This window comes from Armatimonadia bacterium (assembly GCA_039679385.1).
In the GTDB taxonomy this organism is placed as follows: domain Bacteria; phylum Armatimonadota; class Zipacnadia; order Zipacnadales; family JABUFB01; genus JAJFTQ01.
In genome coordinates this window covers 1-50,992 of record JBDKVB010000147.1, presented here as the reverse complement: position 1 = coordinate 50,992, position 50,992 = coordinate 1, and the positions used below count along the sequence as shown (strand labels likewise).

Here is a 50,992-nt window from a genome sequence, read left to right as displayed (position 1 = left end):
CGGGCCGCGAGATCACCGCGTACTTCGGCGACCACTACGCGATCCTGTTGCCGAGCGAACTGGTGACCATCATCCTGGACCACCATGACGCCTGGCTGGTCAACCGCGAGCAACTGCTGGCGGCGATGCGCTTTTGTGAAGGCCAACCGCCACCCCGCGCCCCCGACTGAACACCCACCGATACTACCGCCCCATACCACTTACCCTACTTTCACAACCTTGATGCTAAAACCGATGCTCCTGCCTTACCCCCTGTCTCGCCGCCTTCCTTTTCTGCCTCTTCGCTCAGGGGAAAGCAGGAGTGAGTTCCTTCCTCCTCAGCCTTTAGCCGTTGCCTTTCTCCCTCTCCCCTCCGGAGAGGGCTGGGGTGAGGAGTAGTTGCCGTTGCCTTTCGCCGTTGTCTTGCGCCGTTGCCGTTCCCCCTCGCCCAAAGCGGCGCGCCGTTGCGCCGCTCGTGGAGAGGGGGACAAAGGGGGTGAGGTGCCCTTGGAGGGGATTCGCGAGGCTGCGGGGAACAGAGCGCGGTCGGTGCCACACTTCAGGCTCTCTTGCGGCCGTTGACGGCCCTTCTGGAGGTCACTATGACGCGCCTTCCCGACCTTGCCGACGACCATTACTATCTGTGGCAGGAGGTCGTCGCCTTCCTCTCCCACGCTACCAAGACTTTCCCCGACCTGTGCACCGTTACTCCCCTTGGCGAGACGCCCCAGGGCCGTCCACTGCTCATGGCTCGCGTGGCCGGACCGGGCAGCGATCCCGAGACCAGACCTGCCTACCTCGTGCAGGCCAACGTCCACGCGCCGGAGGTCGCCGGGACCCATGCGGCCCTCTGCCTCCTTAAGCGTCTCCTCGAAGGCTACGGTTCCGACCCGCAAATCCGCAGTCTCCTGACGGACGTCACCTTCTACCTTGTGCCCCGTATGAACCCCGACGGGGCCGAGTTTGTCCTCACCACCGGCGGCAGCCTTCGCAGCCGGAATACCGAGCGCTACCGCAAGAACGGTCTCTACCAGGCCGATGTCAACGGTGACGGCCTCATCCTCTCGATGCGAATCCAGGACCCCTGCGGGGACATGAAATGCCACCCGAAGGACCCGCGCCTGATGGTTCCGCGCAAGGCCGACGATGAGGGCCCCTTCTACTTCGTCTACCCCGAGGGCATGGTCCACGACTGGGACGGTGGCCGGATCAACCTGGCCTTCCGCTCAGCAGACTTCAACCGCAACTGGGCCGCGAACTGGCGACCCGAGTACGAGCAGGGCGGCGCCGGCGACTTCCCCTTCTCGCAGCCCGAAATGCGGGCCCTGGCCGAGTTCGTCTATGACCATCCCAGTATCTACGGCATACTCGGCTTCCACTGCGGGTCGAATGCCGTCCTGCGCCCTCCCTCCACGGGCAGTGATGACGACCTCCTGCCCGAGGACCTGCGCAAGTGCAAGGAGATCGGCCTGCGTGGCGAGGAGCTCACCGGCTTCAAGCTTCGTGCGGTCATCGACTATCGCCTGGATTCCCAGAAGCCCATCTCGCTGAAGGGCCACTTCCACGACTGGGGCTACCGTCACCTCGGCCTCTTCGTCTATGAGATCGAGCTGGGCAACCTCTACAATTCGGCGGGCTACACCACCGAGAAGATCTTCGCCGCCGAGGGCGACAAGCGCTGGGACTTCGACCTCGCTGCCCTGCGCTGGCATGATGAGCACCCGCAGAAGCGTGCCTTCCTGGACTGGACGCCCTTCAACCACCCGCAGCTTGGCCAGGTTGAGATCGGTGGCTGGCGACGGCACTTCGTCCTGACACCGGCCAGCGAGGACATGACCACCATTGGACCGCGCTGCGCCCTGTTCATCCTCGACCACGCGGGACGCTACCCGCGTCTCGAGCTGACCAAGGTCGAGGTCACCGCCCTGGAGGGCAACCTTCACCGCGTCCGCGCTACCGTCATGAACACCGGTGACCTGCCAACCCAGATCACCGCTCTCGGCGCTCGAGTCACCGGCAACGAACCCGTTCGCGTTGCCCTCAAGGGTGCGCAGGTCGTGTCCCGCGAGGAGATCTTCGAGCTCGGGCACCTGCCGGGCGTGTGTGGCGCGCGTAATGTCGAGTGGTTCGTGAAGGCCGAGCCGGGCACCCAGGCTACCCTTCGCGCCTGGTGTCCGAAGGCCGTAGCCGCCGAGGCGACCGTGAGCTTCTGAGCACGTCGCCCGAGATCGCCCTGGGGTCCGAGTGCCATGCTGTCCCGAGGAGAACTGAGATGACTTCCCGCGAGCGTCTGCTGTGTGCCTTCAGTCTGGGCACGCCCGACCGAGTGCCCGTAGCGCCCTTCGGCTTCGGCAGGGTCAACCCGGACAGCGAGATCGGCCTGGAGTTGGTGCGCGAGACCGACTTCATCCAGAGCCTCGGCGGTGCAGGTGGGTTCCTGGGAGCCGCAGCCAAGACCCGCACCGAGGTCGAGGGCGATACCACGACCACCTACATCGACACCCCGAAGGGGCAACTCCGCAGTGTCGTCCGCCGAACCGCCATCACCTCGGCGCAGGTGGAGTTCCCCTGTAAGACCGCCGACGACATCGAGAAGCTGCTGTCGGTTCCCTATGAGCCGCCGCGCGAGATACCGGTCCAGCGCTTCCTGGAGTGGAAAGACAGAATCGGCGACGAGGGGATCGTACTCTTCGGCTTCAACGACGCCATCTGCGTCCCGGCGACCTACTTCTCTCCCGAGGACATGTGCCTGCTGTGGGCGGAGGCGCCCGAGGCCTTCCTCGAGCTGATCCGGATCGCCAACGAGCGCCTCTGCGAGCTGGCCGACCTGTGCTGCCGAGCGGGCGTCGATGCCTTCCGCTTCCTGGGCGGCGAGTATGCAAGCACCCAACTCGGGCCGAGAGCCTACGAGGTGACGGTCACCAGGCCCGACCGAGCCGTGACCGACCTCATGCACGAGCACGGCGCCGTGGTGTACTACCACAACCACGGGCCAACGATGCGCTACCTGGAGCTGATCGCGGGGATCGGCATGGACGCCTGCGACTGCTTCGAGGCCGCTCCCTGGGGCGATTGTGACCTGCGAGCGGCCAAGGCGCAGATCGGCGACCGCATCTGCTTCGTCGGCAACCTCGATGACATGGAGGTCATCGGTAAGCTGCCGGAGGCGAAGGTGCTGGAGATCGCCGAGCAGCGTCTCGAGGAAGCGGGCCCCGGCGGTTTCGTCCTGGGTGGCACTGCCTCGGGCACCTACACGGACCGGGCGGCTCGCAACTTCATCGCGATGGCCCGGCGCGTGCGGGAACTCCAGGGCTAAGTCGCTGTACTCACAACGAAAACACCCCGCGGCGATTCGTCGCGGGGTGTTGTGGTTCCGTATCGAGGTGGCCGGTTAGCCGCGGTTCAGGCGTCGCGGCCTGGCATGGGTCGTCGTCGAGGCCGGCTCTGGCTTGACCGCAGGCGTCGCGGGCGCTGGTGGCGCAGCCGGTTTGACTTGCTTGGGTTTGGGCGCAGGCTTAGCTGCCGGCTTGGGTTGCGGTGTGCCGGCTGCCGGTTTCACAGCGCCGGGCGTGTCGTCCGCCGGACCGATCTCGATGTCCCCGTCGACCTCATTCTCTGGCGCGGCCTTGGCCCTGGTGCCGACGCGGATGATGCGGTTCTGGGCGCCATAGGTGTCGGTGTGTAACCGTTCCTTGGCGATGACCTGGCCGTTCTTCTTGACAACTCGGGTGATCGTGGCGGTCGCGCCGTCACGTCCGGGCTGGTCCACCTTCGTATCGCCGCGAGCCATCGTCGGGTCAGAGATCCGATCGGTGCCGTGGCCGATGCTCCCAACGTTTGTGCGCAGGATCTCCACCTCCACCTTGTCGGCGCTGCTCCCAAGGACCTTCACGGTGATCGTCTCACTACCGATGCTGCCGACGAGGATGACCGGGTGGCTCAGGTTGTTGCGGATCTTGAGGTCGAACTGCCCCCAGTACACGGTGGCGTCGCGCCCCGAAGGAGCGTAGTCAACCGGCCGGGAGTGGTGATTGCGCTCGACGACGTCCAGTCCCGCCAGCAGCGCCGCGTTGTAGGTTGTGGTGGCCACCTGGCAGACGCCGCCGCCGGTCGAGGGCTCGACCTGGCCGTTCACGAAGATCGGCGCCGACCGGAACCCTCGCTCCTCTTCCCGTGGCCCGATGCGCTGGTTCAGCGACAGCGTCTCGCCGGGCATGATCAGTGCGCCATTGACCTTGCCGATCCCCAGCCGCAGGTTGTGAGTCCGATCCTCCTGCCACGGGCGGAACTTGGTCGAGTAGGACGCGAGGACAGTGTCCACCTGCCGGAGGCGGTCGGCCTTGACTGCTGCGTCGGCACCCCGCACCGTGAGGTCGAAGCTTGCCGTCTTCGGGTCCTTCAGTGCCGCCGCCAGCTTGGCCGCCGAGTCCTTCACGTCGAGTTCGACTCCGGGCTCGTCAGGCGTCACCTGGACCTGTGTGCCGACCAGCTTGAAGCCGGCGTTCTTGGGCTTCCGGGTGATCTGCGGCGCGAGGGAGGTCAGGTACGCCTCGACACGGGCCGGGTCAACCTGACTCTCGACGCGCAGATCGATACCGTTCCCGGTGAGGCGGACACGCTGAATCGCCACCGCAACCAGACCGCCCTCGCGACCGACGCGGAGAGCCTGCTGGATGGCGGTGTCCAGATATAAGTGGGCGCCGAGCTGATCGGGGGGAACCTGCTGGGCTCCGCCCGGCCATCGCAGGGCAACGGTCTGCGGAAGCTTGGACACCCAGCCGGCTTCAACCGCCCGGGTAGCCTCCGCCGGTGTCATATTGCCGACCGGCACGCCCTCGATGCGGACTTTGGGGGCAATGCGTTCGCCGTCGCGGAACTGCTTGGCTGCCAGCCCCACGCCGAAAACAGTGAGCAGCAGCAGGGCGATGAGCACCCAGACTGCTACCCACAACCACTTCGTCATCTTGCGGTTTTCCGATTTACCCATCTTTCAACCAGAGCATCCTGCTGCGAGCTGTCTGCGATTTCCAAGGCTTCGGGTGAGGTTGTGATCATGACGGCCGGTGCGGTCTCCGCCGGGGTCTGTGAGCGCAGCGCTTTCAGTTCGTCTTCGAGCTTGCGAATTCGCAACAACATACACTCAAGCGCCGGATCGCTGACCCGGGGCTGCTGATCGTGACGAAAGTCGTATACCCGTTTCCCCTGCCGCCGAACCACATATGCCTTAGGGCCCACGACGGTGCAGTACTCGGGCACGCTATCGAGCACCACAGCCCCTGCACCGACCACTGAGCCCTTGCCGAGTGTGATGGAGCCGATGATCTGGGCATGCGCACCGACGGTGACATCGTCCTCCAGCGTCGGGTGTCGCTTGCCGCTCTGCTTGCCCGTGCCGCCGAGGGTGACGCCGTGGAACAGCGTGCAGTTGTTGCCGATCTCCGCCGTCTCGCCGATCACCGTGCCGGCGCCGTGGTCGATGAAGAAGCCGCTGCCGATCGTCGCCCCCGGGTGGATCTCGATGCCGGTCAGGACCTTCGCGCATTGTGAGCCGAAACGGGCCGGCAGGCGGAAGCCCCGGGTCCATAGCCAGTGGTTGACCCGATGGGCCAAGATTGCGTGCAGCCCGCTGTAGCACAGCACGATCTCGAGGGTGCTGCGAGCCGCCGGGTCTCGTTCCCGTGCAGCCTGAATGTCACTGTAGACCTGCTCGAACATCACCGACCTACCCCCCTTCAGGCACGCCGACCGCGTCCCCTATCACGAACCGGCGCCGGCGGGGATCCCCCCTGCGGCGCCGGTCAGTATGCTTGCTCTCTAGGACAAGGGCACAGCGACCTCGTTGCGCGCCCTGTGCCCAAATCGTTGGTATATTACCGGGTTATGTGCCGTGATGTCAAACGCAAAGGGTTCGCCGTCGCCGGTGACGGAACCGCGAACCTTGTGAGGCAGCCGGCCAAGTCCGCCAACCACATAGGGGCCCTCCTCAGAGAGCCCCTTTGTGCACCTGTCTTGGGAGTGTCCTGCCCTTGTCCGGCTACCGCGGGGCGATCTCCACCGCCGCCATCGAGCAGGGCGGCATGTCGAATTGATACGCCGACCCGGCACGCCGCACCGCCAGATCATGGACCCCGACGGTATCCGGTTTTTGCATATTCGTGGCCTCCGGCGCCGGGCCGGTCAGAATCCACGCTCGTGCAGCGCCGGTGGTACCGTCCATCACATTCACCGTCACCGGTACCGTCGCGTCGAGGTTCTTGTTCACGACCATCAGGGTGACCGTCCCATCGGCGCGTCGAGCACTATTGACGCCCAGGTCCGGCACAGCGCCCGGGTTCTGAGGCCGGAACTTCTGCACCGACTGCAGCTTGTACCACGCCTTCCCGGTGATGTCCCCCTTGCCCCCGAGGCGGCGTGCCAGGATCTCAACGCCGGTAGCGTCAGGCAGTGTGGTGTACTCGACGACCACCGGCGTCCAGTCCGTCGTGCCCTGGATATCGCCGCCCGTGGAGCACGAGTGGGTAACGTTCCAGCCTCGGTCGTCGGCCACCTGGAAGCCCGCTCCGGATCCGCCGACCAGGTTCTCGGCCTTCACGAGCCCGGTGACGCGATACCCCATTCCCGGCTCCGCGGGGAAGGCGAAGCGCGCCGAGTAGTAGTTCGTGTCCTTGCCCTCGAAGGTGACTTGCACCGTGTCGCCCTGAACCTGCTGCACGGCGCCCGCTTCAGGAGTGCGCGGTTCCCAGGTGTAGTCCTTCGGGAGCAGGTTCTCCTCCCAGAGCTTGAACTCCGAGGGTTCCCCACGTCGGGCCGGTAGCAGGCCGCCGCCGAAGTCCCACTTGGCGCAGTCCACCTCAGAGGCGATCAGCGTGTCGCCGAAGTGCTCGTGGTAGAGCTGGTAGGGGAAGAAGTTGGCCTGCTTCACGGGTGTCTGGCCCTGGTCGATGTAGCCGTTCACCATGCCCCAGTACTCGTTGGAGAACTGCCAGAAGTTGGCCATGAGGATGTTGTTCTCAGGTCGCATCATGATGCGCAGATGCTCGGCGTTGCGCAGAGCATTGCCCAGCGTCTGCCGGTAGGGCACAGGCTTCTCCTGCACGAACCAGCCGTTGTACTCGCTGATCGCCAGTCTGAGGTCGGTCCGCCCGGTGACTTCCTTGATCTGCGCGAGGAGCCCGTCATAGATGCTCTGAATCCGCTGGTCGACGGCGACGCAGGCCTCCATGTAGCCGCGCGTCTTGGACTCGTCGGTATCGCCCTGGTGCCCCGGCGTGTAGGTGTGCTCGATGCCGAAGTCCATGGTCTTCCCGCAGCCCTCGAGCACCTTCTGATTCCAGTCCGCCATGCCGTTCTGCAGCAGCCCGCCGAGCTGGATCTGCGGGTCCACAGCCTTCATGGCCGCCTGGTACTGGAGGTACTGGCGAGCGTAGTCCTCGGCTGTGATCTTGCGCGGGTTCGGGTTCTGCGCGGTCTTGTGCTCGCCGTGGTAGTCCTCGTTGCCGTACTCGAAGTAGACGACGCCATAGGGCTTCGGGTGTCCGTCACCGGCCCGGACGGCAGCCCAGTCCTTGCCGCCCTTAGGGTTCGAGCCGTCGTTCGGAGCATTGAGGTACTCGACCAGGTCCGCACCATCCTGCGCGGTGCCCCAGAAGACGGCGACGCTGATCAGAGGGATCGAGTCGGTGGCCTCGCAGAAGGTCATGAACTCCGGCAGGCCGAACTGCATGTTCGGCCTCTCGGCCAGAGGACCGACGGTGACCTTCCAGTTGTAGTTGTGGGTCGTGCAACCTCCCGGCCAGCGTTGGACGGAGATGCCCGCCTGCTTCGACAGCGCAACGTACTCCGGGACCGGCTGCCGCTTCACCGGGTCCCACAGGCCGGCGCCGCGGTTCGAATAACGTTCACTGCCCTGGTACGCCAGTTGGTTGTTGCCCAGGATCATCCAGTTCACCTGGCCCAGCGCCTTGTCGGGGTACACAGTGATGGTAGCCTCTCGCTGTGCCCCTGCTGCAACACACAGCACGACGGCCAACAGTGACGCCATAGTGGTGCGATACATGTCAGACACTCCTCGCGAGAATTGTACCCTTGACTCTTCCTCCTCCACGGCGCAGCGGCCTTCTCCGCAAGAGAGCCAGACTGCACCAGTCTCCGGCGGCATACCGCCGGTGGTCTCCCTGTGCGGTGCCTTCTTCTTCATCTTCCTGGGCACCGGCGCGCTGCAGCAGTTCGTCCTGCCCATCCTCAAGGACCGCGCGGGGATGAGCGACGGCCTCTCGACCGCCACCTTCGCCTGCGTATACCTCGGGGGCGTGGCCTTCCTGTCGGTCTATGGCTACGTGTTCCACAAGCTCCGCGAGCGCTGGTGCGTCGTGGTCGGTACGCTGATGTACACGCTCTTCCCGGCGGCGCTACTCCTGTGGCCGAGTCCGGCTGTCGCCCTGACGGCGGCCATCCTCTGGGGCTTCGGCGCGGAGTTGCTCTGGGCGACCGGGCCGACGCAGGTCATCAACGCCTCGCAGCGCTCGCGCTATGGCACCACTTCCGGCTTGTTCCAGAGCGCGACCTATTCAGGCCAGATGCTCGGCGTGATCCTGCTGGGCACGCTGCTGAGCAGCTACTCGGATCCGGCACGGGGTCAGGTGGCTCTACTGGTCGCCTCCTTTGGCCTGAGCCTGCTGGGCAACCTCATGGCCCTGACGATTCGCGTGAAGCCGAAGGTCTTGCCACCGGCCAGGCTTTCCGATGCTCTGGCTGCGCTTCGTCCCCTGGCCGGACGCTACCTGGTCGCGCTGTCGGTGGCGAACTACCTGGGCTGGGGCCTGTTGCTCACGACTCTGACGCTCCTCATCAGCGACCTCGGCGCGGGCAACAAGCTCCACTGGATCGTCCTGCCCTACTATGCCGGGCGATTGCTGGTCGCCTGGGCAGCCGGTCATGCCTCGGACAAGGTGGGCCGTGAGCGGGTGATGCTCTTGGGGTTCCTGTTGGGGACAAGTGGCCTGGTAGTCGCGTCGCTGTGGCCGACGATCACCGTCATCTCGGTCGTCTCGGCGCTGCTTGGAATGCAATCGGCCATGGTCAGCGTCGCCAGCACTGCCGCCGTCGGCGACTACATCCCGCAGGACCAGCGCCACTTGGTCTTCGCGGGGACGAACGCCTGGGGCTACCTCACCGCGGGCGTCACAATGATCGGCTCCCAGTTCCTGCGCCAGCGCTACGCGGGCTTCGCGCCGTCCTTGCTGATCTTCGCCGGCTTCTACGGAGCCTGTGCGATCCTGGTGACCCGAATGCGTGCGGCCCTGCGTCACGACGCAACGGGCGTGCAACCCTCAACCCAGGCCTAGAACGGCCAGCACCTCGCTCCGTTCTCAGTGCCATGCGACTTTGCGCACGGGAGAAGGGGTGAGGTGCCTTCTGCCTTTGCCTTTTGCCTTTGCCTTTCACCCTCTCTCCACGAGTGGAGAGAGGGTCGGGGAGTGAGGTGCCGTTGCCGTGATCCGTTGCCTTCTGCCTTACGGCCTCTTGCCGTCCAGAGCGTACTGCGTCGTCAGCGCTCCGCCGGGTTGCTGCAGCGCGACGGTGATCTCGTGACTCGTCGCGATGCCGGCGAGATCTCTGACTTCGCCCGGCTGATCTCGCTGCACGATGACACGCCGTGAGCCGTCCGCGAGCTCAATCTCCAGCGCAGTCCCCTCGGTCACGCCCGGCAGCACCTTCACGCTCTTGACCTTGCGCGTCTCGCCAACACCGACCGGCTCCATCACGAAGGCCATGCGCGTTATGCCGGTGCCCGTGGTGCTGTAGATGGCCGTCGGGATTGCCCGCCACGGACCGCTTGACCAGCCCTGCACCGGCTCCTCCGTCTTGCCCTTGACGATCTCCACCTGCAGCGCTGAGGCGGGAAGTATCACTACGTTCGCCGCCTGGGGCTTCTGAGTGCTCACGACGGCGCCCTCGGAGATCATCGCCTCGTCGCTGTCGAGATGGAAGAGCGCCTCGTAGCGGTGCTCTGTCTCATCCGGCGGCGTCAGTGTGTCGAGCACCACGAACACGCCGAGGTCCTTGAGGAACAGCATGCCTCGCTGATGGGTGACCTTCAGGGCGGCGTTCGTGCCGTAGCCATCCGCATATATGCCGCTTGCGAAGTCCGCCTCGGGAGTGCTGACCCAGCGGGCGTCCTGACCTTCGGGCCCGTCGCCTTGCCAGGGTCGAGGCCAGAAGTAGGTACTCCGCTGGCTGCCGCGACGCTGCCCCTGACCATCGACCATCACGGTGTTGTGCCCGTAGGTGGCGAGAACATAGCGCCGCCAGCGGGAGTTGTCGTAGGAGAAGTTACCGGGATCGAGCACCTGTTGGCTGCCCTTCGCCCAGAGCACGAAGCTGAGCTTGTCCTCGTGCTGGTGACCGTAGCCATAGGGCCCCGCGTCGAAGAGCAGGAAGGTCGCGTCCTTGTCCCAGCCGGAGCGCATGACGTAGTGCCCGGTCCAGGGGAAGGCGTGTGAAGTGGTCGTCGGCATGACTCCGCGGGCGCCGAGGCTGGATACGTACTCGAAGTCCTGACGCTGTGGGAAGAGCTTGAGGCCCGTGGCGAGTAGCCCGCGAACGTCTGCATTGCCCGAGTCGTTGAGCCCCGGGATCGCACCGTTCGGCATCGCCGCATAGGCCACGTAGTTGAACATCTTCTCGATCTTGGCCTGGTAGTCCGCCGGCATCTCCGGGCGCAGGTTGTTCAAATCGGCAAGCTCGAGGATGTGGGCGAACTCGGACACGACCCAGGTGTTGTAGCCCGCTGCAAGCTCATACTCCATGCCGTCAGGATAGACCTCGTCATCCAACTGTTTGTAGAGCCGCTCCACCGCAATCCGCCGCCACTGGGCGGCGTCACGGAACTCGGGGAACAGCATCCCGGCGGTGAAAATCCCGTTGGACTCCGCCGTGAGCCAGTTGCCCGTGCTCGGCCAGCGGATCAGGTGCTGCGCCTGCTGTTGGACTGACTTCATCATTGCCGTGAGCACTTCGGGCGTGAAGGAGGGCGCGTCCAGGCACTTGTACAGCGCATTCGGCCAGGTGTCGGCGAGGCGGATTCCCGTCGTCAGGGTCTGCCAGGCGTAGTGACCCACGTTGTTTCCGCTTGAGAGCAGCGGCCGTGGCATCCGCGCGGTCCAGTCGAGGATCTGCGCCGCGATCTCCGCCGCGTACTTGTCCTTCCCGGTCTGCCAGTAGGCGTCGGCGAGGGTCGCGAAGTGGAAGTGCCGGTTGATGGACTCGTTCCACAGGTGCGTCCGGGCCTCACCCTCGGTCGGGTTCGCAGTCCAGTCGATCTTGTCGCCGAAGGTGATGGTTCCCGATTCACCGGGGCCCTTGGTGTAGTTGAACTCGTGGCGCAGCGCCTTCTCTGCGCCCATGATGTTGCCGGGGACGTCCGAGTCCAGCACCATCACGAGGCGCTGACCGGTGGCCTTGGCTGAGTAGACCCAGAAGTCCAGGGCGTCGTAGTTGGTCCAGTCGTGAGGGAGGTTGTCGCAGCGCAGCCCGGTGACTTGGGTTGTGTCGGCCCACTTGCCCGCGCCCTTACCCTCGTGGGTCTGTTCGCCCGAGAGTGTCAGGCCCGTCCAGTTGCTCTCCTCGCCCTCGAAGTCAGCGATCACCTGTGAGGTGTCCTTGCCGACCAGCCGGAGGTTGTCAAAGTACAGGACAGTATTCGGGTCGGGAGTGAGGCCCCAGCCCTTCGAGTTGATCGCCAGGTACTGAATCCAGTGCCAGCCGATGGGCTGCTTGCCCTGCCAGCCTTTGCCCTCCACGAGGGTCTGCGGGCTGAAGTCGGCCTTGGTCAGGGTGAAGTGCTTCCAGCCCACCCAGTCCACGGTCAGGAAGGTCGAGTAGTAGTCCCACTGGTCAGGCGCCTTGTCCTCCTCCGGACCGGGCACCTTGACGCCGCGCAGAGGTCGGCTACGCCAGTCGATCGTCCAGCGCGGGTAGGTGCGTGCCCGCAGATGATCCGCCAGCGCCTTCCGGGCGGCCGCCATGTCACCAGCCTGCACAGCCGTCTTGATCGCGGCCAGCTCCGGCAGGTCCAGATCCAGGCTGGCGAAGAACTCCTCGTCGGTGGGCTGTCCGCCGGCCTTGTCTGCCGCCGCCAGCTCGAAACCGTCCAGGGTCAGCACCGTTGCCGGGTTGACCGTTTGCCCCCAACCGGAGGCCGTGAGCACGACGCTATCAACCTGGTTCCAGCCTCTCGGTTCTCGCGAGGCACCGATCTCGCGGAAGGGAAGCACGAACTCCTTCCAGCCTTCCCAGTCCACCTTGACCTGAAAGCCGTAGTAGTCGCCTCCCTCTGTGGCCGGGTTCTCCGAGTTGACGAGGACCATGAAGCTGGAGTTGTTGGCGGCCGCCGAGTGCATCCAGAAGTGAAGGGCGCCGAAGCCGCTCCAGTCCTGCGGCTGAGCGAAGGTCCGGGTGAGTGAGGTCGAGGCCGAGTGATCCCAGCGGACGCCCCTCGGCCAGACGCGACGGGTCTGCTCCTCCAGTGTCCCGCCTAACCACTCCGCGCCGGGTCCAACTTCGGCCGCCGGAATCACCTGCAGCTTCACGTCGTCCACGAAGCAGGTGATGACACTGCTCGAGTAGCTGTGAAACCGAAGTGCGACCTTTGCCGCACCCTCGGGCACCGCCGTCACGAAGGACATCTGTACCCACTGATCCTGCACCATCGCCGACTTATGCGCCGAGGCCTCCGACGCCTGTGCGAGTCGTTTGCCGTCGGCATCCACATACTCCAGGTACACGCCGAGGCCGTCGCGGTTGCCCGACTCCAGTCGCATCCAGAGCGAGACCGAGCACAGGTCGCCGGCCGCCACAGGAAGGCTGTCCGAGCGCACCTCGGAGCCAGCCTTGTTGTCGGGGTCCACGATGCGCAGGCTATGTGTCCCGGTGTGTGCCTGCAGGTCCGAAAGGGTGGAGATGCCGCCATCCTCCAGCCGCCATCCCGGGGGAGTAGCCCCTTCCTCGAAGCTGGTGGCTAGCTCGCCCGCCATGCAGACGGTAGCGGCAACCATCAAGAGGCATGCAACGGCAAGAGTCTTGGTCATGATCCAACCATCCCTTCTTGCGGTCGGCTCTGACGATCCTGAGCCGTGCCCGTCTTGTGCTACCCAGGCTGTGAGTTGCTGTCCTTCTACGCCCTCTCCCCTCGGAAGAGGGCCGGGGGTGAGGTGCCTTTGCCTTCAGCCTTTGCCTTTAGCCTTCTTCCCTCTCCACGCGTGGAGAGGGAATGCCGCAGGCAAGGGTGAGGTGCCGTGGCCGTTCCCCACTCGTGGAGAGGGGCCGGGGATAAGGCACCTTTCCCCTTCTACCTCCAGACGCAGCAGTCCTTCCGGGCAGGTCTCCTTGCTGCTGCGGCGAAAGGCCGACGGTGCCTTGCCGACAGGCCGCAACTCATCTCTCCCCTTTCCTGGAGGTCCGTCTTGAGCCTTTCGCTACCCACAATCCTCACAACGCTCATGCTGCTCGGTTCAGCCGGAGTCGTCCTCGCCGAGGAACCGGCTCCCGCACCGGCCAAACAGCAGCTCATCTTGCTCAAGGCCGACGACTTCGGCCGCTCCGCGCCCTGGCAGCGCTACGTGTCCTATATCCGCGACAACAACCTCAAGGCCAGCCTCGGCATCATCTGCAAGAGCCTTGAGAAGGACGATCCCAAGCTCGTGGCCTGGGTGCAGGAGCTCCTCAAGACCGGGCAGTTCGACTTCTGGCACCACGGCTACGACCACCGGCTCAACTTCAAGGACGGCGATCGCACCCTCTGTGAGTTCAGCGGCACCTCCTACGAGGAGCAACTGGACCACTTCGACCGCGCCTGCAACCTGGCTCGCGAGAAACTGGGCATCAAGTTCCAGGTCTTCGGCGCTCCCGGCAACGCAGTCGACGACACCACGATTCGCGTCCTCGCGCAGCACCCGGAGATCCAGGGCGTCTTCTATGGTCCCGCGAAGGCGACGACTGCACATGTCTTCCAACGCTGGGCGAATCTCGAGATGCCCACCTTCGTGCCCAACAGCGCCGGCTTCATCGAGCGCTACAAGTGGAACGCGAGCCGACCCTATCTGGCCCTGCAGATGCATCCGGGGAACTGGAACGACGAGCGCTTCGCCGAGTTCGAGAAGATCATCGCCTTCCTCAAGACTCAGAACGTGCGCTTCGTCACCGCCGCCGAGCTGTGCAAGTACCTTGATGAGACCGAGCCGCTGCCGAAAACGAAGTAGGACCGCCAATCGCCGCAAGGCACCTTCAGCCTGGTCCTTGCCCCTCTGGGGAAGAGGATGCCGAGGGCCTAGGTGGGCCTCCTCTCGATGTCGTTTGACTCCCCCTCGCCACTGCGTGGAGAGGGGGCTCGGGGGGTGAGGTGCCGTTCCGCCCTCAAGCAGGAAGAGTCGACAGGAGCCGTCACTTCCCCCGGAGGCAACCATGAAGGCCTTTGCCGACCTTGGACCAGCCCCACAGAGCGAGACGAGTCGCATTGACTTCTCCTATGCCTTTGCTACGCCGCATCGACTGACCGTGGGGCGGCCGGATAGCAGCGACCGGACCCTACTCGACCTGCAGCCCGGCAGTCTGAAGATCGCCTGGACCACCGACGACCTCACCCACTACCCGCTGGCCGCCTTCCAGACTCCGCCGACGAGATGGCGGCTGACTGTGACGCCGCAGATCGACGGCGAGGCGATCGGGAGCAGTGGCTGGTCACGCCTGTCGGGATACCTTCCGGCGCTGTACAACAGCTACGAATCCCCTCAGGGCTGCGTGGTGCTGAAGGTCCTCGGTGCAGAGACCGCGATGCTGGCCCAGGTGACCGTCACCAACACCGACACCCGGCCACACCGGTTCGTGCTGCGCATCGACTCGGGCGCCTGGGGCGAGAACCCTGCCTGGGTCGATCCCTCTCGCTGGGTCGGCGATAACCTCGTGGCAGGCTGGGGCGACCGTGCCGACCGTCTGCTGGTCCTTGGTCTTGGTGCCGACAGCTACTCCCTCGAAGCTAGCGGCAAGGCCCCCGGTCCGAAGTCGATGGTGATGGTGTGGGAGGTGCCTGCGGGCGAGACCCGCACGGGCTGGATCGTGCGACCCTACCGGCGCTATGCGGCGGATCTCGATGCCCTGCGCGAGCACGACTGGCTGGCCGAGGCCCAGGCGGCCTGTGACGAGTGGGAGGAGCTGCTGAGTCGTTCGACCGCCTTCAGCCTCCCTGATTCTGGCCTCCTGAACGCCTATCGCGCCTGCCTCGCCGACCTGTTCATCATGCGCGAGCCGGTGGCCGAGGGGTACGTTGCGGCGGTTCCAGGGACCGAGTGCTACCGGGCGCCGAACGCCTTCGAGGCGGCGATCGTGGCAGTGGCTCTCGACGAAGCGGGGCTCCACGCCGAGGCCGAGGACGGCTACCGGATGTGCTGGGAGATGCAGGAGGAGGACGGCAACTGGGCCGATCCGCGCGGATGGGGTCACCTGATGTGGGGTGGAGCGGGCTTCAAGGCCTGGGCAGCCTGGCGGCACTACTGCGTGACCGGCGACCGCCAGTTCCTGGCTTCGCTGTTCCCGCACCTCCTGGCGAGTTCACGCTTTCAGGAGCGCGAGCGTGCCCGCACTCGTGTGGGAGACGGTTCCGACCGCCCGCTCACCTATGGTCTCATGCCTCGCGGAATGGGCGACTGCGGCCTCAAGGATGACGACGACCTCTACGGCTTCTTCCTCCCGCACAACTTCTGGGCGGTCTACGCAGACAAGCTCGCAGTCGAAGCCGCAAGAACCCTTGGCATGGAGGAAGAGGCGGCGGAGCTGTCCACCCTCTATGAGACCGCGCTCGAAGACCTCCTTCGGGCCGTCGAGCGCGGAGCTATCACCGAGGACGGGTACCGCTGGATCCCCGGCGTTCCGCAGAAGACCTCCGGCAGCCGCTGGGGCGCGCTGAATGCCCTGACGCCCTGCGGAATCTTGCCGGGCGACCACGAGCTGATTCAGGGCACGCTGCGCAAGATCGAGAGCAACCTGAGCCCCGGCGGCATCCCGGTCAACACGGGCTGGCTGACCACAGGGATGTGGGTCGCGATCACCCTCGACAACGTGGCCGAGGCGCATCTTGCTCTCAAGAACGGGGATGCTGCCGCCCGGTACCTGTATGCGACGCTGAATCACGCGACGCCGCTGGTGACCTGGTGTGAGGAGCGCGGGCAGCAGGCCGGAAGCAGTGAGTGTACCGGCGACCGCCAGCACTTGTGGACTCCGGTGGCGGTCGTGCGCTGCCTGCGCGACTGTCTGGTGCTGGAGGACGGCGAGGGCCTCGAGCTTGCCCTCGGCACGGATCGCGAGTGGTTGGCCTCGGGCGAACCGGTGGGGGTCTGCGGCGCCCCGACGGACTTCGGCAAGGTCAGCTACCGGTTCCAGTATGACCCGTCGGCAGGTCGCGTGACCGGGCACGTGACCCTCGGCAACCGCAAGCCTCCGCAGTGGGTGGCGATTCACCTCCGCCTGCCGCAGGGCTACAAACTCGGCTCGATCACCGCCGACCAGCCCGCAGAAATCGCCTCGACCCCGGACGGCTTCCGCTGGCTCTCACCCACAGGCGACCTGTCCTTCACAGCGACGGTGACGACGCCCTAACCTGACACATACTGTCAGGTCCTTAGTGCTCACATACCCATCGCTTGCTGCACCAGACTCGGCACCAGTGCGCGGGGCCATGCCGGTCAATCCGGCGAGAGTTGCCGCCGAGAGCCCGGATACGCCCCCGGCGGCAGAGTCAGGAGCCACTCATGACACAGGGCAAGATTGACGTCGCCGTTGTCGGTCTGGGCTTCGGCGGGAGCTTCCCCGCCATCTACCTCGATCATCCGCAGGTTGGTCGAGTCGCAGTCTGCGAGCGCAACGAAGGCCGCCTGCAGGCCATCACCGAACGCTTCGAGTTCGCCGACACCTTTACCGACCTGGAGCAGGTGCTGGCGAGTGACTACGACGCGGTGCACCTGGTCTCGGGCATCCCCGACCACGCTCGACAGGCAGTGGCGGTGCTCGACTCGGGCAAGCACTGCGCCTGCACGGTGCCCATGGCCACGAGCCTCGACGACCTGCAGGCTATCCTCTCCGCACAGCGACGCTCCGGCCGCAACTACATGATGATGGAGACCGCGGTCTACACCCGCCAGTTCCTCTATGCACGCGAGCTTCAGCGACAGGGGCGCTTTGGTCGCCTGCAATTCCTGCGCGGGGCCCACTATCAGGACATGGAGCGCTGGCCGAGCTACTGGAACGGACTGCCGCCGATGTGGTATGCGACGCACGCTGTGTCGCCGCTCCTGGCCCTTGCCGATACGCGGGCAGTGTCGGTGCGAGCCCTCGGCTCGGGGGTGATGCGGGAGGAGCTGCGCAAGCCCTATGGCAACCCCTTCCCGGTCGAGACGGCGATCTTCGAACTTGGCGAGCCGGGGCTGGCCGCCGAGGTCACGCGGACGCTCTTCCACTGCGCTCGGCCCTACATGGAGAGCTTCGTGGTCTACGGGGAGAACGCGTGCTACGAGTGGCAGATGGAGGCCGAGGACCCGATGCTGTTTGAGGCCTCACCGGTCGTGCCCGGCGAGGTGCGACGCTTCACCACGACTCGCCCGGCAGCTCCGGATCGCCAGGACCTGCTGCCGCCGGAGATCGCCCAGCACACCCAGCGGTTCAAGGCGACAAGCCGCCACACCCATCTCTCCTTCGAGCAGGGAGGCGGACACCACGGCTCGCACCCGCACCTGGTGCACGAGTTCGTGTCGAGCCTCCTGGAGGGACGCCCGGCGCGAGTGAACGCAGTGACGGCAGCGAACTGGACGGCCGCAGGAATCTGCGCCCACGAGTCGGCGATGAAGGGCGGCACCGTGGTGCCGGTCCCAGCCTTCGACTGAGGGCCGGGGCTAGTCCGGTCGAACTCCGCTGTAGGCGTCCCCCGAGGTGAGGGCGGTCGGGATGCGCCAGGTCGTCAGGGCGATCGTCACCGTGATGATCTGGACCAGGGCAAACAGCGCGACGCAGGCGGGCCATCCACCCAGGGACCATACGCAGCCCGGCAAGGTGGCGCCGACGCTGCCGCCGACATAGTAGAAGGTTACGTACAGCCCGACCGCGAGGGCCTTGCTGTGCTCGGCGACGTGGCCGATGTAGCTGTTCGCAGCGGCCTGCGCGACGAACACCCCCGAGCAGACCGCAGCAAGCCCGAGCACCACGACCCAGAGACAGTGCGAGAGCGTCAGCAGCTCGCCCAGCAGTGCGAAACCGATGGCGAAGGCCAGGACCGTCCGGTGGCCGTAGCGGTCGATCTTGCTGCCGCAGGGCGGGGTGATCACCGCGCCGACGAGGTAGACGACGAAGAGCGATCCGATCGCTGCCGGGCTGAGGTTGAAGGGTGCCGCTGCGAGGTAGAAGGTTACGTAGGTGAAGGTGCCCAGCAGGCAGAACAGCACACAGAAGCCGACGGCGAAGATCCCTATCAGACGCTTGTTGCGCAGATGGTCGATCGCCGCCGCGAGCGGGGACGCGCCCTCTGAACTGCGCGTGAAGCGACGCTCCCTGGGTAGCCAGGCATGAAGTACGACCGCAGCGACCAGACTCGCAGCGCCGAGAGCGACGAAGACCAGGTGCCAGTCGGCGTGGCTCGCAATCAGACCGGAGGTCATCCGACCGGCGAAGCCGCCGATGACCGTGCCGGTGACATAGGCTGCGGTTGCCCGTCCTGCGCCTTTCCCCGCCCACTCCTCCTGAATGTAAGCGACCGTGACGGCAAACACACCCGGGGTGAACACGCCCTGGAGGAAGCGCCAGAAGACGAGGGTCGGCAGGCTGGTTGCCGTCGCGTCAAGCAGCGTGGCGAGTGCCAGCAGACAGGCCGATCCGACGATGACGCGCTTGCGCCCGAGACGGTCGGCCACGGTCCCGATCAGCGGAGCCGAGATCGCGACCCCGACCGTCGCAGCAGTCACCGTGAGGCTCACTGCCACTTTGCCGAGATGGAAGTACTCCTCCAGCAGGGGCAGCAGCGGCTGCGTGGCGTACAGTCCGAGGAAGGCGCAGAAGCCGGAGAAGACAACGGCCCAGGTCTGGCGATCCCAGCCGCCCTTTGCCGGAAGGTCAGGCTCTTGGGCCGCTCCGGCGGCTCTTTCAGTGTCTGGCATACTCCCACCTTACCCCCACAGACACGTGAGGTTCGCGACGCCTCCGGCGGGCATGATGCGTACGGCTGGTCGGCCGTCTTGCCGGTGCCCGAGACCAAAGTCGTAGCGCGACCTGCGGACGCCACTGCGAGTGAGTCAGCGAGGATCAGAGGAGGCTGAGGGGCCCTCGGCGGTGTCAGCAAGCTCGACCGACCGGGCGTTCGCGCCTTCCCCTGGAGCGCTTGTGCGCGCGAGGCGGATGATACCGCGATGGGAAGCCCGAGTCAAACTGCCCGACAGCTTCTGCCGGTCGCGGGCCAGCCCCTCCAAGGCAGGTGCCGGACCCACGACTGCCGAAGCTGCGAGGGTCACGACCGCAGCCCTTGGAGGTGCATCCTCATGCTGTACAGACTGCTCCTCGTCGCTTGCCTTGCACTCACTACCTCGCTCACCTTCGCTGTGCCTTCTCTCGTCACGCCCGTAACTGAGGGCGTCTATGAGGTTCATGATGACGCCGGCACCTGGGGTGGCATGACCAACGGCATCACCCATATGAACCGGGGCGAGTACCAGGCCAGGAAAGTCCTCGACACCGGTGCGGTGCCGGAGACGGTTTGGGGCAGCGTCGTGCAGCTGCGTCTCGCGGTGTACTTCATGGTGCGCGACTACTCCTGGCACGATCTTCCAGCCGCCAACGGCCTCGACGAGAGCTACCAGATCGTGGTCAACGGGAAGGTCCATGAGTTCCCGACCAGCGGCGGCGCGCCGGTCTTCCTCGAGAACAAGCCGCCCAGCATCGGCTGGTTCGACTTCGCCCTTCCGCGCGAGGAGTTCGTCCACGGGGCCAACGAGATCCTGGTGCGCAAGTCGCCGGACTCCAAGGGCGACGACTACCTGTACCTCGGAATCGACAACACCGAGAAGCGCGGCAACAGCAGCGTCACCTTCGACAGCAAGACGTGGACGCAGGATCGCCTCACGATCCCCGGCGGCAACGGCGAGTACATGATCCGCCTCTACCTGCTGACCAAGCCGACGCAGTTCGAAGTGAAGTGGCAGCCGGGCGCGGCGATCACGGACTCCACCGGCCTGATCGTCTATGCCGGAGCACGCGGGGCCAAGGTGGATGCCGAAGGCCTGAAGCTCGCGCCGGGGCAGGTGGTGCGAGTCGAGTGGCGACCCGAGGCGCTGGATCAGTTGGAGCCGCTAAGGGCCTCGATCACCGGCAGCGGTGCGCTGACGATGCAGTGGATGGCTGCCGACGGTGCAGCGGCGAAGGGGATGGCGCCGGCGACGGGAGCACCGATGGACTTGCCTGCCGGACGGAGTCTGCAGCCCGCAGGTCTTCTCATCACCGCCACCGGAGGTCCGGCAACTCTCCAAAGCGTGACCCTGCGAGGCAGCCGCTCGTACCATCCCCAGCCGAAGCCAATCAACCTGACGCCTGCGGTGAAGAGCGTGACTGTGCCGACCGCGCTGACGCCCGCGTGTCAGGTCGGCGAGAAGGAAGTCACACTCAGTGGCGGTTACCTCAAAGCGACCTTCCAGCGCGGCGAGCACCTGCAACTGGCTTCTCTCTACAACACGGTCACGAAGACCGAGATGGTCCGCGATGCCTCGGCGAGTGCCTTGTTCCTGGTCGAGGTGGGGGACAAGCGCTACTCGGGCAGCCGCGACTTCAAGCTCATCAGCCTGACCGCGAAGGGCACCGGCTTCTCGGCGCAGATGGACCTGACTGACGCCGCCGTGACTCTGCGCGGCCTTCTGGAGGCCTCGGTCGATGCCTCCGGTCTGCGGCTCAGCTTCCGCCTCACCAATGTCGGGCCGCAGTCGGTCGACTTCAAGCTGGCCTTCCCGCACCTGGCCGGGCTGGCCGTCTCACCCCAGGCCGAGGACGACTACTACTTCTACCCCTGGGGCGGCGGGATCATCGCCGACACTCCCTCCAGCCTCCGTCGCGGCTACGGCGATCACGAGGCGCTGTACCAGGTGATGGACCTGTACAGCCCGCAACTCGGAGGCGGCCTGTCCGTGCGCGCCGATGATGCCGAGGGGTGGCACAAGGTGCTTGCCTTGCGCAAGTACGTCGCCGGAGAAACAGAAGTGGGGCAGGAGATCCTGTCGATGCGGGTCAAGTCCGAGTACCAGTGGAAGCCCGGACCGCTGGAGGCCGTCGAGGGTACTTCCTTCGCCTATGAGTACCTGCGCCGGACCCGACCAGCGGGCGGATCCTTCAGTCCGGCTCCGGCGGTGCTCACAGCCCATGCCGGTGACTGGCACACGGCGATGGCCGACTATGCCCGATGGGCGCACTCGGTCTGGGCCTTCCGCCCGTACCCCTCGCGGCTGAAGAGCATCCACAACATGATCGCCGCCGGTTGGGGCACCAGCTTCCTGTTCAAGGACGGTAAGTACCGCACCGATTTCATCCAACCGAACACTGACTGCACCGAGCTGATGAGTTGGTGGGACTGGTCCCCGCTGGGGCCCTTCGGCACGCCCTTCGAGGAGCTCGACAAGGTCCTCACCCCGGCGCAGATCAAGCAGTGGAGCGGCTACTTCGTCACCGACCCCGTCACCGGCAAGAGGATGTGGAACGACCAGCCGGGAGACTACGACGGCTACAACGAGCGCTTCGGTGGACTGCCCGCCTTCCAGCAGGCGGTCAAGACCTATCAGGGCATGGGCGCTCTGACAACCCTCTACACCGACCCCTTCCGCGTCGACTTCACCTCCAAGACCGGCCTCGCTCACGGCAGGGAGTGGGGAGTGATCGACGAGACGGACAAGCTCAGCACCGCCTACGAAGTCTACAATCCCTGCCATGATCTCCCCGAGGTGCGCGAGTGGGTTGCGACCGCAATGGGCCGAGTCATGCGGGAGACCGGAGCCGACGGTATCCGACTGGATGAGTACGGTCATCGCGGCTGGGCCTGCTACAGTCCGACTCACCACCACACCTTCGCCGAGCCGGGAATCACCCAGTGGCAGAAGGCGGTCGCCGAGACCACAAAGATGGTTCACGCCGAGATGGACAAGGTCAGGCCGGGGCTGGTGCTGACCACGGAGCACCCGGGCTACGACTACTTGATGCAGTACCTCGAGGGCTGCATCACCTATGACATGACGGTGCAGAAGTCGCCGCTGCGGCCGCTGGAGTGCAACCTGCAGCGCTTCTACTTCCCCGAGTGCAAGGCCTACGAGCTCGACCACCAGGGCGCCGACCCGCTGAGCCGGAAGAAGTTCTGGAATGCTGTCGAGTCCTTCGGCCGCTACTTCCCGGCCAACATGTACGTGACCCTCAAGGAGAACGAGGACGTCTACCAGGGCCGGGACAGCTACCCTCTCCTGCCGACGCTGCAGCCCTACCTGTACTGCAACCGCTTTGCTGGAGCGGGCAAGACGCTGTACCACCTGTACAACGCTTTCGGGCATACCTTCGAGGGGCCGGCGTTGGCCCTCGCTGTGGGCGCTGACCGGCACGTGGTGGAACTGCTCCGGTGCGAGGAGCTGCCCGTCGTCGAAGGGCGAGTGTCGCTGTACCTGGAGAGGGACGACGTGGCCTGCCTTGCGGTGCTTCCGCGACTGATCCTGGCGACGAAGGAGGGCGACAAACTGCAGGTGACGCTAACCAGAGTGCAGGCCGGCGACCGGTTGATCCTCGCCGACGCCAAGGGCAAGGAGCTGCTAACCCAGGAGGCCAGGCCCGGACTGCACACCCTCGACCTCACCCAGGCGCCGACTCTGGCTTGTGTGAAGCTCCTGCGTGGCGGGCAACTGCTGGACCTGGTCCCGGCGCCGAAGTAGGGGCTGCCCGGGGGGTAGCGTTGTTCGCAGCACAAAAAGGCCCCGCAGGCAACCCCTCTTGCGAAGGGTGATCCTGCGGGGCTTGTCTTGTGTGCTTCGTCGCTGCGTCATGACCCGTCAGACAGAACGCCCTACCGGTTGGGATAGGGAACAGTGCCGTCGCTGGCAGGTGGGTTGTCGTCCCAGGCAATGTTCCACGGCGGGACGCGGTTCTTGCCGTTGCGCTTGAGGAAGGTCATCAGGCCCAGCCACTTCACGTGTCCGTCGGTGAAGCCGACGTTCACACCCATGTTGTGGCGGTTCGGACCCTCGGCCTGGGAGTCCCAATCGAGGTCAAGCTCCTCCATGAGACCGGCCCAGTCATTGGTGCCGACGCGAACGGAGGTGTCGCCGCTATCGAAGATCATGTAGGTCTCTGCCGGATACGGCAGGCTGTAGAGGTTCGTGCTGCTCCCCTCGAGACCGTCGTAGTTGTAGCCGTAGTTGCCGTCGTAAGAGGTGGCCCACTGCATCGGGGTTGTGAAGGCGCACTCATCGGGGCTGGTCGGGCAGTCGTAGACAGCGGCGTTCTTCACGTAGGGCATCGCCTTGAACCAGAAGCATCGGCCGGCGTACTCGGGGTCCACCTGGGAAGCGTTGTACGAGTACAGCTTCCCATCGTAGTCGTTGGCGTACATCAGGAAGCCCATGCATAACTGCTTGATGTTGGACGTGCAGGCGGTTGCCCTGGCCTTCTCCCGTGCCCTCGCAAAGACGGGAAACAGGATTGCGGCCAGGATGGCGATGATGGCAATCACGACAAGCAGCTCGATCAACGTAAACCCTTTGCGCATCGCTATCACCTTCTGCTTTCATCGTCTGGACGACGGGTGTTAGGAACAACGTCAACTCCCTTCAACGCGTATCACCATACTCCTTCCGATTTCTTAACATTTTCCCTGCGGCCGTCGAGGGCCTCGGCGAAAGCTTGCCGAGCCGCCGGGCCCTTGCAGCTACGGCACGCGTCACTGTCGGCATGAGTCTACCGATGCCCTCTTGGCTCCTGGTTATGCGGGGGCTAGCAGGAAGTTAAGCCCCCCTGACGCGAGGAGGCAGCGACCGCCCCGAAGGTCGCGGCCTTCTGAACCGCGAAACAACGCCCCTGCGTGTCGTGCCATTCGCCTCCCTCTTGCCAAGGAGCGTCGCATGTACCCCTTCAAGCCCTTGGGCGTCTACGCCCTCGATCGTGCCCTGGATCATCCCGCCGGTTCCGCCCGCCTTTGGCGGATGCTCGAAGCGCTGAACATCCCGCGCGACCAACTGAAGATCATCACCGACGAGAACCTGCCCGAGGTCGTGGCCGAGTTGCAGTCCTTGTGGCCGCCCGCCGAAGCGCCGGAGGGGATCCCGATCCACTGGACCCGTCCCTTCATCTTCACTCTCCAGCGCCTCCAGGAGGAGCCCATCGACCTCGACGCCTTGCTGGCGCGTTGCCCGGAGGGAACCCCACGTCACTGGGTCGATGACATCTACGGAGGCTTCCGCACCAAGTGGCGGCGCAAGCGCCAGTTCGACGAGGAGTCCAACCTCGTCTGCTGGACCGCCTGGGAGTTTGGGACGCAGTCCGGTTGCCCACACGGCTGCCAGTACTGCAATCGCGGCAAGAACGGCAAGTACATCGCGATGGGGCTCAACGTGGAGGATTACGTGGACCAGGTGGTCGAGCCCGTGATGCGCGAGAACCCCTGGCAGAAGTGCTTCCGCATGATCGCCTGGGACGCAGACCACATCGCCTTCGAGCCCGAGTATGGGATCTTCGACCTGGTGAGCCGCAAGTGCGCGGAATTGGGCGACCGCTACATCTACTTCCACACCAAGTCGGCCAACGTGGAGTGGCTCGCGGACATCGAGCCGAAGTACCGCAAGCACATCGCAGGAGTCTGGAGCACGACCGGTGCAGCAACGGCCCGCACCCAGGAGCCGGGAGCTGCGACTGCCGAGGAGCGCATCGAGGCCGCCCGGCGCTGTCAGGAGATGGGCGTGTCGGTGCGGTTCAAGTTCAAGCCCATCGTGCCGACGCGGAACTGGCGCGAGGACTACGCCGCGACGATCAAGCAGATGCTGGAGAAGGTGCGGCCGGAGTCAATCGGCATGACGGTTGTGATGTGGATGGACGCTCCATCGCTGCGCGACCGGCTGGCGATGGACGAGCTTGATCCTGAGTTCGTCGATGCGCTGAACGCCTCGGAGGAGGAAATGCGCGGAGTGCGGAGCGGTCCCTTCCCGCCGTCGGTGCGGAAGGAGATCTACCGCTTCCTGATCCGGGAGATCCGACGCTGGGACAAGGACGTGCTCTTGTACATCAGCACGGAGACACCCCAGATGTGGGAGGAGTTGGGTGAGGAACTGGGTCAGGACCCGCGGGCCTTCGTCTGCGGCTGCGGACCGGTAGCACTCCCTGGTGGCAAGCTGGGCCTGTCGGGCGACTTCAAGCACTCAACCTGCGTCCACCACGGCTTCCCGGACGAATAGGGGAGAGGCGTCTTCGACAGCCGCTCATAGAGAACCCCAAACCGCCCAGAGGCCTTGGCCTCTGGGCGGTTTTGATGTCTGTCTGGTCTACCCGAGCGCAGTCCTGATGGGCAGACGACCGCAGTCGGCTCGGTCAAGTCAACTGGCCGAGACCTCCGCTGTAAGCTCCGCCAGCACGCCCTTGACCAGCTCCTTGTGGGTGTCGTCTATGCAGTAGTTGTCCTTCAGCCACTCCTCAGGCTTCTGGTACCGGATCACCTGCCGCAAGTAGGCGCGCGTTGGCATCCCCAGCTCGCGAGAGATGGTGCTGAGCACGTGACCCGCCTGGGTCTCGCTCTCCGCCTCTTCCTGCGCGATGAGCCGTTGCTTGATCTCTTCCCTGCTCACAGGCTGGTGGTCAAGGCAGAGAGGAAGCAGAACGGTACGGATACGGCGCGGCGTTGGCCTATCCTCGCGAAGGTAGGCGGTCAGCTGCTCTCTGAGCTCTTCGTCCTCAAAGGTCCCTGGCGTGTCGTCCATCTGGAAGCCGCGTCGCTGCTTCGCGGCTTGCCGCTCGACCTCCTCGGGGATGACCATCGTACGTGCGACGAGTTCCTCGCCGCTCTCGGTGCGGATGTACCGCAGCAGCAGCGCATTCACCGGCATCTGGTAGGTCCCAGACAGCCACTCAATCATCCGCTGCAGTGACTCCTCGATGGCCGTCCCAACAAGGAGCACTCTTTGGCTCCGATTGAGCAACAGGGCATCGAGTGCAACCTCGTCAGGGAGGTTCTCAAGCAGGTAGTCGTCCAGCGGCTGTTGGCGGAACTTCAGGCACTCTTCACCCAATCGGGCCACATCCCATGCCGCGACGTCAGAGGCGTAGTCGATCGCTTGAGCCACAGCTTCTCGCGGGATCATGTCTCGCTTCAGCTCTACGATGACGGTATTCCCCGCAAAGTCGATGCCTAGCAGATCGAGCGGCCCCGAGCGGGTCTGTATCTGTGACCCGATGATGACGATGTCGTCACCCAGAATGGCTGGCTCGCTCAGTATCCACTCCTCGAGGTCCACGGTCTCCTTGCGACCGGCAGCGGCCATCGTCTGCTCCAGCGGCACCAGGGCCTTGTCTCGCACCTGCCAGACCTTGATTTCGGTTCCCATCGCGACCCTCCAGTTGGCGGCCCTTGGGGGGCAGAGGCGTTCGATGGGAATGCCAGAACACCGAGTTCCCATCGAGGCGCAAGAGGGCGTCCGGGCGCCGCGCCGTGTACGTATCTGATAATCGACAACTCATTCCTTCTCCTTAGCCCAAACATTACCTCCGTCTACATATGCGTCCTGACTTTCCGCGCCTTGGCGGTCTGCCCAGTGCAGGGCCGCAGAACCCACAAACGGCCCAGAGGCGTTGACCTCTGGGCCGTTTCGATGTCTCTCTGGTGCCGGAGGGGGGACTCGAACCCCCACGCCCCAAGGGACCTGGGATTTTAAGTCCCATGCGTCTGCCTGTTCCGCCACTCCGGCAAAGCAACCTGTTCCCTGCGACCGGGAGAGCAGCCCGTTCCGTGCGACCGGGAGAGCAGCGCGCGGTGGGCGATCGGCACAGCCCACTTCGCACATCAGTGTATCACAAGGTCCAGCGTCCACGTACGCAAAAGGGGCCGGCCCTGGTGGGTCGGCCCCTTCTTGTTTACCATCTACTAACCGCTGGTAGTCGTCGTGGCCGCGGGTGTCGCGGTCTCCGGAGCCTTCGCCGGGGCCGGATGGAGGACTTCGTACAGCAGCCTCGTCCAGCGCTGCACCTCGGTGGCCGGCATGTTGCTCGTCAGCGTGATGATGAACCCGCCCTCACGCCAGGCGGCGATGCGGACCTTGTCCTTCTCGCTGTCCAGCAGCTTCGCGCGCACCTTGCTCACGACCTCGAAGGGCTGCGCCGACTCCATCCGCACCACGGCGGCGGGAAGCTGAGTCTCGATGCCGGGTGTTGCGGCCAGGCTGTCGAGGAAGGCGTTGGCCTCGGCCTCATTGCGCCACCACATCACGCCGAGATCGAGGGTGCCGGGGGCGGCTGCACTGACACGCAGTGCCTTGCCCATCGGTGCGGCTTCGGGGGTCTTCACTCCCGGCCACAGCTCGGCGATGGTGCCGGTCTTGGGCTGCTCGTCGGAAGTGACCAGACCGCACAGGCCGTAGAAGTTCGTGATGGAGGCGCGGATCATCTCTTCGGTCAGTGGTGGCGCCGGTGCGGGGCCCTCAACGACCGGCAGCGAGATCCCGTACCAGGCCTTCCAGACCTTGTCCGAGTTGCCGACCTTGAACTCCACGTCGAGCTGGACGTCATAGGTGCCGGCGCCCTTGTAAGGGTGCTCGCCGGTGACCAGGGATTCGTGATGACGGACGGTCTCGTCGCCGTAGTCCCAGGTGGAGCTGACGATGGTCGCCGGGTCGCCGCTGAGAGTCTTGACCTCAGGGACGAAGGAGTAGTACAGCAGAGGCAGGGCCTCGCGGCGCTGCTGCTCCTTGAAGGTCACCCAGCCGATGGTCTCGTTGATGACGGCGCCGGTCTTGTTGTCGAGGTCGTAGAGGTAGTCGAAGCGACCGTCGCCGTTGGTGCTGACACCCATGCAGTCCCAGACGCCGTTCTCGTCGCTGTCGGCGAGGAAGGTGTGGGCCTTGTTGTCGTGCTCGGAGTCATAGATCATCTGGTTCCACTTGTTCTCGGCGTACTGGCCACGAACAATCATGTCGATCTGGCCATCGCCCTTCTTGGAGAACCCGTAGACCCAGTTCTTCTTGTCCTGACTCTTCTCGTGGACGACGACTACATCGGGGACCATCCCGTTGGCTCCGGGCTTGAGGCGAAGGTCCACCAGGGTGCCGTCCTGGTTGTTGCGGAAGATGCGGTAATCATTGACGCCGTCGTGGTCGGTGTCTTCTTCGTAGATGAGCGAGGAGTTCTTCTCGTAGATCTTCTGGTTGAAGTAGGTCCACAGCCCAGGGGACGGGAGCATGTCGGGCGAGCAGGCCTGAACCGCACAGGGCAGGGCGAAAGCGGCGGCGAGCGCCAGGCTCCAGACGCGCCAGCGTGCTGCGATGGGAAGGTGCCACCTGTTGCTGGCCAGCATGGTCATTACCCCTCCGTACAAGTATTCCGTCGGCGGCCGTGGGTCCTTCGGCTTCGTTGGCGCCGACTTCGAGTGTGATCCATGGGATGGTTCAGGTGCGACTTGTGTGTGGGACTGGACAGGGCGCCTGGGGACCCCATGCTCCGCCGGAGGCGAGAACCACTAATGGAGGCCGCGTCGTGACGCTGCCCCTTTGCCCCGGTCCCGCCGGGGCGGGGCTCAGATGGGATCACTCTGGGACTGTCGGGGCTGAGGGCCCCGCCAGGAAGGGTTCACTGTGCCCGCCCACTACACCTTTTGACAACCCCGGCCGTTCATAACCTCAGGACAAAAAGAAATGGAGGCGGCAAGGGGAATCGAACCCCTGAATAGCGGTTTTGCAGACCGCCGCCTTACCACTTGGCTATGCCGCCCCGGAAGGGAGATCCGACGCCTGAAGGTCGAGCGTCGGCACATATTATAAGGCGGGCCGAGATTGCCCGGCCCGCCTCTATCAATCATTTGGAGCGGGAAACGAGACTCGAACTCGCGACCTTCTCCTTGGCAAGGAGGCGCTCTACCAGCTGAGCTATTCCCGCTCGTTGTGTGGGCAGTCCACTGCGACGGACGCCGCGATTATAGCATCAAACCCAGAGGACCACAATACCCCTTGACCCCTTGGGCCAGAGGATCTCTGGACTGTTGACTGCATGGAGCGGGAAACGGGATTCGAACCCGCGACCCTTAGCTTGGGAAGCTAATGCTCTACCAGCTGAGCTATTCCCGCTTGCCGCACCGGCGCGTAATCCGGCTCCGGTGTCAGGCGAAACGGCAGGCGGCCTGCCGCGCGCTGTTGAGTGGTGGGCGGTGCGGGACTTGAACCTGCGACTTCTACCGTGTGAAGGTAGCGCTCTGCCAGCTGAGCTAACCGCCCCACTGCAGTTTATCAAAGGATCGCATATTGGTGCCGAGGGCGGGATTTGAACCCGCACACCCGTGATGGGCACTAGCCCCTCAAGCTAGCGTGTCTGCCAATTCCACCACCTCGGCGGTGACCGACATTATAGAGAACACGCCGAAGGCCCGTCAAGGCCTTTTGTGCTTTGGTCGTGGTACAATGGCGAAGGCACGTACTCCTCTCACACCTGCGAGGCCCGCTCATGAACCCCTTCGAGATGACCCGCGCACTGCTTGCCGGACAGCCCCTCGACCGACTCCTGGCCATGCCCATCCTTATGATGTACTCCGCCGAGATGGAGCGGGAGAGCTATGCCGATTACGTAAGGGACTTCCGCGTACTCGTGCGCTGCCAGCTCCGCCTCGTCGAGGAGTTCGGCATCGACTGTGTCTCGTGCTGCTCCGATCCCGTGCGCGAGACGGCCGACTGCGGAGCCGAACTCGAGTACTACGACAACGCGCCGCCGCGAGCCCGCAAGCTGGTTCTCGCAGACAGGTCCGCACTGGGTGGCCTGCAGAGGCCCGATCCACTGGGCGGCGGACGAATGACCGACCGGGTGAAGGCCTGTGCACTGTTCCGCGAGCAGGTGGGAGGAGAAGTACCGATTCTTGGCTGGGTCGAGGGACCGATGGCCGAAGCCGTCGACCTGCGCGGGATGTCGCAGCTCATGATGGACCTATATGATGACCCCGCCTGGGTGGAGGAGGTCTTCGACTGGGTCACCGAGATGGAGATCGCCTTCGCCCGGGCGCAAATCGAGGCCGGGGCCGACTTCATTGGTGTGGGCGATGCGGCTGCCTCGCTGGTCTCCGCCAAGATCTACCGTAGCCTGATCCTGCCTCGCGAGCAGCGAATCGTGGCCGCGATTCGCGAAGCCGGGGCCTTCACGCGGCTGCATATCTGTGGCAACACGACCCACCTACTGCCTTATCTGGCTGAGGCCGGCGCTGAGATCGTGGAGCTGGATCACCCCTGCGACATCACCCATGCCCGGGAGCTGCTCGGCCCGCGGACGATCCTGATGGGCAACTTCCACCCGGTGAGCGAGCTGTACAGCGCCACGCCGGAAGTGGTTCGTCGGGCCTGCGAGCGCAGTCACCGGGTTTTGGGCGACCCCTACATCCTGGCAGCGGGATGCGAGGTGCCGCCGGGAACCCCGCGGGCGAACCTTGAGGCGATGTTTGGGATGAGGTCGGGCGGGTAAGCGGGAGGCTGGTGGACGAGTTCCGGCTTATCTTGTAAAGCACCTTGACAGTAATGCACTCAACCCTTATAATGCCAGTCAGTAAGGCGGGGTGGACCTGTCCGCCATTGACCTCTAAGTCGGCTTTCGGCCGGTTCTGGGCGAAGCCGCGGCGTGCTGAAAGGTGTGACGTGCCATGGCAAAAGCAGTGGGAATCGACCTCGGAACCACGAACTCGTGCGTTGCCGTCGTTGAGGCCGGCGAGCCAACCGTCATTGTGAATGCAGACGGAGCTCGGACGACCCCTTCGGTTGTGGGTTTCTCGAAGACAGGGGAGCGCCTCGTTGGGCAGAGCGCCAAGCGTCAGGCAGTCCTGAACCCGGAGCGCACTGTCGCTTCGATCAAGCGGAAGATGGGGACCCGTGACCGCGCGACGATCGACGGCAAGGAGTACTCGCCGGAGCAGATCTCGGCCATGATCCTGAGCAAGCTCAAGGCCGATGCAGAGGCCTATCTGGGCGAGCCGGTGACCCAGGCGGTCGTGACCGTCCCGGCGTACTTCGATGACACGCAGCGTACCGCTACGAAGCAGGCCGGCGAGATCGCGGGCCTTGAGGTCTTGCGAATCATCAACGAGCCGACGGCAGCAGCGCTGGCCTACGGCTGGAAGGCCGACAAGAAGGAAGCCACCATCATGGTCTACGACCTCGGTGGCGGCACCTTTGACGTATCGATCCTGGAAGTGGAGATTGGCACCGAGGAGCGCGACGCCTACCAGGTCCTGGCGACCTCCGGCGACACCCGCCTCGGTGGCGACGACTTCGACCAGCGCATCGTGAACTACCTGGCAGACGAGTTCCAGAAGGAGAACGGTGTCGACCTGCGCAAGGACCGTCAGGCTCATCAGCGCCTCCAGGAGGCCGCGGAGAAGGCCAAGTGCGAGCTCTCGACGCAGGTCACGACCTCCATCAGCCTGCCCTTCATCACCTCGGTAGAGGGCGAGGGGCCCAAGCATTTAGAGATGACCCTTACCCGGGCCAAGCTCGAGGAGCTCATCAGCGACCTGATTGAGAAGACGAGGGTCGCGGTTGAGGACGCGATGAAGGCCGCCAGCCTCAAGTACGGCGACGTGGATGAGGTGATCCTGGTCGGTGGATCGACCCGTATCCCGAAGGTGCAGGATCTGGTCAAGAGCCTTACCGGCAAGGACCCCAAGAAGGGCATCAACCCGGACGAAGTGGTCGCCGTTGGTGCGGCGATCCAGGGCGCAGTCCTCGCCGGCGACCAGGTGCAAGACATCGTTCTGATGGACGTCACGCCGCTGACGCTGGGCGTCGAGACCCTGGGCGACGTGATGGACGTCGTCATCAAGCGCAACACGAACATCCCGACCCGTGAGAGCCGGATCTACAGCACGGCCTCGGACATGCAGACGACGGTGGAAGTGCACGTGCTGCAGGGCGAGCGCCCGCGGGCCAGTCAGAATAAGTCGCTGGGCCGGTTCCATCTGACCGGTATCCCGCCGGCTCCGCGTGGTCTGCCGCAGATTGAGGTGACCTTCGACCTCGACGCCAACGGGATTCTGAACGTATCGGCAGTCGACAAGGCCACGAGTAAGCAGCAGTCCATCACGATCACCGGCTCCGGCCAGCTCACCGACAACGACGTGCAGCGGATGGTCCAGGAGGCTGACGCGCACAGGTCGGAGGACGACCGCTTCAAGGAGCTCGCAGAGGCACGCAACCACGGCGACCAGGTCGCCTACCAGCTGGAGAAGACGCTGAACGAACTGGGCGACAAGGTGGCTGCGGAGGAGAAGACGGCCATCCAGGGCAAGATCGAGGCCCTGCGCGAGGCGACCAAGGGCGATGACGCTGCCGCAATCCGAGCAGCCATTGATGCCGCGAACCAGGAGTTCTCCCGGGTCTCGCAGCGGATGTATGAGGCAGCCGGAGCAGGGGCCGGTCAGCCGCAGGAGCAAGCCGCCGAGGGTACCACAGGTGGCCCCGTCGGTGGCGGCGCCGCTGGAGGAGCTGCCGGTGGCGACGACGTGATCGAGGGTGAGTTCGAGGCGGAAGACAAGTAACCTGAAGGGGGCCGGTGAGATCGCCGGCCCCCTCTCGCAAAAGACCCTCATACGAGGGCGGCAGCGACAGACCTGGTACCGCGAGCACGGCGAGGCTGACTGAGGATGGTAGGCAATCTGAAGGATCCAATTCAGGAAGTGAACCGACTGCGGGCGCGCCTGCATGCCCTCCTGGACGCGACCTACCCGGAGCCACGTCCAGCTTCGGCTCTCAATCGGCTCTGGACACCGGCGGCGGACATCCTCGCTACCGGGCGGGACGTGACGGTGCAGTTGGAAGTGTGCGGAGTGCCCCGAGAGGCGATCGAGGTAACGCTGGAAGGCACGGTGCTCACGGTGAGTGGCCGGCGCGAACGGGAGAGCAGCCAACGGGCTGAGGAGTTCTTCCAGGCTGAACGGCCCTTCGGCGACTTCCTGCGATCCTTCAGCCTTCCCTTCGAGCCCCGGGAGGTTCAGGCACAACTGCAGGAGGGCGTGCTCACGATCGTGCTGCAGCGCTGATTGCGAGGAACTGCACCAGCGGCTCCAGAGACGAAGGCAAGGAACGACCGGCTATGCGGATGAGGACTCTTCTCGAGCTCCAGGACGAATTCGACCGCGCCTTTCGCGAGGCCAGGGCCTGGCGTGAAGCTCCGGCAACTACCCCGAGCTTCGACCCGCCCACGGATATCTCGCGCACGGCCGACTCATACCTGATCCGGTTGGATCTGCCGGGGGTCTCCCGGGAGGGGTTGCGGGTCTATGCCGAGCACGGGGCACTTCACCTTGCGGGCCGCAAGACGCTTCCGGATCGCGAGAGTGGACAGGTGCTGCGAGGTGAGCGGCAGTCCGGTCCCTTCACACGGACGGTAGCACTGCCCTCGGATGCCGACGTCGGCACCGTGACCGCGAGGCTGCGGGACGGGGTCTTGACGGTGCAGGTGGGACGCGTGGCCCCCCAGGCCTCGGGACCGGTGGAAGTGCCGGTTGAGGCCTGAAGCGAGCACCTCCGCCAGGCCGCAGAGAGAGCTTCGATCAGGACAGGCTGAGCAGGGAGAGCTGTGCGAGGGCAAAGACGCAGGGGACCCTTCGCGGAGCAAGTTTCCAGTGCACACGACAGGTGAATCAGGCTCGACCCTATGGATAACGCAACGGATTTCTACGAACTTCTCGGTGTCAGCAGGGGCGCCTCCGCGGACGAGATCAAGAAGGCGTACCGGAAGGCTGCCCGCAAGTACCACCCGGATGTCAACCCGGGGGACAAGGCCTCGGAGGAGCGCTACAAGCGCATCAGCCAGGCCTACGAAGTGCTCAGCGACCCTGAGAAGCGCTCGAAGTATGACCAGTACGGGCAGGCCTGGCAGCAGGCTCAGCAGAGCGGAAGCTGGCAGGGCGGCGACTTCGGAGACTTCGTCTACACGAACTTCGGCGCCGGCAGCTTCGAGGACATTTTCGGGAGCCTGTTCGGTGACCTGCGGCGCGGCACCGGTCGACAGCGCACCCGGGTTGAACGTGGCCCGGAGCGCGGACAGACGATCTCGCACGAGTTGCCCATCAGCTTTGCCGATGCCGTGAGAGGCGGCGAGAAGGGGCTGACGCTGAGCATCGCCGACCGCTGTCCGGAGTGCGACGGCCTGGGCGGCAAGTCGCAGACCTGTCCCGCCTGTGGCGGCACCGGGCAGAGCATGCGTAGCACCGGCCTCTTCGGTTTCGGTGGCGCCTGCCCGCAGTGTCAGGGAGCAGGTCAGGTCATCACGGCGCAGTGCCCCAAGTGCCGTGGCGGCGGCGAGGTCCTCCGCGAGCGACGCCTCAAGGTGCGCATCCCCGCCGGTGTGAAGAGCGGCAGCAAGATACGACTCGCCGGTGAGGGCGCCCGGGGTGTACGTGGCGGAGCGGATGGCGACCTGATCCTGGTCATGAAGGTAGAAGACCACCCCTTCTTCAGGCGGGTGGGAGACGATATCGAAGTAGAGGTACCGATCAGCTTCACCGAAGCGGCACTCGGCGCACGGATCTCGGTTCCGACGGTGGAGGGGTCTGTAGCCTTGCGGATCCCGCCGGGCACCAAGAGCGGCCAGCGCTTCCGCCTCAAGGGTCAGGGCACTGTCCTGCCCGCAACGAAGAGCCGTTCCGATCAGTTCGTAACCGTTGCGATCCTTCCGCCGCGGCGGCTGAGCAAGGAGCAGCGAGAGCTGCTCGAGGAGCTGCAGCGGGTGACCGAAGAAGACCCACGAGCAGACTTGCCGCAGGGGCTGTAGTCGCGGCCTCGGCCCAAGCTGTGTGTGCAAGGCGATTCTCTGCTGGGGGCGTAGTCGAGGTGTACGATGCCAGAGCTATCTGACGAACCGGTGTATTACATCAGCGTCGCATCGCGATTGCTGCAATGCCATCCGCAAACGCTGCGGACCTATGAGCGTCTCGGGCTCCTGTCGCCCCGTCGGAGCGGGAGCAACGTGCGACTGTACTCGGAGCGTGACATCGAGCGCTCGCGACAGATTCAGCGGTTGACCCAGGAGATGGGTGTGAACCTGGCGGGCGTCGAAGTGGTCCTGAAGCTGCTGGACCAGATCGATGCAATGAACGCCGAGATCGAGCGTCTCCGCGAGTACATCGAGCACGGCCCCAAGAAGCTCCCGGCGGGCAACACCGTGCGCATTGAGATTCAGACGGAACGCTAGAGGACGCGCGAGGCTCGATGCGTGGAAGACCAGCCGTGCCAGGGTCGGGACTAGAGCCGTGGAGGTCCCAGGCCGGTCCGTCCGGGCTGGTGTGGGGCTGAAGGCGAGCAAGATGGGCGAGTGATAGGGCATGGATTTCGAACGCTTTACGAATGCATCCAAGGAGACAGTCGCAGCCAGTCAGCAGATTCTGCAGCGGTATCGGCACAACCAACTGGATACCGAGCACCTGCTCCTGGCCATGCTTGAGCAAGAAGGCGGTGTCGCCAACCGCATCCTGCAGTCCTGCGGCGCCGACGTCAAGAAGATCACGGCAGAGGTTGAGCGCAGCCTCGGTCGGCGGCCACAGGTTCAGGTCAGCGGGGACACGGCGCAGATCTACGTGACCCCGCAGATCAGCCGGGTGTTCGACAAGGCCTGGGAGATCGCCCAGCGCTTCGGCGACCAGTTCATCGCCACCGAGCATCTGCTGCTGGGGATCCTTGAGGACGGCCAGACCGACGCTGCCGGGATCCTCAACGGCGCCGGCGTCACCACGGAAGGAGCGCTCCGGGCGCTGCAAGGAATTCGTGGCAGCCACCAGGTCACCGACGCCGGCTCGGAGAGCAAGTACGAGGCGCTCAAGCGCTACTCGCGGGACCTCACCGAGCTTGCGAAAGAGGGCAAGCTGGACCCGGTCATCGGTCGTGAAGAGGAGATCAAGCGGGTCATCCAGGTTCTCTCGCGGCGCACCAAGAACAACCCGGTGCTGATTGGTGACCCGGGTGTGGGGAAGACGGCCATCGTCGAAGGACTGGCGCAGGCGATCGTGGCGGACCAGGTTCCCGACATGCTGCAGGGACGGCAGGTGCTGGCGCTGGACCTGGGCGGCATGGTCGCGGGAAGCAAATACCGAGGCGAGTTCGAGGAGCGGCTGAAGGGCGTCATCGACGAGATTCGAGCCGCCGAGGGCCAGATCATCGTGTTCATCGACGAGATCCATACGGTGGTTGGCGCAGGGGCTGCCGAGGGCGCCATGGACGCCTCGAACATGATGAAGCCCGCGCTGTCTCGGGGTGAGCTGCGCTGCATCGGCGCGACCACGCTCGACGAGTACCGCGAGAACATCGAGAAGGACCCGGCGCTGGAGCGGCGCTTCCAGCCCGTGTTTGTCGGCGAGCCCAGCGTGGAAGATACGGTGCGGATTCTGGAGGGCCTGCGGTCCCGCTACGAGGAGCATCACGGGGTCAAGATCTCCGACGATGCGCTGAAGGCGGCCGCCGAACTCTCGAACCGGTACATCCCGGATCGGCACCTGCCGGACAAGGCGATCGACCTCATCGACGAGGCCGCCAGCAAGCTGCGCATTGACACCTACAACCTGCCGCCTCGGCCGGAAGCACTTCGGCAGGAGATCAAGCAGCTCACCGACCAGGGCCAGGAGGCTGTGGATCGCCAGAACTACGCCGAGGCCGAGCGGATCAAGCAGCGCATCGACGAACTGGAGAAGAAGCTGCCGCTCGCCGAGGACAAATGGGCTGGTGTGGAGCAACTGGATGATACCGTGGATGGTGAGGATGTCGCGGCCATCGTGTCGCAGTGGACAGGTATTCCCGTGACGCGGATGTTTGAGCAGGAAGCCCAGAAGCTGCTGCAGATGGAGGACCGACTGCACGAGCGAGTGAAGGGTCAGGATGAGGCGGTGCAGGCCATCGCTGAGGCCATCCGTCGATCGCGTGCGGGGCTGAGTGACCCGCGGCGGCCCATCGGCTCCTTCATCTTCCTCGGGCCGACCGGTGTGGGGAAGACGGAGCTTGCCAAGGCGCTGGCCGAGTTCATGTTCGACGACGAAGACGCCATGGTTCGCATCGACATGTCCGAGTACATGGAGCGCCATGCGGTCTCGCGGCTGATCGGTGCGCCTCCGGGATATGTGGGGTATGAGGAGGGCGGTCAGCTCACCGAGGCGGTGCGACGGCGACCCTATCGGGTCATCCTGCTCGACGAGATCGAGAAGGCTCATCCCGACGTGTTCAACATCCTGCTGCAGGTGCTGGAGGACGGGCGGCTGACTGACAACACCGGGCGAGTGGTGAGCTTTGCCAACACCGTGCTCATCATGACCTCGAACGTCGGCAGCCAGTACATCCAACCGCCGAAGCCGGAGTGGACAGAGCAAGAGCGGCGCGACAACTACGAGGAGATGCGCGAGCAGGTCGTGGCCTCGCTGCGGGATGTGTTCCGGCCGGAGTTGCTGAATCGGATCGACGAGGTGATCGTGTTCCACGCGCTCACCGAGGCCGAGATTCGGCAGATCGTCGACCTGATGCTGAAGCGGGTGAACGAGGCGCTCAAGCAGCGCGGGATGTCGCTGAAGGCGACAGAGGCGGCGCGGAAGCTGCTGGCCCAGGAGGGCTATGACCCGATGTACGGCGCGCGCCCGCTACGAAGGGTCATCCAGAAGAAGGTGGAAAACCCCATTTCCAGCGCCATCCTGCGGGGCGAATTCGGCGACGGCGATATGGTGCAGGTGGATGCCGAGGGTGACCAGATCAAGCTACGGCTCGTGGTCGGCGAGAGCGGTTAGGCCGAGCCACGCAACCATTCTGTGAGTACGCAAGGAGTTCCCATGACCATCGAGCATATTGCCCTGACCCATCCCGATCCGGTCGGCGCTGCGGACTGGTACTCCAAGAACCTGGGCTGCACGGTTCTGAAGTCCATGAGCGAAGCGCCCTACACGCACTTCATCCAGCTTCCGGGTGCGCAGGTCATGCTGGAGATCTACAACAACCCGGTCGCTCCGCCGCCGGACTACGCGGCGATGCACACGCTGACGCTGCATATTGCCTTCTGGTCTGAGGACGTCGCGGGTGATCGCGAGCGCCTTCTCGCCGCCGGCGCTCAGCCCGTCGATGGTGTGGAGACGACGCCGGAAGGCTTCGTGCTGTGCCTGCTGCGGGACCCCTGGGGCGTTCCGCTGCAGCTCATCAACCGGCCGGAGCCGATGCTGAAGTAGTGCTGTCCTGGTGAGGGTCGGCGAAGGCGAGGAGACTGGAGATGACCTGGTGGCAGCCGGTTCTTGGGGCCGTGATTGGTGCGCTCGTTGGTCTTGGGCTGAACCGCCTGAGCACCTGCGCCGGCGGCGGGTGACCCATGACCAGCAACCCGTGGGTTGCCATGGTTGTGTTCGGCCTTCCGGGCGCTCTGATCGGCGCCGGCGGTCTGGGCAGTGCGAAGTGATCGCCGACGAGTCGCGGTAACACCCGGCACCGTGAGCCTGGTGCTCGGGACTACTGGGGGTGACCAGCCATGTACGCAAAGCTGAACCCGCCTGCTCTGGGCGTGGGACTGGGGAGCCTGTGGGCGATCCTGGTAACGGCCATCACCTGGCTTAACGGACTGACGGGCGGACCCTTCGGCGAGCACGCCGGGTGGTTCGCGCCGATGACACGGGCCCTGGACTACGCGCTGCCCGGCTACTATGTGGGCTTCTTCGGCGGCATCTGGGGCGGTATCCTGGCCTTCCTCGTGGGCCTGGCCTTCGGGTTTTTCGTAGCGAGCACCTACAACCGGTTCGCCAATCCGGTTGAGGAGCCACCCAGGCCTGTCGTGAGCACGGAGGAAGAGGAAGAGGACATCAAGTAGCTCGGCTGCGTGCCGCTCAGTTGCGGCACGAAACAGTAGGAAGGTTCACTCGGGCAGGTCTCTGGGAAGAGGCCTGCCTTTTTGTTTGCGGTGTCGGCTGTTGACGGGTGACAGGAGGTGGGGCTATATTGAGTAATAAGTTGTAAAGCGTTTAACGAAAAACCTTAGACAACCTGTCACGCGCTACCGCGACGCACCGGGACCTCGCCATCATCACAGTTAGGAGGCTGACGCCATGCGCCAGTCTTGCCTTGCAGCACTCCTACTCGCAGCCTCAACCTGCCTGCTCACCGCAGGATGGTGCCAGTCCGGCCAGAGCACGCCGCCCCCTCCCATGGTGTTCGCGATCCCTCGCGTGCAACTCAACAGCGACGCCGATCACTTCCTGGAGGGTGTGGACCTGGGCTTCGCAGTCCCGCTGACTACCCGCCACAGTGTGACCGGCAGCTACATCCTCGGCTTCCACGGTGACAATGACATCACCGCTACCTACAACTACGACATGCCCTGGCGGAAGGGCATCCGTGCCCGCGCCTCGGCCGGGATGATCGACGACGAGTTCGGCGTCGGGCTCAGCGCTCACCAGTTCAAGCAGGACTTCGGGACAGGCGCCTTCCTCCAGACCGCCGGCGGAGAGTTCCGGGCGGGTGTGTTCCTGTCCACGCCCCTGAGTTGGGGGACGAAGGTCGCAAAGCCGAAGGCCGAGCGCGCGACCGCCTGGGGCGACACTTCCGGTGACGTCGGCGACATGGGCGCGATTGCGACCGTCGCGGCACGCAAGGATCTCGACGGTGGCGGCACGAGTCTTGTCACCGCCACAGCCTGGTATCCGCGCGGTACCGCCAACTGGTCTCGGATGGGTCAGGATGCCCAGTCGGCCGCAGCGAGTGCCTCCGACTTCGCCCCGCCCGCGAAGCAGGCGTGGCAGTATGGCGTTCGCGGTGCGGTTCGTGGTGGGCCGGTTGTGATCGGTGATACCGTGTACGTGGGCAGCGCCGGTGGCGAGGTCCAGGCACTTCGCCTGCGAGATGGGACCCCGCTGTGGAGCGCTGCGGTCGGTTCCGAGGTTACGCAGGCGGTCACGGCAGTTGGCGACCGCCTCCTCGTCGGCACGAGAGCCGGGCACCTGGTCTGCCTGAAGCCGCCGCTGCTGTCGGGTGGGCTGGTGGGCTCAGAGGAGTGGCGCTTCGATGCGGGAGCGCCGGTGCTGTCCTGCCCGCTGGTCACCTCAAAGGGTCTGATCCTCTTCGGGGCTCAGGACGGCGTCTGCTATGCCCTGGATGTGCGCGGCAAGAAAGTGTGGCAGCATGCCACGAGCGGCCCGATCCTGGCGTCTCCGAGTCTTGCCCCCGGCGGCGTGACCGTGGCCAAGGAGGCTCGCGGCAAGGCCGAGGGCGGTGTAGTCTACTGTGCCAGTCTCGACGGCGTGCTCTACGCGCTGCGGGAGACGGACGGAGGGCTGGTCTGGAGCTACCGCACTGGCTCACCGATCCTGGTCGCACCGACGGTAGACGACAAGCTGGTCTACACCGCCAGTCAGAAGGGCACTTTGCATGCTCTGGAAGCGGCGACTGGACGGCTGGCATGGCGTCAGGAACTCCAGGCGCCCCTCAGCGCCTCACCGGCTCTTGCCGATGGGCGGCTCTATGCACCGGGCGCCGACGGAAGCGTGACTGCCCTTGACCTGCGCGACGGCGGCAAGACCCTCTGGCGAACGCAGGTTGCCGGACCGGTCTCGACGCCGCCGGTCCTGACGCGGTCGGGGTACCTGTTTGTTGCCTCAGAGGCCGGAATGCTGTATGCGCTGCGCTCGCAGGACGGGAAGGTGCTGTGGGCCGAGAACACGGGAGAGGCCCTCACCTCGGCACCGGCCGTCACCTCAGGTTACCTGCTGGTCGGCGATGCCTCGGGTCGACTGCTTGCCTACAAGCCCGGCGGCCCCTGGCACATCGACGCCCCGACGGTGATGGCGTCCGCCGCTGTCCCGCCCTCAGAGGTGCCTACCACCCTGACCCCGACGGGTTCGTCTCCCTTCGGCGTCGAGGTACCTGTGCAGACGAAGGTCGGTCTCGCCGGCTCTCCCGAGACTGCCGCCGGTCCCAGCGCGATCTCCCTGCTCTCCGTTCCCAGTGATCCCAGTCAGCCGCCGGTACAGCTTGCCGACCGCCCTGAGATTGCGGTCGGTGGACAGGCTCCAGCGAGTGCGCGTCTGGTGCTGGTCAATGATGTGCCGTACCGGGTGCTGAACGGGCAGTATGACGCGACCGTTGAGTTCCCCGGCGCGGGGGCTTACCCGCTGACGGTGAAGTACGTGGATGAGCAGGGGCATGTGGAGTCGGACTCGCGGCTTGTGGTCGTGGGCGAGGAGACCCAGCCGAGCTCGGCGGCACCTGTGTTCCTGTCGCCGGAGGAAGAGGGTCCGGGTGGAAGCATCAGCTTCACCCTGAGTGCACAGGAAGAGAAGCGGCCGCGGGTCATGGTGCTGGAGATTCGCGATAGCACCGGGCGGGCGGTCCGCGCCTGGGCCGACACGACCGCGACGATGCAGACCTACGTATGGGACGGGCGCGATCAGTGGGGGAAGCCGACGAAGGATGGGCAGTACGTTGCTGTGTTCACCCTCCGCGATCTCGAGGGCCACAGTCGCAGTCTGTTCCAGCCCGTCATCGTGGACAGCATGGGCAAGTAGCGGGCTAGACGTGCTCCCGCGGCGGGGTAGCTGCGTGACGGGGCTCGACCACCGCACGCAACACCAAGTTCTTCTCCTCGGCCGGCTCTCGGATGTCCTCGGGAGCCGGCTTTGTGCTTGCTGCGGACTTCGCGATCGGCCTGAAGCCCAGACTGCGCAGGAGAGCCAGTCCCGAAGGGGAGGAGGGAACCTGGGTGAAGACCTCTGTTGCACCCTCGGCAGCGACCTGTGCAAGGGCCTCGCGCAAGAGGCGGGCACCGATTCCCCGTCGCCGGTAGGCTGTCCGGACCGTCAGCTCACCCACCCACCAGGCCGGCTCCGAGAGGTCGGGCGCCGGCTTTCGCAGGAGCAGGAGACGTCCGACCGGGTGCTCGCGGTACAGCGCAGAGAGGTGCTTGCCTTGCGCCCGGGAGCCGGAGAGCGGTGCCACGAGAATGTTGCAGCGGTCTCCCAGGGGCGGCCGCAGCAGGTACACCGGCCACCGAAGCAGCGGGAAATGTCGCAGCCGCCCAAGCCCATTCGCGCCAAGCAGCACCAGCCGGTGTGCCACGGACAGGAGCCACGGCGGCTTTGCGGGTGACTCGGGAACCGGTCGGCCGGCGGCGTGACGTCGGATCATGCGCCGCGCGCGCCAGACGTCGGACGGGGCCGGTTGGATGGAAGGAAGCTTGTGGAAGCTCCCGTCGCGTTCGTACCCCGCGAGTCTTCCGAGCACGTCTTGGATGCCGATGGGGGGCTCAAGGTACTGCGGGTTGTAGTCGGGTGCGGTTACCAGGTAGGTCTTGCCGCGAAGGGTGCTCTGGGCGACGAGACGGTGTGCGATGGCCCGCCGGAAGGAGCCTTCGAAGACCACGACCTCACCGGGCTGCAGCGGTGTGTCGCCAAGGGGTTCGATGAGCAGGATGTCGCCGGAGCGTAGCGTGGGGGTCATGCTGACGCCGTAGACCGGGATGCGCACCGGGGTCCCCGCAGCCAGTAGGGTTCGGCACAGCTCGAGAACCACCTCACCGTCCACGGTACGGCGTGCCGGGTCCTCGTCGTCGCGATCAGAGGGGGGCTGCATCGTGCCCAGAAAAATCCTCAAGTCTGAGGGATGGCCTGCCGAAGACACTCCAGGACGCTCTCGTCGGGCAGGAAGCTGAGACGGTAGCAGGGGACGCTCGCGGCGATCTGGGCGCAGGTCGCCGCTACCTGGGACATGAGCTCATGGGAGAAGTAGGGCGGGCAAGCCCGTGCCACGAGTTCCGCCACCGCCTGAAGGGGCAGCATTCGCTCCGCCTTGTTCACGGGCGCCTGCTTCAGGAAGAACACGGCGCGCAGGGGAGCCGACTGTGGGATGGCGAAGGCCGAGGACCCGTGCCAGGGGGTCCCGTGAACCTGGAAGCCCTTGCCGGTGGGAAGCAACCCGAGGCGGTCATCATTGAGAATCGTGTAGCCCGCGCCGTGGAGCAGGTCGCTGATGGTGCTCTTCCCGGCCCCCGAGACACCGGCGAAGATGCAGGCACCGCCATCGATGACCGCACCAGAGGCGTGGATGCCCAGGCCCTGGCGGTTGGCGAGCTCCCAGTAGATCAGCAGCGGAAGGATCGGGTACTGGAAGGGCTCGGTAACACGGCCCTCAGGCTCCGTGCGGAAACACCAGTAGTTGTCCTGAGGAGCGACAGTCATCGTGCCGGTTCCAGCTTCGAAATCCAGCAGCAAGGATCGGGAGAGGTGGTAGTCACCGTGCCCCAGCGCCTGATTGACACGGAGCTTGCCATCAAGGCGGGAGACAGACCAGACGTCCTCGACGCGGAAGAGCAGCTCTCCCTCGTCGGGATCAGGCGTCGGTCCTGCGACGATCTGGAGGTCGAAGCGTACGTCTGCCTGGGGAGTGAGGAACCAGCTCTCCGGCGGACGGACCTGAAGAAGGATATCCGACTCAGGTGTGACGGTGCGAACGCCGATCCCGGCAATCTGAAGGGTGAGGTCCGCGCCACGTACCGGGCGCTCAGGGGTCGTAGCAGCAGTGGAGGAGCCGACGTCCATAGAAATACCTCACCGGGGTCGTGCTTGCTCAAGAGCCACGCTCACACCGCTGAAGGGTGTTGCGGGGTTCAGGGAATCAGGCCAAGGAAAGAACTCGGGCCGCGCGAGATGGAGACCCTCGCGCGGCCCAAAGACTGTAGGACCCAATCGCGGACGATCATGCAATCGGTGGCCCCCGTTTGCAGTCGTCTGCGGCTGGGCAACTCTCGACACTCCCCGGCAGCACCGGTTACTCATGGCGCACAGAGGAAGTCAGCCGCCAACTGCGGCAGTGCCGAGTTCGGCCACGGACCCGTGCGACCCTGGGCTCCGCGTGGACGCGCTATCCGCGGTGTACCCTAGGATGCGCTCTTCGGCGGTGGGTCGCCGACGCCCTGGCAACCCGCGTCACCCATCGTCTTGCAGGCTGCGAGCACAGCTTCGTCTGCCCGCAATTCCACCTTGGACAGGACCGGCTTCTCGTAGCGCTTTCTCTCCCGCATGCGAGGGAACTCCTTCCATGCGCCAGAATGCCAACTACGTAATGCCCCGGTAGCACTGGCGCCCGGAGGGCAGTCTGCTCCTCCGTGACGACTTGCCACCATCAGGTGCCATGTTACCACAGGACATACACAAAAGGCAAGCCCCTTCGCCCATACGCCAGTAACAACCCCCCGCCCTTTCACAGTGTGACGAAGTCGTGCCCGAGAGGGTCCGCCAGACTAACTCGGCGCATCCCGAGAGGGTACAGGTGGCCGGTGTGGGACCCCGAAAGCCTCGGTCCGGAGCTGTGTGAGACGGCAGTTGTAGGCACAGGGCAGGGCTGCTGAGCCGGTCTCCAGCTCCCTGCAGGCCGGGCAGGACACGCACAGATACTGTGCCTCGCACTCTCCACACGGGAAAGGGCCGATGGGGCAGAAGGACATAGTGTCGGGAAAGCTATCATAGAAGATTGTATGAAGGCTCGCGCGCATATCGTCGCGGTCGAGAGGCCAAGCGAGACTCCGGGCGACCAGACACGGATGCACCTGTCCCGTGGCACTGATGAAGACATTGGAGTGCCCCGCCGCGCAGGGGTAGAGACGGGCGATTGGCTTGGTCTCACGATTGGCCTCGCAGACCTCGAGCCAGGCCTCGTGTCGCTCAGGGAGATCCGTATCCAGCCGGACGGCTTCCTCCGGGCTGAGGCGCTCCTCCAGCGGCGCCTGGCTGCCGTAGATCGTGGGCTGAAGCAGGGCGTCGATGTGCAGCTTCCAGCCCAGCTCCTCCGCAAGGCCCTGCATCCCCTCGAGTTCGTGGGCGTTGCTGCGCATCAGGACAGTCTTGAGGTGACCGTGGATCCCGCGCTCATGCACGCGGCGGATGCCGGCTATCGCCTGGTCGAAGGAACCGGGCGTACAGGTGATGGACTCGTAGGTGGGGGCAGTCGCCCCGTAGAGACTGATCGAGACCAGGCGCGGTGGAAGCTGTGCAAGAAGGTCGGCGATCTCGTCGGTGAGGAGGCAGGCGTTCGTGAACAGCCCGACCAGGAACCCGCGGCGCTTGGCCTGCTCATAGAGGAGCGGGAAGTCGCTGCGGGTTAGTGGTTCGCCGCCCGTAAGGGTGAGCCAGAGGGTTTCCTCGGCGGCCAAGGCGTCGAACAGTTCGAGGAAGTAGTCGGTGGGCAGGTCGGGCGGCGGCACGTGACCGGCCGGATCCAGGTAGCAGTGGCGGCAGCAATTGTTGCACCGCTGAGTGACCTCGACCAGCGCCTTGTAGGGGCGTCGGACCTTGGTGATCAGCGCTGCAAACTGTTGCTGCTCAAGCTCGGTGATGCCGTCACAGTCCATGCTGCAAGCCTCCCCGAAGGCAGGGCTCCGCTCTCTCAGTCGCTGAGGACGGCGCCGATGGCCTTTAGCTGCGTGAGGAGTTCCCTGACGTCGGCGAGTGCTTCGTCGCGGGAAACCTCGTACTCCTCTACCAGCTTGTCGACGATGTGCTCCTCGTCGCCGCAGGTCGCGAGGAGTGCCCAGATGCGGGCTCCTACCTCGTTGAGGGTGAAGATGCTCTCCAGCTCAGCGGCCGAGCGGGTAACGGGCACGAGTACGAGCTCGGCACCCACGGGACGGGCCACGAAGTCGGCGTTCTGTTTCATATCGGTCGCTCCCGGGTAGTCAGGGTGGGTCAATTGTTGGTAACGACAAGGCCAGTCCTGAGATTCCGAAGGAAGTACCGCGACGCCTGCCACAAGGACCCAAGCGCACAACCTTGCACAACGCCAAGACGCCCGCGATGCCCAAGCCAGCGGGGTCGAGAGCAAGCATAGCGTGCCACCCGCCAGGCGAAGGGTCCGACTCCGAGCTTCGCCGGGTCAGGGATCGGAGTCTCGGGCTCCCACAGTCGCTTCACGCCGGCGAGCACGGCGGCGATGTGAACTCCCAGGTGCAACCGCCGTGCATCCTCCATCAGGACAGACCACTCCTCCTCCGTCATCTTCGGCAGGAGGCGTAGCACATCATAATACCCCAGAAGCCGGTCGTTGCGCACATCGCGAGCAAGAGCATGGCGCAGGACGTTGTCACACTGCACCAGGATGGCGGCGCCGGGAGAGAACGCCCGGAGGCCCACTCCCGAGAACTCCCAGGGCACAGAGCGAGCGTAGAGGTCCGCATAGGTCGGGCGATAGGGCCACCAGCCGCCGGAGACCACAAGCAGTTGGGTGTGGAGGTCAATCCACAGGTCACGACCCGCACCGGTCGCCGCACCTTCCAGCAGCGGCTTGCGCCACACGCCGTCGGCATCGGTTACCTCCGAGGTCGAGCCGTCTTCCGGTGCGGCCCGCAGGTCTTCGTGCGGATCGCCGAACTTCGTAAAGCCCTGGCTCTCCAGGACCTCGCCGACTCTCGTGCCGGCCTCGAGCGGCACCAGCAGATCAAGATCCTGCGATGGCCGCAGGGCCGGGTCTTCGTAGGCAGTCTGCGCGAGCCAGAGTCCGCGCATTGCCACGGGCTCAACACCGGCGTCCGCAAGGGCTCGCAAGGCGGCGACGGACTGTGCCTGGGTCTGAACCGACCGGGTGAGACAGGCCAGGTACATGCGCCGCCAGTTCTCGGCCTCGGCGGGCGGCATCACGGCCGCGATCTCGGACTGCCAGAGGTGGAACACAAGTGGGGCGACCCCGTGAGCCCGGGCCGCTGAGAGCAAATCCTGCGAGTCCGCAAGAAGGTGGTGAGCATGCTCGCGAGAGCAACGGGGATGGAGCAGCGCAACCAGCGAGGCCAGACTCGGCGGCAGTAGCTCGGTTCTCGTGACCAGCAGACTCGTCAAATCGGTCGGGCCCTTCGCCTCTGCAGGAGAGAGCGGCAGATTACGGACACGGTACCAGAAACGTACAGGGGAGTCAATTCAGGGGCAAGTAAGGTCCGTGGAGGCAGCGAGAAGAGGTATAGGGCCAGAGCAAGACCAGGTGCACACAAGCAAGGCCGGCGCAAGGCGCCGGCCCCAAGAGTGTGCCCGAAGCAGCAACGTCCCGCTAATAGAGACGCGCCAGACGCTCCTTGGTCAGCCCCGCACGGATCGAGCTCAGGGCCCCCTGGGCTACCTGTTCCGCAGGCTTCCCGAGCAACTTCTCATCGGCCTCAAGGACAGTGAAGAGCGGCTTGTCGCCGGCCATCAGCGCCGGACGCCCCTCGACGGTCGAGACACTGAAGTTGAAGGACTCGCCACCCGCGGCGAGGACGTCCGTCAGCGACTTGGCGATGGCTGTGGCACGCTCCTTGGCGTCCTTGGTGCCCGGCGCGGCCACGTTGGTCTGGAAAACCGGGATGCCCTGGAAGAGCACAGCCTGGACCTTCTCATCGCCGAGCTTGCGCTCCTCGACCTTGGGCTTGTCCCAGTTGGCGGTCTTGCGTCGGTTGATGGGCAGACCGACCTTCTCGATCTCGCCGATGAGCTGCTCGCAGCGCTCAGTGCTCAGCGGGTGAGTCTGGTAGATGCCGAGCTCGACCGGCGGATTGCGGCGCTCCTTGGCCGCCAGTCGCTCCATGAAGGTGAGGAGACCGACGGGGTCATAGGGGGTCGTGGCCATGGCCTTGACGGCGTCACCATCCGCGCGACGCTCCATCTCGATGGAGTAGCCGCCGAGAACGCCTGTCCGGTAGTAGATGCCGGCCTGCATCACGTTCGTCCACGCCTGGCTGTCCAGCCCGCCAATGAGGATGGTGGCGAGGACGGCGGCCATCTCGCCCTTGTAGATCTTGTTGGCACGCTGGGCCTGCGTGAGACCGTCATAGTTGACGTTGTGAGCGATCTCGTGGGCCAGGACGCCGGCCAGTTCGGAGTCGGACTGGACGTCCTTGAGAAGCCCCTCAGTGACGTAGACGAAGCCGCCGGGAAGGCTGAAGGCGTTGACCTCCGGCTCCTTGTCCGGCTTCTTCTCTTTGACGAGACGTATGTCGTACTGCACGTCGGGGCGCTTGGTGTTGGCACCGATGGCCTTCGCCATCGCCTGCAGCTTGGCCAAGGCCTGCTTGTTGTCGACGCGGTCATACTCCTTGTCGATCTCCGCGGCCGTCTCCTTGCCGACCTGTGCCTCGTACTTCGGGTCGAAGGGTGGCTTGGTGGAGGTCCGCGCGGGCGTCTCAGCGGCAAGCAGGCTGGTGCAGGCCCAGAGTATGAGGCAGGGCCAGAGGTTCCGTAGTGGTCTCGGGAGCGAACTCATCATGTGGGTATAGACGCCTGGGGTAGGGGCAAAGTTTCCGTGTAGGGGCCGGGAAACCCGGTGGCAGCCACCAGGGAAGGCTCAGATTGGCGGCCTGGCGAGAGTGTCGGGCCCGCCTCAGGGCAGTAGGAAGACAGGGCACTTCGGCAGTGGCTCCGGTCGCGGAGAGATTGCCGACGGGGCAGAGAACAAGACTCGGCCACCCGGCAAACCGGGGGGCCGAAGAGGGATGCAGACAACAATCGACGGAGCGACTGCGGGCTAACCGCCTGCCTGCGCAACAGCGTTCACGGCTCGCTCAAGCTCATCAATGTCGAAGGGCTTGCGCAGGATCGGGCGGCCGCTCTCGCGGATCTGGGCCCTGGTCTCAAGGTCCAGGGAAGCACCAGTCACGAAGATCACGCGGTCGGCCTGCTCCTCATCAAGCTCCTTGAGGGCCCTGAAGAAGGCGGCGCCGTCCATCTGAGGCATCAGCAAGTCGCAGACGATGGCATCATACTGATTGGTCCTGATGCGATCACAGGCTTCGCATCCGTTGCGAGCAACATCGACCATGTAGGATCCATGTTCGAGAACGGCCCGCACGAGAAGCTGCAATCCCCCCTCATCATCAACGACGAGAGCGCGCCGGAAGCTAGCTTTTGGTTCTGCGGCCATTGTCACGGTGCGTTGTCCCTCCCATCCTGCCCCGAACATATTCAGACGGTCGGTACACCCGGCTTCCTGCTACTGACTCTATCTATCGCGGCTGCTCAAGGGATGAAACGGTCGCAGTATACCCAGGACTCGTCGTGCCCAGACATCTCTGTTACTAGTGAAACCCCCAACATGGGCCCCTTTCGGGGCCTTCTGGCGCCCAGAGCTCCTTCCCCCAAGGAAAAGCTGCTGCCGGCGTCCATCAAAGATTGAGTTATTCGTGAGCAAAAGGCCCCAATTTCTCCGTAAAGCATTGTACGCAGACAGGGGCTCCGTGTCAAGGTCTCCGCAGCGCTTTATCCGTAAATTCTCAAGATCCACTCTACAAGTGGGGGAGACTTCGCAGATCTGAGCTCCTGCAAAACGCCGGGCCGTCGCGCCTTCCGCAGACTTCAGATACCCCGGAGGCACCCGCACAACTATCCTCGGAGCCGGGAGCGCCCAGAAGAAGATACATAGCATAAGTGTACGTGATGTTGATCCGGAGTATGGCAAGCGTAAAGGAGGAAAGGCTCCTGGGGAGGCCGCAGGGGGCACTCCCCAGGGAGGAGGTCGGACCACGACCCAGACAGGAGACTAGGGTGTCCAGCCGGCGGCACGCATCTTGTCCATCTGATAGCCCAGCCCGGTGCCGCGGAGGCTGGAGGTGTCGGCCTCGCCACCGGAGACCGCGAAAATGCCACTGTGCACAGCCTTCTCTGCTTCCTGAGTGGAGGCAGGGAAGAACTGGCGGCTGTTGGCTTCGACGCCCATGATCGTGTGGAGCCGCGCACCGATGCCCACGGAGTGCATGAGTGAGAGGGAGGGGTTGGTGAGGTCCTGAACGCTGTAGGGGATGCCCAACTGCGCGGCCTTGGACCAGAAGAGGGTGTCGGAGCTCTGGCACTTGCAGGACTTGAGGGCGATCCCGGACCAACCCAGCTCCATGGCCAGGTCGAAGGAGGCGATGTCGGTCAGGCTCTCGTCGACGATCACGGGCTTGAGCGCGGAGAGCTTGCGCATGTCGTGGCGACTGGCCGTGAGGTCGCGCTCGGTCGGCTGCTCGATGTACAGGAGACGGTCATAGCACTCCGGCGAGCGCTCGCGGATCTTGTGCAGCAGCTCGACGATGTACTCGGGGCTCTCGCACTGCTCGTTGGTGTCGGCGGTGACGTAGAGGGGCTCGATGCCGAGCTTGTCCAGTTCGCGCCGGCCGATGTCATGGACGCGGATCGTGCGGTCGATGTCCCACTCCAGGTCATTGCCGCGTAGCTTGACCTTGAGGCAGTACATCCCCTGGGCGGCGATCCAGTCCTCCAGACAGTTGGGGATGCCGTCCTGCGGATCGGACGCGTCCAGTTCGTCGCGGGTCAGCTTGTCGAGGCCCCCGCAGAGATGGAAGATGGGAACGCGAGGCAGGTAGGACGGGCGTACGTAGTCATGCGGGTAGCGGCCGACGAAGTCGGGGCCCAACCAGCGGGAGAGGTCATCGCTCATGAAATCGGCGCTGTAGCCGTCGTAGGTGTCGATGCCGTTGACCTTGCCGAAGGCATCATGGATGGCGGCGTCGACAGGCGAGGCAGAGACCAGCGCGCTCAGGAAAGGCTGTGGCGGAGTGAGATTGCGCCGGGCGCAGACCTCGAGGTTCAGCTTGCGCAGATCGTCCTCGACGTCATGGAAGAGCGCGATCGGGTGAGCAGCCTGGGGGTAGGCCAGGACCAGGTCGCAGAAGCCTTGGAGGACCTCCTTCATGGCGGCCTCTTTGTCTGGGTGAGTCAGTGCCGGATCGGGCCAGCCCCAGAAGTCCATCATGAAGATGCCGCCCCAGCCTTCTGCCTGCTCACCGCGACCGTTCTCGACAA

General features: G+C 64.9%; 35 protein-coding genes and 6 tRNA genes. 18 read left to right on the top strand and 23 right to left on the bottom strand.

The window, feature by feature from the left end; all coding sequences use genetic code 11:
* The first annotated feature begins 581 nt into the window (after positions 1–581).
* The gene (locus ABFE16_17015; GenBank protein MEN6347001.1) at positions 582–2,192 is read left to right on the top strand and encodes a M14 family metallopeptidase; all 1,611 of its coding nucleotides are present in this window, start codon (positions 582–584) and stop codon (positions 2,190–2,192) included.
* Positions 2,193–2,251: 59 nt separating this feature from the next.
* Positions 2,252–3,295 (top strand): uroporphyrinogen decarboxylase family protein, encoded by a 1,044-nt coding sequence (locus ABFE16_17010; GenBank protein MEN6347000.1) that lies wholly within the window; start codon positions 2,252–2,254, stop codon positions 3,293–3,295.
* A 75-nt stretch (positions 3,296–3,370) separates the two neighbouring features.
* On the opposite strand, the gene ABFE16_17005 is transcribed toward ABFE16_17010, so the two are convergent.
* The 3 genes from ABFE16_17005 to ABFE16_16995 form a co-directional block, all read right to left on the bottom strand.
* Positions 3,371–4,966 carry a VanW family protein gene (locus tag ABFE16_17005; protein ID MEN6346999.1) on the bottom strand — a complete coding sequence of 532 codons (1,596 nt, stop codon included), beginning with the start codon at positions 4,964–4,966 and terminating at the stop codon, positions 3,371–3,373.
* Complete coding sequence (epsC, locus tag ABFE16_17000; GenBank protein MEN6346998.1) at positions 4,939–5,694, bottom strand: serine O-acetyltransferase EpsC; 756 nt, start codon at positions 5,692–5,694, stop codon at positions 4,939–4,941. The genes ABFE16_17005 and epsC overlap by 28 nt, the downstream gene beginning before the upstream one ends.
* A 319-nt stretch (positions 5,695–6,013) precedes the next feature.
* The gene (locus ABFE16_16995; GenBank protein MEN6346997.1) at positions 6,014–8,035 is read right to left on the bottom strand and encodes an alpha-L-arabinofuranosidase C-terminal domain-containing protein; all 2,022 of its coding nucleotides are present in this window, start codon (positions 8,033–8,035) and stop codon (positions 6,014–6,016) included.
* On the opposite strand from ABFE16_16995, the gene ABFE16_16990 reads away from it, so the two are divergent.
* A complete protein-coding gene (locus ABFE16_16990; protein ID MEN6346996.1) occupies positions 8,034–9,323 on the top strand; it encodes an MFS transporter in 1,290 nt (429 codons plus the stop codon). The two genes, ABFE16_16995 and ABFE16_16990, sit on opposite strands and share 2 nt — an antisense overlap.
* Before the next feature lie 168 nt (positions 9,324–9,491).
* On the opposite strand, the gene ABFE16_16985 is transcribed toward ABFE16_16990, so the two are convergent.
* Positions 9,492–13,067 carry a heparinase II/III family protein gene (locus ABFE16_16985; GenBank protein ID MEN6346995.1) on the bottom strand — a complete coding sequence of 1,192 codons (3,576 nt, stop codon included), beginning with the start codon at positions 13,065–13,067 and terminating at the stop codon, positions 9,492–9,494.
* 375 nt (positions 13,068–13,442) lie between these two features.
* Here ABFE16_16985 and ABFE16_16980 point away from each other — a divergent pair, with 375 nt between their 5' ends.
* The 3 genes from ABFE16_16980 (at position 13,443) to ABFE16_16970 (ending at position 17,906) form a co-directional block, all read left to right on the top strand.
* Positions 13,443–14,237 (top strand): DUF2334 domain-containing protein, encoded by a 795-nt coding sequence (locus ABFE16_16980; GenBank protein MEN6346994.1) that lies wholly within the window; start codon positions 13,443–13,445, stop codon positions 14,235–14,237.
* A gap of 202 nt (positions 14,238–14,439) precedes the next feature.
* Positions 14,440–16,626 carry a hypothetical protein gene (locus ABFE16_16975; GenBank protein MEN6346993.1) on the top strand — a complete coding sequence of 729 codons (2,187 nt, stop codon included), beginning with the start codon at positions 14,440–14,442 and terminating at the stop codon, positions 16,624–16,626.
* 152 nt (positions 16,627–16,778) lie between these two features.
* Positions 16,779–17,906, top strand: coding sequence for a Gfo/Idh/MocA family oxidoreductase (locus tag ABFE16_16970; protein MEN6346992.1), 1,128 nt, complete (start codon positions 16,779–16,781; stop codon positions 17,904–17,906).
* Between the two features lie 9 nt (positions 17,907–17,915).
* On the opposite strand, the gene ABFE16_16965 is transcribed toward ABFE16_16970, so the two are convergent.
* On the bottom strand, positions 17,916–19,169 hold the full coding sequence (locus ABFE16_16965) for an MFS transporter (protein ID MEN6346991.1): 1,254 nt from the start codon (positions 19,167–19,169) through the stop codon (positions 17,916–17,918).
* Between the two features lie 378 nt (positions 19,170–19,547).
* Between ABFE16_16965 and ABFE16_16960 the strand changes: the two genes are divergently transcribed.
* Positions 19,548–22,955, top strand: coding sequence for a hypothetical protein (locus ABFE16_16960; GenBank protein ID MEN6346990.1), 3,408 nt, complete (start codon positions 19,548–19,550; stop codon positions 22,953–22,955).
* A 131-nt stretch (positions 22,956–23,086) separates the two neighbouring features.
* Here ABFE16_16960 and ABFE16_16955 read toward each other — a convergent pair whose 3' ends face one another.
* On the bottom strand, positions 23,087–23,788 hold the full coding sequence (locus ABFE16_16955) for a prepilin-type N-terminal cleavage/methylation domain-containing protein (GenBank protein ID MEN6346989.1): 702 nt from the start codon (positions 23,786–23,788) through the stop codon (positions 23,087–23,089).
* Positions 23,789–24,140: 352 nt separating this feature from the next.
* Here ABFE16_16955 and ABFE16_16950 point away from each other — a divergent pair, with 352 nt between their 5' ends.
* A complete protein-coding gene (locus ABFE16_16950; protein MEN6346988.1) occupies positions 24,141–25,466 on the top strand; it encodes a radical SAM protein in 1,326 nt (441 codons plus the stop codon).
* Between the two features lie 138 nt (positions 25,467–25,604).
* On the opposite strand, the gene ABFE16_16945 is transcribed toward ABFE16_16950, so the two are convergent.
* From ABFE16_16945 to ABFE16_16910, 8 genes are all read right to left on the bottom strand, one after another.
* Complete coding sequence (locus ABFE16_16945; protein ID MEN6346987.1) at positions 25,605–26,609, bottom strand: endonuclease NucS domain-containing protein; 1,005 nt, start codon at positions 26,607–26,609, stop codon at positions 25,605–25,607.
* 273 nt (positions 26,610–26,882) lie between these two features.
* Positions 26,883–26,969 (bottom strand) — tRNA-Leu (locus ABFE16_16940).
* A 176-nt stretch (positions 26,970–27,145) separates the two neighbouring features.
* Positions 27,146–28,576 carry a hypothetical protein gene (locus tag ABFE16_16935; protein ID MEN6346986.1) on the bottom strand — a complete coding sequence of 477 codons (1,431 nt, stop codon included), beginning with the start codon at positions 28,574–28,576 and terminating at the stop codon, positions 27,146–27,148.
* 332 nt (positions 28,577–28,908) lie between these two features.
* Positions 28,909–28,983, bottom strand: a tRNA-Cys gene (locus ABFE16_16930).
* Between the two features lie 89 nt (positions 28,984–29,072).
* Positions 29,073–29,148 (bottom strand) — tRNA-Gly (locus ABFE16_16925).
* Between the two features lie 112 nt (positions 29,149–29,260).
* Positions 29,261–29,336: transfer RNA gene (locus ABFE16_16920), tRNA-Gly, on the bottom strand.
* A gap of 71 nt (positions 29,337–29,407) precedes the next feature.
* A tRNA-Val gene (locus tag ABFE16_16915) sits at positions 29,408–29,483 on the bottom strand.
* 28 nt (positions 29,484–29,511) lie between these two features.
* Positions 29,512–29,599: transfer RNA gene (locus ABFE16_16910), tRNA-Leu, on the bottom strand.
* Positions 29,600–29,709: 110 nt separating this feature from the next.
* Here ABFE16_16910 and ABFE16_16905 point away from each other — a divergent pair.
* From ABFE16_16905 to ABFE16_16860, 10 genes are all read left to right on the top strand, one after another.
* The gene (locus tag ABFE16_16905; protein ID MEN6346985.1) at positions 29,710–30,711 is read left to right on the top strand and encodes a uroporphyrinogen decarboxylase family protein; all 1,002 of its coding nucleotides are present in this window, start codon (positions 29,710–29,712) and stop codon (positions 30,709–30,711) included.
* A 175-nt stretch (positions 30,712–30,886) separates the two neighbouring features.
* Positions 30,887–32,776, top strand: a complete 1,890-nt coding sequence (dnaK, locus tag ABFE16_16900) for a molecular chaperone DnaK (GenBank protein ID MEN6346984.1) — start codon at positions 30,887–30,889, stop codon at positions 32,774–32,776.
* 105 nt (positions 32,777–32,881) lie between these two features.
* Positions 32,882–33,277 carry an Hsp20/alpha crystallin family protein gene (locus ABFE16_16895; protein MEN6346983.1) on the top strand — a complete coding sequence of 132 codons (396 nt, stop codon included), beginning with the start codon at positions 32,882–32,884 and terminating at the stop codon, positions 33,275–33,277.
* A gap of 53 nt (positions 33,278–33,330) precedes the next feature.
* The gene (locus ABFE16_16890; GenBank protein MEN6346982.1) at positions 33,331–33,753 is read left to right on the top strand and encodes an Hsp20/alpha crystallin family protein; all 423 of its coding nucleotides are present in this window, start codon (positions 33,331–33,333) and stop codon (positions 33,751–33,753) included.
* Between the two features lie 141 nt (positions 33,754–33,894).
* Positions 33,895–35,013, top strand: a complete 1,119-nt coding sequence (dnaJ, locus tag ABFE16_16885; protein ID MEN6346981.1) for a molecular chaperone DnaJ — start codon at positions 33,895–33,897, stop codon at positions 35,011–35,013.
* A gap of 66 nt (positions 35,014–35,079) precedes the next feature.
* Entirely contained in the window at positions 35,080–35,433 is a 354-nt protein-coding gene (locus ABFE16_16880) for a helix-turn-helix transcriptional regulator (GenBank protein MEN6346980.1), read from the top strand.
* A gap of 130 nt (positions 35,434–35,563) precedes the next feature.
* Positions 35,564–37,999, top strand: a complete 2,436-nt coding sequence (locus ABFE16_16875; GenBank protein MEN6346979.1) for an AAA family ATPase — start codon at positions 35,564–35,566, stop codon at positions 37,997–37,999.
* A 42-nt stretch (positions 38,000–38,041) separates the two neighbouring features.
* A complete protein-coding gene (locus ABFE16_16870; GenBank protein ID MEN6346978.1) occupies positions 38,042–38,431 on the top strand; it encodes a VOC family protein in 390 nt (129 codons plus the stop codon).
* Positions 38,432–38,724: 293 nt separating this feature from the next.
* On the top strand, positions 38,725–39,060 hold the full coding sequence (locus ABFE16_16865; protein ID MEN6346977.1) for a hypothetical protein: 336 nt from the start codon (positions 38,725–38,727) through the stop codon (positions 39,058–39,060).
* 235 nt (positions 39,061–39,295) lie between these two features.
* Complete coding sequence (locus ABFE16_16860; protein ID MEN6346976.1) at positions 39,296–41,749, top strand: PQQ-binding-like beta-propeller repeat protein; 2,454 nt, start codon at positions 39,296–39,298, stop codon at positions 41,747–41,749.
* A 4-nt stretch (positions 41,750–41,753) separates the two neighbouring features.
* Here the strand turns inward: ABFE16_16860 and ABFE16_16855 are convergent, their stop codons facing one another.
* From ABFE16_16855 to ABFE16_16815, 9 genes are all read right to left on the bottom strand, one after another.
* Positions 41,754–42,812 (bottom strand): GNAT family N-acetyltransferase, encoded by a 1,059-nt coding sequence (locus tag ABFE16_16855; protein MEN6346975.1) that lies wholly within the window; start codon positions 42,810–42,812, stop codon positions 41,754–41,756.
* A gap of 17 nt (positions 42,813–42,829) precedes the next feature.
* Positions 42,830–43,777: a hypothetical protein gene (locus ABFE16_16850; GenBank protein ID MEN6346974.1), complete on the bottom strand. Its 948-nt coding sequence runs from the start codon at positions 43,775–43,777 to the stop codon at positions 42,830–42,832.
* A gap of 338 nt (positions 43,778–44,115) precedes the next feature.
* Positions 44,116–44,259, bottom strand: coding sequence for a hypothetical protein (locus ABFE16_16845; GenBank protein MEN6346973.1), 144 nt, complete (start codon positions 44,257–44,259; stop codon positions 44,116–44,118).
* Between the two features lie 219 nt (positions 44,260–44,478).
* A complete protein-coding gene (locus ABFE16_16840; GenBank protein ID MEN6346972.1) occupies positions 44,479–45,585 on the bottom strand; it encodes a radical SAM protein in 1,107 nt (368 codons plus the stop codon).
* 35 nt (positions 45,586–45,620) lie between these two features.
* Complete coding sequence (locus ABFE16_16835; GenBank protein MEN6346971.1) at positions 45,621–45,890, bottom strand: PqqD family protein; 270 nt, start codon at positions 45,888–45,890, stop codon at positions 45,621–45,623.
* Positions 45,891–45,919: 29 nt separating this feature from the next.
* Positions 45,920–47,062: a nucleotidyltransferase family protein gene (locus tag ABFE16_16830; GenBank protein ID MEN6346970.1), complete on the bottom strand. Its 1,143-nt coding sequence runs from the start codon at positions 47,060–47,062 to the stop codon at positions 45,920–45,922.
* Positions 47,063–47,267: 205 nt separating this feature from the next.
* Positions 47,268–48,458 (bottom strand): M48 family metallopeptidase, encoded by a 1,191-nt coding sequence (locus tag ABFE16_16825; protein MEN6346969.1) that lies wholly within the window; start codon positions 48,456–48,458, stop codon positions 47,268–47,270.
* A 258-nt stretch (positions 48,459–48,716) separates the two neighbouring features.
* Positions 48,717–49,112 (bottom strand): response regulator, encoded by a 396-nt coding sequence (locus ABFE16_16820; GenBank protein ID MEN6346968.1) that lies wholly within the window; start codon positions 49,110–49,112, stop codon positions 48,717–48,719.
* 615 nt (positions 49,113–49,727) lie between these two features.
* On the bottom strand, positions 49,728–50,992 hold a 1,265-nt coding region (locus ABFE16_16815; protein ID MEN6346967.1), incomplete at its 5' end, for an enolase C-terminal domain-like protein.

Bases quoted from the DNA above. Each gene is read 5' to 3' on its own strand.
- ABFE16_16850 (MEN6346974.1), bottom strand. From the start codon at position 43,777: ATGGACGTCGGCTCCTCCACTGCTGCTACGACCCCTGAGCGCCCGGTA.
- ABFE16_17010 (MEN6347000.1), top strand. From the start codon at position 2,252: ATGACTTCCCGCGAGCGTCTGCTGTGTGCCTTCAGTCTGGGCACGCCC.
- ABFE16_16820 (MEN6346968.1), bottom strand. From the start codon at position 49,112: ATGGCCGCAGAACCAAAAGCTAGCTTCCGGCGCGCTCTCGTCGTTGAT.
- ABFE16_16985 (MEN6346995.1), bottom strand. From the start codon at position 13,067: ATGACCAAGACTCTTGCCGTTGCATGCCTCTTGATGGTTGCCGCTACC.
- ABFE16_17005 (MEN6346999.1), bottom strand. From the start codon at position 4,966: ATGGGTAAATCGGAAAACCGCAAGATGACGAAGTGGTTGTGGGTAGCA.
- ABFE16_16890 (MEN6346982.1), top strand. From the start codon at position 33,331: ATGCGGATGAGGACTCTTCTCGAGCTCCAGGACGAATTCGACCGCGCC.
- ABFE16_16945 (MEN6346987.1), bottom strand. From the start codon at position 26,609: ATGGGAACCGAAATCAAGGTCTGGCAGGTGCGAGACAAGGCCCTGGTG.
- dnaJ (MEN6346981.1), top strand. From the start codon at position 33,895: ATGGATAACGCAACGGATTTCTACGAACTTCTCGGTGTCAGCAGGGGC.
- ABFE16_16825 (MEN6346969.1), bottom strand. From the start codon at position 48,458: ATGATGAGTTCGCTCCCGAGACCACTACGGAACCTCTGGCCCTGCCTC.
- ABFE16_16935 (MEN6346986.1), bottom strand. From the start codon at position 28,576: ATGACCATGCTGGCCAGCAACAGGTGGCACCTTCCCATCGCAGCACGC.
- ABFE16_16880 (MEN6346980.1), top strand. From the start codon at position 35,080: ATGCCAGAGCTATCTGACGAACCGGTGTATTACATCAGCGTCGCATCG.
- ABFE16_16895 (MEN6346983.1), top strand. From the start codon at position 32,882: ATGGTAGGCAATCTGAAGGATCCAATTCAGGAAGTGAACCGACTGCGG.
- ABFE16_16995 (MEN6346997.1), bottom strand. From the start codon at position 8,035: ATGTATCGCACCACTATGGCGTCACTGTTGGCCGTCGTGCTGTGTGTT.
- ABFE16_16860 (MEN6346976.1), top strand. From the start codon at position 39,296: ATGCGCCAGTCTTGCCTTGCAGCACTCCTACTCGCAGCCTCAACCTGC.
- ABFE16_16845 (MEN6346973.1), bottom strand. From the start codon at position 44,259: ATGCGGGAGAGAAAGCGCTACGAGAAGCCGGTCCTGTCCAAGGTGGAA.
- ABFE16_16970 (MEN6346992.1), top strand. From the start codon at position 16,779: ATGACACAGGGCAAGATTGACGTCGCCGTTGTCGGTCTGGGCTTCGGC.
- ABFE16_16975 (MEN6346993.1), top strand. From the start codon at position 14,440: ATGAAGGCCTTTGCCGACCTTGGACCAGCCCCACAGAGCGAGACGAGT.
- ABFE16_16960 (MEN6346990.1), top strand. From the start codon at position 19,548: ATGCTGTACAGACTGCTCCTCGTCGCTTGCCTTGCACTCACTACCTCG.
- ABFE16_16965 (MEN6346991.1), bottom strand. From the start codon at position 19,169: ATGCCAGACACTGAAAGAGCCGCCGGAGCGGCCCAAGAGCCTGACCTT.
- epsC (MEN6346998.1), bottom strand. From the start codon at position 5,694: ATGTTCGAGCAGGTCTACAGTGACATTCAGGCTGCACGGGAACGAGAC.
- ABFE16_16875 (MEN6346979.1), top strand. From the start codon at position 35,564: ATGGATTTCGAACGCTTTACGAATGCATCCAAGGAGACAGTCGCAGCC.
- ABFE16_16905 (MEN6346985.1), top strand. From the start codon at position 29,710: ATGAACCCCTTCGAGATGACCCGCGCACTGCTTGCCGGACAGCCCCTC.
- ABFE16_17015 (MEN6347001.1), top strand. From the start codon at position 582: ATGACGCGCCTTCCCGACCTTGCCGACGACCATTACTATCTGTGGCAG.
- ABFE16_16870 (MEN6346978.1), top strand. From the start codon at position 38,042: ATGACCATCGAGCATATTGCCCTGACCCATCCCGATCCGGTCGGCGCT.
- ABFE16_16855 (MEN6346975.1), bottom strand. From the start codon at position 42,812: ATGCAGCCCCCCTCTGATCGCGACGACGAGGACCCGGCACGCCGTACC.
- dnaK (MEN6346984.1), top strand. From the start codon at position 30,887: ATGGCAAAAGCAGTGGGAATCGACCTCGGAACCACGAACTCGTGCGTT.
- ABFE16_16840 (MEN6346972.1), bottom strand. From the start codon at position 45,585: ATGGACTGTGACGGCATCACCGAGCTTGAGCAGCAACAGTTTGCAGCG.
- ABFE16_16990 (MEN6346996.1), top strand. From the start codon at position 8,034: ATGTCAGACACTCCTCGCGAGAATTGTACCCTTGACTCTTCCTCCTCC.
- ABFE16_16865 (MEN6346977.1), top strand. From the start codon at position 38,725: ATGTACGCAAAGCTGAACCCGCCTGCTCTGGGCGTGGGACTGGGGAGC.
- ABFE16_16955 (MEN6346989.1), bottom strand. From the start codon at position 23,788: ATGCGCAAAGGGTTTACGTTGATCGAGCTGCTTGTCGTGATTGCCATC.
- ABFE16_16835 (MEN6346971.1), bottom strand. From the start codon at position 45,890: ATGAAACAGAACGCCGACTTCGTGGCCCGTCCCGTGGGTGCCGAGCTC.
- ABFE16_16950 (MEN6346988.1), top strand. From the start codon at position 24,141: ATGTACCCCTTCAAGCCCTTGGGCGTCTACGCCCTCGATCGTGCCCTG.